This is a genomic window from Bradyrhizobium sp. 138 (assembly GCF_023074075.1).
Taxonomy (GTDB): domain Bacteria; phylum Pseudomonadota; class Alphaproteobacteria; order Rhizobiales; family Xanthobacteraceae; genus Bradyrhizobium.
The window spans coordinates 224,784-279,933 of sequence record NZ_JADPKT010000007.1; the positions used below are offsets into that span (position 1 = coordinate 224,784).

General features: G+C 65.3%; 56 protein-coding genes and 1 pseudogene (1 of these 57 running past the window's edge). 31 read left to right on the forward strand and 26 right to left on the reverse strand.

Going from position 1 to position 55,150, the window contains the following annotated elements; all coding sequences use genetic code 11:
• The 3 genes from gatC to IVA79_RS05475 form a co-directional block, all read right to left on the reverse strand.
• Positions 1-279, reverse strand: partial view of an Asp-tRNA(Asn)/Glu-tRNA(Gln) amidotransferase subunit GatC gene (gatC, locus tag IVA79_RS05465; protein ID WP_007611211.1) — the 5' portion only. It extends 9 nt beyond the left edge of the window; the window shows 279 of its 288 coding nt (coding positions 1-279); the start codon lies at positions 277-279; its stop codon lies beyond the left edge, outside the window.
• A gap of 77 nt (positions 280-356) precedes the next feature.
• Positions 357-1,433, reverse strand: coding sequence for a nitronate monooxygenase family protein (locus IVA79_RS05470; RefSeq protein WP_247550825.1), 1,077 nt, complete (start codon positions 1,431-1,433; stop codon positions 357-359).
• A gap of 18 nt (positions 1,434-1,451) precedes the next feature.
• Complete coding sequence (locus tag IVA79_RS05475; RefSeq protein ID WP_247550826.1) at positions 1,452-2,429, reverse strand: nitronate monooxygenase; 978 nt, start codon at positions 2,427-2,429, stop codon at positions 1,452-1,454.
• Between the two features lie 95 nt (positions 2,430-2,524).
• On the opposite strand from IVA79_RS05475, the gene IVA79_RS05480 reads away from it, so the two are divergent.
• A complete protein-coding gene (locus IVA79_RS05480) occupies positions 2,525-3,415 on the forward strand; it encodes a LysR family transcriptional regulator (RefSeq protein WP_247550827.1) in 891 nt (296 codons plus the stop codon).
• Between the two features lie 208 nt (positions 3,416-3,623).
• Positions 3,624-4,559, forward strand: coding sequence for a cyclase family protein (locus tag IVA79_RS05485; protein WP_247550828.1), 936 nt, complete (start codon positions 3,624-3,626; stop codon positions 4,557-4,559).
• A 45-nt stretch (positions 4,560-4,604) separates the two neighbouring features.
• On the opposite strand, the gene IVA79_RS05490 is transcribed toward IVA79_RS05485, so the two are convergent.
• The gene (locus tag IVA79_RS05490) at positions 4,605-4,820 is read right to left on the reverse strand and encodes a hypothetical protein (RefSeq protein WP_247550829.1); all 216 of its coding nucleotides are present in this window, start codon (positions 4,818-4,820) and stop codon (positions 4,605-4,607) included.
• Positions 4,821-4,867: 47 nt separating this feature from the next.
• Here IVA79_RS05490 and ruvX point away from each other — a divergent pair, with 47 nt between their 5' ends.
• Positions 4,868-5,359 carry a Holliday junction resolvase RuvX gene (gene ruvX, locus IVA79_RS05495; RefSeq protein WP_247550830.1) on the forward strand — a complete coding sequence of 164 codons (492 nt, stop codon included), beginning with the start codon at positions 4,868-4,870 and terminating at the stop codon, positions 5,357-5,359.
• A 3-nt stretch (positions 5,360-5,362) separates the two neighbouring features.
• Positions 5,363-6,286 carry an AEC family transporter gene (locus tag IVA79_RS05500; RefSeq protein WP_247550831.1) on the forward strand — a complete coding sequence of 308 codons (924 nt, stop codon included), beginning with the start codon at positions 5,363-5,365 and terminating at the stop codon, positions 6,284-6,286.
• Here IVA79_RS05500 and IVA79_RS05505 read toward each other — a convergent pair.
• Genes IVA79_RS05505 through IVA79_RS05515 form a run of 3 tightly spaced genes read right to left on the reverse strand, consistent with a single transcriptional unit; the run spans position 6,283 to position 9,482 of the window.
• On the reverse strand, positions 6,283-7,047 hold the full coding sequence (locus IVA79_RS05505) for a type II CAAX endopeptidase family protein (protein WP_247551431.1): 765 nt from the start codon (positions 7,045-7,047) through the stop codon (positions 6,283-6,285). The two genes, IVA79_RS05500 and IVA79_RS05505, sit on opposite strands and share 4 nt — an antisense overlap.
• Before the next feature lie 23 nt (positions 7,048-7,070).
• Entirely contained in the window at positions 7,071-8,714 is a 1,644-nt protein-coding gene (locus IVA79_RS05510; protein WP_247550832.1) for an isovaleryl-CoA dehydrogenase, read from the reverse strand.
• Between the two features lie 18 nt (positions 8,715-8,732).
• On the reverse strand, positions 8,733-9,482 hold the full coding sequence (locus tag IVA79_RS05515) for a M15 family metallopeptidase (protein WP_247550833.1): 750 nt from the start codon (positions 9,480-9,482) through the stop codon (positions 8,733-8,735).
• A 249-nt stretch (positions 9,483-9,731) separates the two neighbouring features.
• On the opposite strand from IVA79_RS05515, the gene IVA79_RS05520 reads away from it, so the two are divergent.
• The 4 genes from IVA79_RS05520 (at position 9,732) to IVA79_RS05535 (ending at position 13,990) form a co-directional block, all read left to right on the forward strand.
• Entirely contained in the window at positions 9,732-10,679 is a 948-nt protein-coding gene (locus IVA79_RS05520) for an aspartate carbamoyltransferase catalytic subunit (RefSeq protein WP_028135931.1), read from the forward strand.
• A gap of 5 nt (positions 10,680-10,684) precedes the next feature.
• Positions 10,685-11,986 (forward strand): dihydroorotase, encoded by a 1,302-nt coding sequence (locus IVA79_RS05525; protein WP_247551433.1) that lies wholly within the window; start codon positions 10,685-10,687, stop codon positions 11,984-11,986.
• A 47-nt stretch (positions 11,987-12,033) separates the two neighbouring features.
• Positions 12,034-12,630 carry a glycerol-3-phosphate 1-O-acyltransferase PlsY gene (gene plsY, locus IVA79_RS05530; RefSeq protein WP_247550834.1) on the forward strand — a complete coding sequence of 199 codons (597 nt, stop codon included), beginning with the start codon at positions 12,034-12,036 and terminating at the stop codon, positions 12,628-12,630.
• Positions 12,631-12,805: 175 nt separating this feature from the next.
• Positions 12,806-13,990 carry a patatin-like phospholipase family protein gene (locus IVA79_RS05535; RefSeq protein WP_247550835.1) on the forward strand — a complete coding sequence of 395 codons (1,185 nt, stop codon included), beginning with the start codon at positions 12,806-12,808 and terminating at the stop codon, positions 13,988-13,990.
• On the opposite strand, the gene IVA79_RS05540 is transcribed toward IVA79_RS05535, so the two are convergent.
• Positions 13,982-15,226 (reverse strand): amidase, encoded by a 1,245-nt coding sequence (locus IVA79_RS05540; RefSeq protein WP_247550836.1) that lies wholly within the window; start codon positions 15,224-15,226, stop codon positions 13,982-13,984. The genes IVA79_RS05535 and IVA79_RS05540 overlap by 9 nt on opposite strands.
• 91 nt (positions 15,227-15,317) lie before the next feature.
• On the opposite strand from IVA79_RS05540, the gene dprA reads away from it, so the two are divergent.
• Positions 15,318-16,460 (forward strand): DNA-processing protein DprA, encoded by a 1,143-nt coding sequence (gene dprA, locus IVA79_RS05545; RefSeq protein WP_247550837.1) that lies wholly within the window; start codon positions 15,318-15,320, stop codon positions 16,458-16,460.
• A gap of 1 nt (position 16,461) precedes the next feature.
• Here dprA and IVA79_RS05550 read toward each other — a convergent pair whose 3' ends face one another.
• Entirely contained in the window at positions 16,462-16,908 is a 447-nt protein-coding gene (locus IVA79_RS05550; protein WP_247550838.1) for a helix-turn-helix domain-containing protein, read from the reverse strand.
• Between the two features lie 83 nt (positions 16,909-16,991).
• Here IVA79_RS05550 and IVA79_RS05555 point away from each other — a divergent pair, with 83 nt between their 5' ends.
• Complete coding sequence (locus tag IVA79_RS05555) at positions 16,992-17,600, forward strand: FMN-dependent NADH-azoreductase (RefSeq protein ID WP_247550839.1); 609 nt, start codon at positions 16,992-16,994, stop codon at positions 17,598-17,600.
• 65 nt (positions 17,601-17,665) lie between these two features.
• Here IVA79_RS05555 and IVA79_RS05560 read toward each other — a convergent pair whose 3' ends face one another.
• On the reverse strand, positions 17,666-17,848 hold the full coding sequence (locus tag IVA79_RS05560) for a hypothetical protein (protein WP_247550840.1): 183 nt from the start codon (positions 17,846-17,848) through the stop codon (positions 17,666-17,668).
• Between the two features lie 149 nt (positions 17,849-17,997).
• Entirely contained in the window at positions 17,998-18,771 is a 774-nt protein-coding gene (locus IVA79_RS05565) for an SDR family oxidoreductase (protein ID WP_247550841.1), read from the reverse strand.
• Between the two features lie 121 nt (positions 18,772-18,892).
• Between IVA79_RS05565 and IVA79_RS05570 the strand changes: the two genes are divergently transcribed.
• Both IVA79_RS05570 and IVA79_RS05575 read left to right on the forward strand, forming a co-directional pair.
• Complete coding sequence (locus IVA79_RS05570; protein WP_247550842.1) at positions 18,893-19,363, forward strand: helix-turn-helix domain-containing protein; 471 nt, start codon at positions 18,893-18,895, stop codon at positions 19,361-19,363.
• Between the two features lie 94 nt (positions 19,364-19,457).
• Entirely contained in the window at positions 19,458-20,012 is a 555-nt protein-coding gene (locus tag IVA79_RS05575; RefSeq protein WP_247550843.1) for a flavodoxin family protein, read from the forward strand.
• 222 nt (positions 20,013-20,234) lie between these two features.
• Here IVA79_RS05575 and IVA79_RS05580 read toward each other — a convergent pair whose 3' ends face one another.
• Entirely contained in the window at positions 20,235-20,474 is a 240-nt protein-coding gene (locus tag IVA79_RS05580) for a hypothetical protein (protein ID WP_247550844.1), read from the reverse strand.
• A 227-nt stretch (positions 20,475-20,701) separates the two neighbouring features.
• Here IVA79_RS05580 and topA point away from each other — a divergent pair, with 227 nt between their 5' ends.
• The 6 genes and pseudogenes from topA to rpmG all read left to right on the forward strand — a co-directional run bounded on the left by topA (position 20,702) and on the right by rpmG (position 28,997).
• Positions 20,702-23,467 carry a type I DNA topoisomerase gene (gene topA, locus IVA79_RS05585; protein ID WP_247550845.1) on the forward strand — a complete coding sequence of 922 codons (2,766 nt, stop codon included), beginning with the start codon at positions 20,702-20,704 and terminating at the stop codon, positions 23,465-23,467.
• 20 nt (positions 23,468-23,487) lie between these two features.
• Positions 23,488-25,833, forward strand: a complete 2,346-nt coding sequence (rnr, locus tag IVA79_RS05590) for a ribonuclease R (protein ID WP_247550846.1) — start codon at positions 23,488-23,490, stop codon at positions 25,831-25,833.
• Entirely contained in the window at positions 25,827-26,267 is a 441-nt protein-coding gene (locus IVA79_RS05595; protein ID WP_247550847.1) for a DUF983 domain-containing protein, read from the forward strand. The genes rnr and IVA79_RS05595 overlap by 7 nt, the downstream gene beginning before the upstream one ends.
• A 32-nt stretch (positions 26,268-26,299) precedes the next feature.
• Positions 26,300-27,052 (forward strand): NUDIX domain-containing protein, encoded by a 753-nt coding sequence (locus IVA79_RS05600; RefSeq protein ID WP_247550848.1) that lies wholly within the window; start codon positions 26,300-26,302, stop codon positions 27,050-27,052.
• Between the two features lie 335 nt (positions 27,053-27,387).
• Positions 27,388-28,703: pseudogene (locus IVA79_RS05605) on the forward strand (LLM class flavin-dependent oxidoreductase).
• Between the two features lie 126 nt (positions 28,704-28,829).
• Positions 28,830-28,997 carry a 50S ribosomal protein L33 gene (gene rpmG / locus IVA79_RS05610; protein WP_007603295.1) on the forward strand — a complete coding sequence of 56 codons (168 nt, stop codon included), beginning with the start codon at positions 28,830-28,832 and terminating at the stop codon, positions 28,995-28,997.
• Positions 28,998-29,147: 150 nt separating this feature from the next.
• Here rpmG and IVA79_RS05615 read toward each other — a convergent pair whose 3' ends face one another.
• Both IVA79_RS05615 and IVA79_RS05620 read right to left on the reverse strand, forming a co-directional pair.
• On the reverse strand, positions 29,148-30,428 hold the full coding sequence (locus IVA79_RS05615) for an amidohydrolase/deacetylase family metallohydrolase (protein ID WP_247550849.1): 1,281 nt from the start codon (positions 30,426-30,428) through the stop codon (positions 29,148-29,150).
• 285 nt (positions 30,429-30,713) lie between these two features.
• Positions 30,714-31,952, reverse strand: coding sequence for an MFS transporter (locus IVA79_RS05620; protein WP_247550850.1), 1,239 nt, complete (start codon positions 31,950-31,952; stop codon positions 30,714-30,716).
• A 130-nt stretch (positions 31,953-32,082) separates the two neighbouring features.
• Between IVA79_RS05620 and IVA79_RS05625 the strand changes: the two genes are divergently transcribed.
• Entirely contained in the window at positions 32,083-32,664 is a 582-nt protein-coding gene (locus tag IVA79_RS05625) for a TetR/AcrR family transcriptional regulator (RefSeq protein WP_346658146.1), read from the forward strand.
• A 161-nt stretch (positions 32,665-32,825) separates the two neighbouring features.
• Here IVA79_RS05625 and IVA79_RS05630 read toward each other — a convergent pair whose 3' ends face one another.
• Positions 32,826-34,199 carry a PleD family two-component system response regulator gene (locus IVA79_RS05630; protein WP_247550852.1) on the reverse strand — a complete coding sequence of 458 codons (1,374 nt, stop codon included), beginning with the start codon at positions 34,197-34,199 and terminating at the stop codon, positions 32,826-32,828.
• Between the two features lie 14 nt (positions 34,200-34,213).
• Positions 34,214-34,579 carry a response regulator gene (locus IVA79_RS05635; protein WP_008566616.1) on the reverse strand — a complete coding sequence of 122 codons (366 nt, stop codon included), beginning with the start codon at positions 34,577-34,579 and terminating at the stop codon, positions 34,214-34,216.
• A gap of 242 nt (positions 34,580-34,821) precedes the next feature.
• Between IVA79_RS05635 and IVA79_RS05640 the strand changes: the two genes are divergently transcribed.
• The gene (locus IVA79_RS05640; protein ID WP_247550853.1) at positions 34,822-35,133 is read left to right on the forward strand and encodes a DUF3572 domain-containing protein; all 312 of its coding nucleotides are present in this window, start codon (positions 34,822-34,824) and stop codon (positions 35,131-35,133) included.
• The gene (locus tag IVA79_RS05645) at positions 35,130-36,431 is read left to right on the forward strand and encodes a DNA polymerase IV (protein WP_247550854.1); all 1,302 of its coding nucleotides are present in this window, start codon (positions 35,130-35,132) and stop codon (positions 36,429-36,431) included. The genes IVA79_RS05640 and IVA79_RS05645 overlap by 4 nt, the downstream gene beginning before the upstream one ends.
• A gap of 379 nt (positions 36,432-36,810) precedes the next feature.
• Here IVA79_RS05645 and IVA79_RS05650 read toward each other — a convergent pair whose 3' ends face one another.
• From IVA79_RS05650 to IVA79_RS05660, 3 genes are all read right to left on the reverse strand, one after another.
• Positions 36,811-37,107, reverse strand: coding sequence for a hypothetical protein (locus tag IVA79_RS05650; protein WP_247550855.1), 297 nt, complete (start codon positions 37,105-37,107; stop codon positions 36,811-36,813).
• Positions 37,108-37,233: 126 nt separating this feature from the next.
• Positions 37,234-37,635 carry a RidA family protein gene (locus IVA79_RS05655; RefSeq protein WP_094891913.1) on the reverse strand — a complete coding sequence of 134 codons (402 nt, stop codon included), beginning with the start codon at positions 37,633-37,635 and terminating at the stop codon, positions 37,234-37,236.
• Positions 37,636-37,862: 227 nt separating this feature from the next.
• Positions 37,863-38,708: a cell envelope integrity EipB family protein gene (locus tag IVA79_RS05660; protein WP_247550856.1), complete on the reverse strand. Its 846-nt coding sequence runs from the start codon at positions 38,706-38,708 to the stop codon at positions 37,863-37,865.
• Between the two features lie 250 nt (positions 38,709-38,958).
• Between IVA79_RS05660 and IVA79_RS05665 the strand changes: the two genes are divergently transcribed.
• The 4 genes from IVA79_RS05665 (at position 38,959) to IVA79_RS05680 (ending at position 42,080) form a co-directional block, all read left to right on the forward strand.
• Positions 38,959-39,426 carry a RidA family protein gene (locus IVA79_RS05665; protein WP_018321130.1) on the forward strand — a complete coding sequence of 156 codons (468 nt, stop codon included), beginning with the start codon at positions 38,959-38,961 and terminating at the stop codon, positions 39,424-39,426.
• A 5-nt stretch (positions 39,427-39,431) separates the two neighbouring features.
• Positions 39,432-40,178, forward strand: a complete 747-nt coding sequence (locus IVA79_RS05670; RefSeq protein WP_247550857.1) for a glycerophosphodiester phosphodiesterase — start codon at positions 39,432-39,434, stop codon at positions 40,176-40,178.
• A 141-nt stretch (positions 40,179-40,319) separates the two neighbouring features.
• Entirely contained in the window at positions 40,320-41,591 is a 1,272-nt protein-coding gene (locus IVA79_RS05675; RefSeq protein WP_247550858.1) for a GNAT family N-acetyltransferase, read from the forward strand.
• A 60-nt stretch (positions 41,592-41,651) separates the two neighbouring features.
• On the forward strand, positions 41,652-42,080 hold the full coding sequence (locus IVA79_RS05680; protein WP_247550859.1) for an HIT family protein: 429 nt from the start codon (positions 41,652-41,654) through the stop codon (positions 42,078-42,080).
• 117 nt (positions 42,081-42,197) lie between these two features.
• On the opposite strand, the gene tsaA is transcribed toward IVA79_RS05680, so the two are convergent.
• The 4 genes from tsaA to IVA79_RS05700 form a co-directional block, all read right to left on the reverse strand.
• Complete coding sequence (gene tsaA / locus IVA79_RS05685) at positions 42,198-42,689, reverse strand: tRNA (N6-threonylcarbamoyladenosine(37)-N6)-methyltransferase TrmO (protein WP_246919863.1); 492 nt, start codon at positions 42,687-42,689, stop codon at positions 42,198-42,200.
• Between the two features lie 32 nt (positions 42,690-42,721).
• On the reverse strand, positions 42,722-43,072 hold the full coding sequence (locus IVA79_RS05690; RefSeq protein WP_247550860.1) for an AzlD domain-containing protein: 351 nt from the start codon (positions 43,070-43,072) through the stop codon (positions 42,722-42,724).
• The gene (locus tag IVA79_RS05695) at positions 43,069-43,809 is read right to left on the reverse strand and encodes an AzlC family ABC transporter permease (RefSeq protein ID WP_247550861.1); all 741 of its coding nucleotides are present in this window, start codon (positions 43,807-43,809) and stop codon (positions 43,069-43,071) included. The genes IVA79_RS05690 and IVA79_RS05695 overlap by 4 nt, the downstream gene beginning before the upstream one ends.
• A gap of 160 nt (positions 43,810-43,969) precedes the next feature.
• Positions 43,970-44,923, reverse strand: coding sequence for a lytic transglycosylase domain-containing protein (locus IVA79_RS05700; RefSeq protein WP_247550862.1), 954 nt, complete (start codon positions 44,921-44,923; stop codon positions 43,970-43,972).
• Positions 44,924-45,012: 89 nt separating this feature from the next.
• Here IVA79_RS05700 and IVA79_RS05705 point away from each other — a divergent pair, with 89 nt between their 5' ends.
• Positions 45,013-45,651 carry an HAD family hydrolase gene (locus IVA79_RS05705; protein WP_247550863.1) on the forward strand — a complete coding sequence of 213 codons (639 nt, stop codon included), beginning with the start codon at positions 45,013-45,015 and terminating at the stop codon, positions 45,649-45,651.
• A 4-nt stretch (positions 45,652-45,655) separates the two neighbouring features.
• Here the strand turns inward: IVA79_RS05705 and IVA79_RS05710 are convergent, their stop codons facing one another.
• Positions 45,656-46,696 (reverse strand): phenylacetaldoxime dehydratase family protein, encoded by a 1,041-nt coding sequence (locus IVA79_RS05710; protein ID WP_247550864.1) that lies wholly within the window; start codon positions 46,694-46,696, stop codon positions 45,656-45,658.
• A gap of 27 nt (positions 46,697-46,723) precedes the next feature.
• On the reverse strand, positions 46,724-47,740 hold the full coding sequence (locus IVA79_RS05715) for a carbon-nitrogen hydrolase family protein (protein WP_247550865.1): 1,017 nt from the start codon (positions 47,738-47,740) through the stop codon (positions 46,724-46,726).
• 180 nt (positions 47,741-47,920) lie between these two features.
• On the opposite strand from IVA79_RS05715, the gene IVA79_RS05720 reads away from it, so the two are divergent.
• The 5 genes from IVA79_RS05720 to IVA79_RS05740 all read left to right on the forward strand — a co-directional run bounded on the left by IVA79_RS05720 (position 47,921) and on the right by IVA79_RS05740 (position 52,514).
• A complete protein-coding gene (locus IVA79_RS05720; RefSeq protein WP_247550866.1) occupies positions 47,921-48,874 on the forward strand; it encodes a helix-turn-helix domain-containing protein in 954 nt (317 codons plus the stop codon).
• 99 nt (positions 48,875-48,973) lie between these two features.
• On the forward strand, positions 48,974-49,204 hold the full coding sequence (locus tag IVA79_RS05725; protein ID WP_247550867.1) for a hypothetical protein: 231 nt from the start codon (positions 48,974-48,976) through the stop codon (positions 49,202-49,204).
• Positions 49,205-49,319: 115 nt separating this feature from the next.
• Positions 49,320-50,345: an aldo/keto reductase gene (locus IVA79_RS05730; protein ID WP_247550868.1), complete on the forward strand. Its 1,026-nt coding sequence runs from the start codon at positions 49,320-49,322 to the stop codon at positions 50,343-50,345.
• Between the two features lie 159 nt (positions 50,346-50,504).
• Positions 50,505-51,926: an MFS transporter gene (locus IVA79_RS05735; RefSeq protein WP_247550869.1), complete on the forward strand. Its 1,422-nt coding sequence runs from the start codon at positions 50,505-50,507 to the stop codon at positions 51,924-51,926.
• A gap of 129 nt (positions 51,927-52,055) precedes the next feature.
• The gene (locus IVA79_RS05740) at positions 52,056-52,514 is read left to right on the forward strand and encodes a PEGA domain-containing protein (RefSeq protein WP_247550870.1); all 459 of its coding nucleotides are present in this window, start codon (positions 52,056-52,058) and stop codon (positions 52,512-52,514) included.
• A 69-nt stretch (positions 52,515-52,583) separates the two neighbouring features.
• Here IVA79_RS05740 and clpA read toward each other — a convergent pair whose 3' ends face one another.
• Complete coding sequence (gene clpA / locus IVA79_RS05745; RefSeq protein WP_247550871.1) at positions 52,584-54,992, reverse strand: ATP-dependent Clp protease ATP-binding subunit ClpA; 2,409 nt, start codon at positions 54,990-54,992, stop codon at positions 52,584-52,586.
• Between the last annotated feature and the right edge of the window lie 158 nt (positions 54,993-55,150).

Consider the following 55,150-nt stretch of genomic DNA (forward strand, 5'->3'; position numbering starts at 1 on the left):
GACCTTGGGCACCAGGAAGAAGTGCCCCTCGGTCGCGGGCGCGTTGGCAACGATATCGTCGGCGATCTCGCCGTCATTGACCACGTCCTGCCGCTTCTTCATCTGCATCGGGGTGACCGAGGTCATCGGCTCCACGCCCTCGACATTGACCTCCGAGAGCTGCTCGACGAAGGCGAGCATGGCATTGAGCTCGCCCTGAAGATGCGGAACCTCGCCCTCGGAAACCGCAATACGCGCCAGATGCGCGATGCGGCGGACGGTAGCTGCGTCGACGGACATTATATAAGGCCTCTCACGGCAAAACCTATGTGCCGTATAGCAGAGGCCGGTTTTGCGCCGCAACCGGCGCTTCCTACCTATCCCGCAAGCGCTTTCATGCGGGCAAGCGCAGAATTGGCGAGATCCCGGGTCAACTCGGCCGCAGGGACCTCCCGGCCGAGGGCCACGGCCTGCCCGGCCCAGAGATTGGTGAAATCGACCTTGCCCTGCTTTTCGGCAGCCGCCTTCAGCGGCGCCAGCGCGGTCGCGGCATGGGGAAAGGGAGGCGCATCCGGCGAGACCGGACCAGCCTCGCGCATCAGGCGGTTCTGGACCCCGCGCGCCGGACGGCCGGTCATGACATTGGTGATGACGGTGGAATCGTCCCGGGCTTCGGCGAGCGCCTTGCGGCCACCCGCGCTGACCTTCGACTCCGGACAGCGCAAGTAAGCGCTGCCGAGCTGAACGCCGGCGGCGCCGAGCGCAAGGGCCGCGGCAATGCCGCGCCCGTCGGCGATACCGCCGGCCGCGATGACGGGCACCTTCACGGCATCGGCGACCTGCGGCACCAGCGCGAAGGTGCCGGGCTGCTCGGCGATCTCATCGGTCAGGAACATGCCGCGATGGCCGCCCGCCTCCGCGCCCTGCGCGATCACGGCGTCGACGCCGCGCTCTTCGAGCCAGACCGCCTCCTTCACCGTCGTCGCCGACGAGATGACGAGGCAGCCGGCGGCCTTCACCCGCTTCAGCAGCGCCTGCTCCGGCAATCCGAAATGGAAGCTGACGACTTCCGGCTTCAGCTCCTCGACCACCTCGCAAAAGGCCGCATCGAACGGCGCGCGGTTCGCAGCAGTGATCGGCGCTGCGGGATCGAGACCATGCTCGGTGTAATAGCCCGTGAGCCGCTGCTTCCAGCGCGCCTCCGCTTCGCGCGTCAGCTCGACCGGCGTGTGGCAGAAGAAGTTCATGTTGACCGGCGCCTTGACGCGCTGGCGGATCAGGCCGACCTGCTCGCGCGCCTTCTCCGGCGAGATCATCGCGCAAGGCAACGAGCCGAGCGCCCCGCCCTGCGCCACCGCAATCACCAGCTCCGCATCCATCACACCGGCCATCGGCGCCAGCACGATCGGGAATTCGGTCTTGAAGAGGTCGATCAATCGACGGTCAGGCCACATGGTTTGCTCTCTCGTGGTTCAGGCAAGCGGTGCGATGGAATTACGCCGGCCGGTCAGCAGTTGCTCCGCCTCCGTCGCAATCCGTTCGACGATCTCGGCGGCGGGCGGAATATCATGGATCAGCCCGACCGCCTCGCCGGCAAAGACAGCGGCGACCTCAAAATTGCCCGCGGCCTTCGCCGCAGCATATTCCTTGGCAACCTCGCCCGCCCTTTGCATCAGCTCGATCTCACGGCCGGTCCAGCGCCTGATGTGTTCGTTGACCAGCGTTCGTGCCGTAAACGGGGCCGGCCAGAACAGGCTGCGCGACCAGTCAGCGACAACGCCGCGCACCGTGTCGTTGCTGCTGGCCATGCGAATGCGCTCCTTGGCCTCCTGCGCGCCGTTGGCCTCCACGCTCGCATAGAAGCGCGTGCCGATCAGCACGCCGGACGCGCCCAGCATCATCATGGCGGCAAGGCCCCTTCCGTCGGCGATCCCGCCGGCCGCGACAACAGGCACGCGTCCGGCCGCGAGATCGACCATCGCGGGCACGATGTCGACCGTGGTGCGCGATGCGCCATGGCCGCCGGCTTCGGTGCCCTGCGCGATCAGGATCTCCGCGCCGGCATCGAGCGCCTGCTTGGCCATGTCCTCGCTCTGCACCTGGCAGATCAATCGCGCGCCGGCCGCCTTGACCCGCGGCGCGAACGGCGCGGGATCGCCGAATGACAGCATGATGGCCCGCGGGCTAGCGTCGAGCGCGATGTCGAGCAGTTCGGCCTGTTTTGCCAGGCTCCAGGTGATGAAGCCGATACCGAACGGCTCAAGGCCCTTCAGCCCTGCGGCCTCTGTCTGAAGCCGGGCGCGGTCGCCGTATCCGCCACCCAGGATGCCGAATCCGCCGGCCTCGCTGACAGCGCGGGTCAGCCGGCTGCCCGCGATCGTATCCATGGGGGCCGACAGGATTGGATGCCTGATCCCGAGCATCTCCGTCAGCGGCGTGGCGATCGGCATGGGTTCTCCCACTCTGGACAGGAAGATTAGGCGCGAATAACATTCTTCAAAATTGAATTCTACAGAACTCTGCCATCTCAAAAGAGAAACGGACCATGGAACTCGGCGACCTCAAGACCTTTGCCGCCGTCGCCCGGGCCGGCGGCATCACCCGCGCCGCGGAGGAGCTGAACACGGTGCAGTCGAACGTCACCCAGCGCGTGAAGGCGTTGGAGGCGGAGATCGGCACGGCGCTGTTCGAACGCCATAGCCGCGGCATGACGCTGACCGGCGCCGGCAAGCGCCTCCTGCCCTATGCACAGCGGATGGCCGCGTTGTCGCGCGAGGCCGTGCTGGCCGCGCGCGACGATGGCGAGCCAAAGGGACCACTTGCGATCGGCTCGATGGAGACGACCGCGGCGGTGCGGCTGCCGCCGCTGCTCGCCGATTTCCACCGCCGCTTTCCCGCCGTGCGGCTCTCCTTGCGCACCGCGCCGACGGCCGACCTCGTCGCAGCCGTGCTCGAAGGTGCGCTCGACGGTGCCTTCGTCGCCGGTCCGATCGCGCATGACGACCTCATCGCGACAAGCGCCTTCCGCGAGGAGCTGGTGCTGGTCAGCGCGCGGCGCTGGACTTCGCTTGCCGAGCTGCGCGCCGGCACGCCGGAGTCCGGCCCGACCGCGCTGGTGTTCCGCACCGGCTGCACCTACCGCCAACGGCTCGAGCAGATCTTCGTCGAGTTCGGCTGGCCTTCGGCCGCACGTTTCGAGCTCGGCACGCTCGACGGCATGATCGGCTGCGTCGCCGCCGACATGGGCGTGACGCTATTGCCGCGTGCGGTCGTCGAACGCAGCGCCATGAATGGAAGCGTCTCGATCCATACGTTGAGCGCCTCGCATGCGCGCGTCGAGACGCTCTTCATCCAACGCTGTGCCGGACATCGAACCAGCGCGCTGAGCGGTTTTGCCGACTGCCTGAAATCCGACGAGGACGTCATCGCCGCTTGACGCGCGACGCTTCGTTCCATCGCGCGAAATTCACTGTCACAAATCTGTCGTATTTGAATCGATCGCGCGCTGCGCTCCGTTGAGCCCTCGCAGCGCAGCGCGTTGAATCATTTTGAAGCGCGCGCGCCTTCTGCGTTACGATGCGTCACTGGCCAGCGCAAAACCATAACCAAGCCTAACATCGGCAAAAACAGTGGGAGGACTATCGATGCGCAATACGCTCGTGTTGTGCTGCGTCGCTGCGTTGTCGGCGATATCTGGAACTGCAAGCGCACAGGACTGGACCAAATCGAAATGGGGGCCGAACGACGAGATCGGCGCCGCCAACTACATGACGCCCGAAATCGTTGTGAAGGCCGCCTCGCTGGTGAAGACCGGCAAGACCTACGCACTCGGCATTCCCGTCACGCCGCAAACGCCGGCCTATCCGCCGCGCGCATTCAAGCTCACCATCGTGCAGCCCGGACAGGCCGGCAGCCCGGGTCTCGGTCCCAACAAGGCGACCTACAACGACGACATCCTCGACACCTGGGTCGGTATCGGCAGCCAGCTCGACGGACTCGGACATCTCGGCGTCGAGCACGTCTATTACAACGGCAACAAGCTGGCTGATTTCGCCGATCCGAACGGACTGAAGAAGCTCGGCATCGAAAAAGTGCCGCCAATGGTCACGCGCGGCGTGCTGCTCGACATGGCCGCCTACTTCAAGACCGACGTGGTCAAGGAAGGCACCGCCTTCAACGTCAAGGAAATCGAGGAAGCCGCCAAGCAGCAGAACGTCGAGATCCGGCAAGGCGACGTCGTCATCTTCCACACCGGCTGGCTCAGCCTGATCGGCAAGGATGACAAGCGCTACTCGGCCGGCGAGCCCGGTCTCGGCGTCGAAGGCGCGAAGTACCTCACCGGCAAGGGCGTCGTCGCCATCGGCGCCGACACCTGGGCGCTCGAAGTGCTGCCGTTCGAATCCAAAAACGTGTTCGAGGTGCACCAGATCCTGCTCGCGATGAACGGGACCTACATCCTCGAAAACATGGACACCGCCGCGCTGGCCCGGGACAAGGGCTACGAATTCCTGTTCGTGCTGGGACAGCCGCGTTGGACCGGCGGCGTGCAGGCGATGATCAACCCGATCGCGATCCGCTGATGTGCTACCCCGGGCGAGGCGTCTCATGCCTCGCCCGTCCCCTCCTTACCGCGGCCTGAGCTGCCACCGCCGCAGCGCCACGACGGCCCAGATCGCTTCGACCAGGCCGAACGGCCAGGCGCCCTGGAGAAAACCGTAGGCCGAGCCTAGTCCGCAGGACGCCGCAAACAGCAGCACGAACCAATGGCTGCGGTCTTCCATCGCATAACAGACCAGCATCGCCGTGACGGCGAACAGGCCGAATAATGTCAGCGCATCCATGTTCCGGGGTTCACTCCGCAGCGCGACGCATGATATGCGCTAAATCCATGCCGGCTCTTATCCTGCCTCTCGTCGATGCTGCAACCCACTGGCCCGCGCGCGGCGCGCTGGTCGGGCTCGACCTCGGCACCAAGACCATCGGCGTTGCCGTGTCCGACCCGGACCGGCGGCTTGCGACCGGCGTCGAAACGATCCAGCGCAAGGCGTTCAAGCAGGATGCCGCCCGCCTTCTCGCAATTGCGGCCGAGCGCAAGGCGGCCGGCTTCGTGCTGGGCCTGCCCATCAACATGGACGGCAGCGAGGGCCCGCGCGCGCAATCCACCCGCGCCTTCGCCCGCAATCTCGCCGGCCTGACCGCCCTGCCCATCGGCCTCTGGGACGAGCGCCTCTCGACCGCGGCGGTCGAGCGCGAGCTGATCGGCATGGATGTCAGCCGCGCCAAGCGCGCCGAGGTGATCGACGAGCATGCCGCGATCTTCATCCTGCAGGGCGCGCTCGACCGCCTCGCCAATCTTCGCGCCGGCCCGGGGACTGACTGATCCATGGCCGTCGTGATTGCGGCGCTGCTGCCGGTGTTCATTCTCATCGTGCTCGGCGTGGTGCTGAAGCGCAGCCTGATGCGGCTCGACACGCAATGGCACGGGCTGGAGCGGCTGACCTATTTCGTGCTGTTTCCGATGCTGCTGATCCAGACGCTGGTGAAGGCCGACCTCTCCAAGGTGCCAGTCGCCGGCGTCGGCGGCGCGCTGCTGCTGTCGGCGCTCGCGATGTCGCTGCTCTGCCTCGCGCTCCGCCCGGCCCTTTCGCGGCTCGGCATCGACGGTCCCGCCTTCACCTCGATCTTCCAGGGCGCGACGCGCTGGCAGACCTTCGTCGGGCTGTCCGTCTGCGCCAACATGTTCGGCGATGTCGGGCTGGCGCTCGCCTCGGTGGCCATGGTCGCGATCATCCCCCTGGTCAATGTGTTCAGCGTCGCGGTGCTCGCCCATTATGCCGCGCCCGAAAAGCAATCCGGCCGCGCCATCGTCCTGACCTTGGTGCGCAATCCCCTGATCTGGGCCTGCGCGATCGGGCTCCTGGTCAATGTCGCCCACCTGCCGTTGCCAAAACTCTGGCATGAGGTGGCGGACGCGCTCAGCCGCTCCTCGCTCGCGATCGGCCTGCTCGTCACCGGCGCAGGGCTGCATCTGGAAGGCCTGCTGCGCCCGAGCGCTGGCGCCGCAATCGGCGTCGCTTTCAAGCTGGTGCTGATGCCGGCAATCGCCCTCGCTCTCGCCGTCTGGTTCGCCCTGTCGGGCGAGAGCCTCGCAATCGTCGCGATCTGCTCCGCCGTCCCGACCTCGTCGAGCGCCTATGTCCTGGCACGCCAGATGGGCGGCGATGCGCCGCTGCTGGCGCAGATCATCACGCTGCAGACGATTTTGGCCGCGATCACGATGCCGATCGCGATCGCGCTGGTGGCCTAGCTCCCCAGCCACATCGTCAGCACCACCGCTGTCAGATTGTTCAGCGCGTGCAGCACGATCGTCAGCCAGAGCGAATTGGCGCGATAACGCATGTAGCCGAACCACAGGCCGATGCAGAAGACCTCGGCGAGGAAGTACATGTCGTATTGCAGGTGCACGATCGTCCAGACCAGCGACGACAACAGGATCGCGCCAGGTATCCGCAGGAAGCTCGTCGACCAGCCACGGAACAGGAAGCCGCGCGCCAGAGTCTCTTCCGACATCGGCGCGGCCACGCTGAAGGCGAACAGAAGCAACAGCGCCGCGCCCTTGTCGCGACCGGATTTCAGCAGGTCGGTCATGAAGCCCGGCGTCGCCTCGCGGCCGAGCGCGCGCGACATCGTTTCCCAGACCAGCACGATCAGGATGAGGCCGACGGCGCCGAACAGCAGCTGCTTCCACGACGGCCAATGCAGCGCGAGATAGTCGATGAAGGAGGCCTTCTTGATGCGGATGGCGAGCCACACCGCAAGAAGCGTCGCCGGCAGGCCCATGATGACCGAGAGCGCGAGCGTCTGGGGCTCGTGACCGACGAGCTGGACCGAGGCGAGATCCATGGGAAGACCGCGCAGCGCTGCCAGCAATACGACCGCGCCGATCTGCCCAACGAACATCGCGACGAAGATGAAGAGGCCCCACAGCGCCGTGCCCCAGAACTTCCAGACGCGTGGGCTGGCGGGAGTCTCGATGAGCGGCAGATGATCGGGATTGAGGGAATCCATCAAGAGGCTTTCGTTGGGGAGGCTCATGGCAGCGCCCGCGCCAGCAGCGCGCGCACGTCGCCGCTGTCCAGCTCGACCGCGCCGTACATGCTGGCGTGATTGGCCGCGAGACGCGTGGCAGCGAACAGCTCGGCATGGCGCGGGGACACGCCGTTCAACGCCGCAGCGGCGGCCAGCAATGCCAGGTTCTCGACGGCAAGGCGCGCGACGCGCTCGCCATCGGCGCGCCGGAAAGTCTTGCCGATGAACGCGACGGCCTCACCAGCCCCCGGCAGACCCTTCGTTTCGGCCGTGAGCGATTGCAGCACCGCCATCGCAGCCTCCGGCTCGCGTGAGAGCGCGCGGAGCACGTCGAGGCACATCACGTTGCCCGAGCCCTCCCAGATCGCGTTGACCGGCGCCTCCCGATAGTGGCGCGCCAGAATGCCGTCCTCGACATAGCCATTGCCGCCGAGGCATTCCATGGCTTCGTATAGGAACGGCGGCGCGCTCTTGCAGGTCCAGTATTTGATCGCCGGCGTCAGCAGCCGCATATAAGCGGCCTCGGCCGCATCGTGCGGCATGCGATCGAAGGCGCGGCAGAGCCGCATCACCAGCGCCGTGCTCGCCTCCACATGCAGCGCCATGTCCGACAGCACGGCCTGCATCAGCGGCTGGTCGGCGAGATGCTTCTGGAACACGCTGCGGTGACGGGCGTGATGCAGCGCATGGGCGAGGCCCGAACGCATCAAGCCGACGGAGGCGATCGCGCAATCCTGCCGCGTCAGCTGCACCATCTGGATGATGGTGCGGATGCCCTTGCCCTCCTCGCCGATCCGTTCGGCGTAAGCACCGACGAACTCGACTTCCGAGGAGGCATTGGAGCGATTGCCGAGCTTGTCCTTCAGCCGCTGGAACTGGATCGCATTCACCGAGCCATCCGGCGCGAAGCGCGGCATGAAGAAACAGGTTAGTCCGCCCTCGGCCTGCGCCAGCACCAGGAACGCATCGCACATCGGCGCCGACATGAACCATTTATGGCCGGTGATGCGATAGGCCTCGCCCTCGCGCACCGCGCGGGTCATGTTGGCGCGCACGTCGGTGCCGCCCTGCTTCTCGGTCATGCCCATGCCGAGGGTCATGCCGCGCTTCTCCCACCACGGCGCAAAGCTCGGGTCGTAGCTCCTGGTCGACAGCACCGGCATCACGCGCGCGAGCAGGTCCGGCTGCATCGCCAGCGCACCGACCGAGGCGCGCGTCATCGTGATCGGACAGAGGTGGCCGGTCTCAACTTGCGCGGCGATGTAGAATTTTGCCGCACGAATGACTTCGGCAGCATCGCCCGCAGGCTTTCCATCCGCCGTCCACGTCGAATTGTGCACGCCGGCGTGCGCAGAGTGCGCCATCAGCTCGTGATAGGCGGGGTGAAACTCGACCTGGTCGCGGCGATTGCCTTTGGCATCGAAGCTGCGCAGTTTCGGCGTGTTCTCGTTCGCGGCGCGCCCGCGGTCGGCCATCGCAGCCGAGCCCCATTGCTTGCCGAACTGGGACAGCTCGCGTTCAGCCGCCGCGCCGCCATTGGCCTTGACCGCCTCGACCAGCGGCTGGTCCACGGTGAACAGGTCGATATCCTCGAACGGGGGCGATTGATTGAAGACCTCGTGGGTCGCAAAGCTCGGCTGGGTCATCAGGTTCCTCGGCGGACTTTAGTTCCGGCGCGGCTGGATCGGGAAATCATAGGCTGCCCCACCGGCCCCCGGCAGGGAAAAATGCCACCACTCCTTCGAATAGTTCACAAAGCCTTGCCTGGCCATCGCAGCCACCAGCCGCTTGCGCCAGGCGCGCTGCTCCGGTGTGATCGACGTTACAGCGGTATGGGCTTTGGTATCGGTGCAGTCGTAGCCGGTGCCCATGTCGACGCTGCCTTCCGGTACGCGCGCCGCGACCGGCGCGGTGCAATCGGCATAGGGCTTTGACGGATCATATTTGGCGGAATTGTCGGCTTTGAGATCGACCAAAGTGAGATCGAGCGCTGCGCCGGTGGAATGCTGCGAACGGCTCGCGATGTAGCCAAGGCGGAACAGCTCGGTCTTCGGGATCTTCGGATTGTAGCGCCGCTCGGCCGCGGTCTCGTGGCCGTTCTGCGACCACTTGACCATGTCGAGCGAGGCCCGCGCCGGCCGGTAACAGTCGAACATTTTGAGCGACAGGTTTTGCCCCGCCAGTTCCTCCTGCACCGCCTTCAGCCGCAGCCCCACCTCCCTTTTGACCACGCACTCTCCGGCGCCGTAGCCGGCGAGCGGACGGCCGACGAAATTGTTCGACGTGGCGTAGCGGATGTCCTGGATGATGCTGGGATCGATGTCGCGCAAGTAAACGAAGCCGCCGGGGAGTGGCCGGGCGTGGGCAGAGGAGATTGTTGCTGCGGCCAAGAGCACAGTTAGAACTGTCTTCACGAAAGCCCCCACATCGTTTTGGCCGGGCTTATCCCGGCCATCCACGTACTTTTACGTCAAATGCGATAGAAGAACGTGGATGCCCGGGACATTGGCAAGCGGAAGCGACGCCGTCCTTTGGACGGCTACGCCCGGGCATGACGGAGAGGATGACGTCGCGCCACCCGCGCCGACAGATCAGGGGATAACTCACTTCCTCGCCATTGCCCCTTGCTCCCCCCGCCATCCCCCCCTATAGCTCTGCTTTTAATGACATCGAAATCGACCTTCGTCCTCGGCCACCGGCATTTGCTGGGCATCGAGGGCCTTTCCGCGGCCGATATCACCGGCCTCCTCGACCTGTCCGAAGAATATGTCGAGCTCAACCGTCAGGTTGACAAGAAACGCACCGTCCTGCGGGGACGGACGCAGGTGAACCTCTTCTTCGAGGCCTCCACCCGGACCCAGTCCTCGTTCGAGCTCGCGGGAAAGCGGCTCGGCGCGGACGTGATGAACATGTCGGTGTCCTCCTCGTCCATGAAGAAGGGCGAGACGCTGATCGACACCGCGATGACGCTGAACGCGATGCATCCGGACATCCTGGTGATGCGGCATCACGCTTCCGGCGCGGTGGAACTGCTGGCGCGCAAGGTTGACGGTTCCGTGATCAATGCCGGCGACGGCGCGCATGAGCATCCGACGCAGGCCTTGCTCGACGCGCTCACCATCCGCCGCAACAAGGGCCGGATCGAAGGGCTGGTGGTCGCGATCTGCGGCGACGTGCTGCATTCGCGCGTCGCCCGCTCCAACATCATCCTGCTCAACACGATGGGCGCCCGCGTCCGCGTGGTCGGCCCCACCACATTGTTGCCGCCCGGCATCGAGCGGATGGGCGTCGAGGTCGCGCGCGACATGCGCGAGGGTCTCAACGGCGCCGACATCGTCATGATGCTGCGGCTCCAGCGCGAGCGCATGAACGGCTCCTTCGTGCCGTCGTCGTCCGAATATTTCCACTATTTCGGGCTCGACCAGAAGAAGCTCGCCTACGCCAAGCCTGATGCTCTCGTGATGCATCCCGGCCCCATGAACCGCGGCGTCGAGATCGACTCGATCGTGGCCGACGGCGCCCAGTCCCTGATCCGCGAACAGGTGGAGATGGGCGTCGCCGTACGCATGGCGGTGCTGGAAGCGCTCGCCCGTAACCTGCCGAACGCGTGATGCCGATGTTGATCGATCGCCGCCCCATCCTGCTCGCCAACGCCCGCGTCGTCGATCCCTCCAGGGATTTCGACGGTGTCGGCGACGTCCTCATCGCCGATGGCATCATCCGCGAGACCCGTCGCGGCATTGGCGCTGCCGGCGTCCCCGAGGGCACCGACATCGTCAACTGCTCTGGCAAGGTCGTCGCGCCCGGCCTGATCGACATGCGCGCCTTCGTCGGCGAGCCCGGCTTCAGCCATCGCGAGACCTTCGCCACCGCGAGCCAGGCGGCTGCGACCGGCGGCATCACCACCATCATCTGCCAGCCCGACACGTTGCCGGTGATCGACAATTCGGCGACCGTCGACTTCGTGATGCGCCGCGCCCGCGACACCGCCATCGTCAACATCCAGCCGATGGCCGCCCTCACCAAGGGCATGCACGGCGAGGAGATGACCGAGTTCGGCCTGCTCAAGGCCGCGGGCGCCGTCGCCTTCGGCGACAGCGCCAGAAGCGTGACCAATGCGCAGGTGATGCGCCGCGCGCTGACCTATGCGCGGGATTTCGACGCGCTGATCGTCCACTACACCGAGGACCCCGATCTCGTCGGCGAGGGCGTGATGAACGAGGGCGAGTTCGCATCGCGGCTCGGCCTGATGGGCATCCCGAATGCCGCCGAGGCGGTGATGCTCGAACGCGACATGCGCCTCGTGGCGCTGACCGGCGGCCGCTATCACGCGGCCTCGCTGACCTGCATCGAGTCGCTCGAGATCCTGCAGCGCGCCCGCGATGCCGGGCTCGCCGTCAGCGCCTCGGTCTCGATCAACCATCTTGCGTTGAACGAGAACGACATCGGCCCCTACCGTTCCTTCCTGAAGCTGTCACCGCCACTGCGCACCGAGAACGACCGCCGGGCGCTGGTGGCCGCAATCGCCTCCGGCCTCCTCGACGTCATCATGTCCGACCACAATCCGCAGGACGTCGAGGTCAAACGGCTGCCGTTCGCGGAAGCCGCGCCCGGCGCCGTCGGCCTGGAAACCATGCTGCCCGCGGGCCTGCGCCTCGTGCACAATGGCGAGCTGGACCTGAAAACGCTGATCCGGGCGATGTCGACCCGCCCGGCGGAGTTGCTCGGGTTAGCAGCCGGAACCTTGCGCGCCGGCAGCCCGGCCGACGTCATCGTGATCGACCCCGACGTGCCCTGGGTGGTCGATCCCGCCGACCTCAAATCGCCCTGCAAGAACACCCCGTTCGACGAGGCCCGCTTTACAGGCCGCGTGGTGCGCACCATTGTCGGGGGACGCACGGTGTACGAGCATGTCTGACATCCGAGATCGTTCGGCATGGAGATCCAGCCTTTGGAGCAGCCGCCATGGGGCTTGAAGCTTTCCTGCCGGTGGCACTCGTCATCGGCTACCTCTTCGGCTCGATTCCGTTCGGCCTGGTTCTCACCAGGCTCGCCGGCACACAGGATATCCGCGCGATCGGCTCCGGCAGTATCGGCGCCACCAACGTTCTGCGCACCGGGAACAAGGGCCTTGCCGCCGGCACACTGCTGCTCGATGCGCTCAAGGGCACAGCGGCGGTGGTGATCGCGGGCTACCTTGCCGGTCCCAACGCCGCCATGGTGGCCGGGCTCGGCGCCTTCCTCGGCCATCTCTTCCCGGTCTGGCTCAAATTCAAAGGCGGCAAGGGTGTCGCGACCTATATCGGCGTCCTGCTCGGCCTGTTCTGGCCCGGCATGGTGGTGTTCTGCCTGCTTTGGCTGGCGACCGCCTTCACCACCCGCTACTCATCGCTGTCGGCGCTGGTGGCGGCGTTCATCACGCCGATGTTCCTGTGGTGGTTCGGGCACCTCGCACTCGCAGCATTGTTCGCCGTGCTGACGCTGCTCCTGTTCTACGCGCATCGCGAGAACATCAAGCGGTTGCAAGGCGGCAAGGAAAGCCGGATCGGCGAGAAGGCTTAGTCGCGTCACGAAGAGCGTCGCGGCAGCTTCTAAAGCGGGGGGATACCGAAGCCGCCCTTCTGCATTATATGCCAAATCCTGTTCGCAACTCGCCGCTGACTCGCGGTTGGGAGTGGCGAACAGGTTCCACGCCTGTCATTCTGACAGACCAAATGGCGTTACGCGGTTGCTCAGAATGAGCGAGAAGTACGACGGCACTCAAGACGAAGCTGGATCGCACGGCACTGCGGCAAGCCGGCTGCTGTCGATGACCAATATCTGGTCCGATGGACCCGCACCGCCATCTGCACCAAAGCCCACTGCCGTTTCGCCGCCAGCGCCCGCACCTGCCCCCCTCGCACCTGTCGCGGCCGAGGTCCGACCTGCGGTCGTCTCGTCTGCATCAGCGCCGCCGCGCCCCGACCCATGGCCGCCACGAAGACTGTCACTGGCCCTGCAGGGCGGCGGCACCTTTGCCGCCTTCACCTGGGGCGTGCTGGAGCGGCTGCTGGAAGAGCCGATCGAGATCGACACGATCAGCGGCGCCAGTGCCGGCGCCATCAATGCGCTCCTGCTCGCCTCTGGCCTCGCGGAAGGCGGCCGCGAAGCTGCACGGAGCCGGCTGAGCCGGTTCTGGCTCCGCCTGATGCACGAGGCCTCGTTCCGCTCGCTGATGTTGGTCGGCGGCTTCTCGCCGGCGGGAAGCTCGGTCGCGTTCGGTCCGACCTTGCGCTCGGGCCAGTTCGATCCGTTCGATCTCGATCCGCTCAGGCAGGCGCTGTCGCGCGACATCGACTTTTCCGCATTGCACGGCGCCCGCTGTCCAAAGCTGCTGATCGCGGCGACGCGGATCCGCGACGGGCAGCAGCAGATCTTCCGCAACGACGCCCTCACCGCCGACGTCGTGCTGGCCTCGACCTGCCCGCCGCTGGTTCACTGCGCCGTCGAGATCGACGGCGAAGCCTATTGGGACGGCGGTCTCGGCGGCAATCCGCCCCTGCTGCGGCTGGCGCAGGAGACGACGACCTCCGACGTCCTGCTCGTCCAGGTCACGCCGGCGCGCGACAGCTACGTGCCGATCACGCTTGCCGCGATCGACCGCCGGCTCGACCAGATCGCAGCCAACGCCGCGCTCAATGCCGAGATCGCGGGAATCGCATGGGCGCAGTCGCACGCAGCATCTTCGCTGCGGCTCACCAGGATCGCGGCAGAAGACTCCGTTGACGGCCTGGCGCAGCGCTCATCGACCGATCTCGGCCGCGGCTTCATTCGGCTGCTGCACCGAAGCGGCCGCGCAGCCGCCGAGCGCTGGCTCGGGCAAGGCGCGACGAGCAGCGAGGCCCAACGCAAATTGCCCACGGCCGAACCGGCGCTAGCCTGACTTCGCCAGCGCGTCCTCCAGGAACCACGCCGTCGCCAGCGCATGCGCGTCGTTGCCGAAGCGCGCGATCACTTGCACGCCGATCGGCAGGCCACCCACCTTCAGCACCGGCACGTTGACGCAAGGATTGCCCATCAAGGTCCAGAGCCGGTTGTAGCGGGGATCGCCTGTGGTCGCGAGCTTCTTGGCCGGCGCCGTGCCCGGCGCCGAATAGGTCAGGAGCACGTCGACGCCCTCGAACAGCTCGCCGAGCTCGCGGCGGCCGCGACGGCTGATCCGGCGCGCCTCGTCATATTCCTTCGGCGTCAGGTGGGCCGTTGCATCGAGGCTTGCCCGCAGCATCGGCGCGATCTCGTCGTGACGCTCCGAAAACTCCCAGGCCAGCGCGCGATGCGCCTCGAAATCCTGGACGATGGGGTGAATGCGCCAGGCCTCCTGCACCGCCTCGGGCAGGTCGATCGTCTGCACGATGGCGCCGGCGCGCTCGGCCACTTTGATCGCGGCTTGCAAACCCTCCTCCGCCGCCGGCTCCACGGCGCCTGCGAACTCCTGCCTGACCACGCCGATGCGCGGCGACTTCGCCGGCGCGATGCCGGAAAATTCGCTGCGGCCCGTCATCGCCAAAAGTCCGCGCGCGAGATCCTCCGCGCGCGCGCCGAACAGGCCGACCGTGTCCAGCGCCCAAGAATAGCATTTGACGCCGACCGTCGGCAGCATGCGGAACGACGGCTTGATCGCAGCGGTGCCGCAATAGGCGGCGGGCCGGATCACCGAGCCGCCGGTCTGGGTGCCCAGCGCCAGCGGGATCATGCCGGCGCCGACCGCCGCCGCCGAGCCCGAGGACGAGCCACCCGGCGAATGGCCGAGATTATGCGGATTGAGCGTCGGGGTCGGATCGCGCGAGGCGAAGGCTGTGGTCGTGGTCTTGCCGATGATGGTGGCGCCTGCCCGCTTCAGCATCATGACGACAGGCGCATCGGCGCGCGGCTGCCAGCCGCGATAGATGTCCGAGCCCATCTCGGTTGGCATGTTGGCGGTGTCGATGATGTCCTTGATGCCAACCGCGATGCCGCGCAGCGGACCGGAGGCTTGCGCTCTTGCCGACTTGTCGTGACGGACGAAGGCACGGACGTCCTTCTCCTTGGCCTCGATCGCCGCATGCGACTGGGCAATGGCAGCATCGGGCGACAACTCGCCGGCTTCGATGCGGCGCTGGAGGTCGGCGAGCGAGATCATGGCAACATCCTTCTTATTGGCATCGCTTTTAGCATCGGGGCGAAGTCGCGCAAGCACACGACCCTGTTGCGCAACGCCCTCAGGTTGTTCCATGCTGTGCCTGCAAGGAGACGCCGTGGACGCCATCAATCCAAGCGTAGAGCTGACCGAGGCTGAACGGATCGACCGCCTGCGGCTGATCCGCTCCGACAACGTGGGGCCGCGCACCTTCCGCTCGCTGGTCGATCATTTCGGCACGGCGCGCGCCGCGCTGGAGCGGCTGCCGGATCTGGCGCGCCGTGGCGGTGCGCAGCGATCCGGGCGCATCTGTAGCGCCGATGAAGCCAAGGCCGAGCTTGCCGCGAGCCGCAAATTCGGCGTCACCTGGGTCGCCCCCGGCGAGGACGGCTATCCGGCGCGGCTGGCGATGATCGACGATGCGCCGCCGCTGCTCGCGGTGCGCGGCGACACCAAGACCCTGATGCGGCCGATGATCGCGATCGTCGGCTCGCGCAATGCCTCCGGCGCCGGGCTGAAATTTGCTGGCCAGCTCGCGCGCGAGCTCGGCGAGGCCGGCTTCGTGGTCATCTCCGGCCTCGCCCGCGGCGTCGATCAGGCCGCGCATCGCGCGAGCGTCGAGAGCGGCACGATTGCCGTGCTCGCCGGTGGGCATGATTGCATCTATCCGCCTGAGCATGGTGACTTGCTCGCAGCGATCCTCGACCACGCGGGCGCCGCGATCTCCGAGATGCCGCTCGGCCACGAGCCGCGCGCCCGCGACTTCCCCCGCCGCAACCGCCTGATCTCCGGCGCCTCGCTCGGCGTGGTCGTGGTGGAAGCCGCGCACCGCTCGGGCTCGCTGATCACCGCGCGCATGGCGGCCGAACAGGGCCGCGAGGTGTTCGCGGTGCCGGGCTCGCCGCTCGATCCGCGCGCCGCCGGCGCCAACGATCTGATCAAGCAGGGCGCAACACTCGTCACGGAAGCCGCCGACATCGTCAACGCGGTCCAGCCGATCATGGAGCGGCCGCTGATGAGTCCTGCTGAAGAGCCCGACAGCGAACCGTTCGAGAGCGATCCGCAAGGCCACGACCGCGACCAGATCACCGGCCTGCTCGGGCCCGCCCCTGTGACGATCGACGACCTCGTGCGGATGTCGGGCGCCTCGCCTGCGATCGTGCGCACCGTGCTGCTGGAGCTCGAGCTGGCGGGACGGCTCGAACGCCACGGCGGCGGTCTCGTTTCCTTGCTCTAGGCTACCCGTCGTTGCGCCGATCGAACCGCGTGCGTGCCGCCTCGATCTGCGACAAATGTTCGATCGCCCACTCCCCGAGCGCCTTCACCGGCTGCTGCAATCCGCGGCCGAGATCGGTCAGCTCATAGTCCACGCGCGGCGGGATGGTTGGGAAGATGGTGCGCGTGACGAGGCCGTCGCGCTCGAGGCCGCGCAGCGTCAGGGTCAGCATCCGCTGCGAGATGCCGTTGATCATGCGCTTCAGCTCATTGAAGCGCTTCGGCCCGTCGCTCAGCATCATGATGACGAACACGCTCCATTTGTCGCCGACGCGGGACAGCACGGAGGCGACCCCGCGGCAGTCCGCATGGTTGGGATCCGGCCTTTGATCCGGCTTTTGATCAGGACCTGGATCCAGCCTCGGCGAGGCAGGCAAATCGGTGTGAGCAGGTTTCAATAATGTGTCCATGGCTCAAAAAAGTGCGTTCTTGCGGGGATTTCGACAGTCACTCATGTAGTCCGGGTTACAAATCTATACCAGGGTGACCCCAAATGAAACTCCTCCATCTCGACTCCAGCGTGCTCGGCCCCCACTCCGTCTCCAGGCAGGTCTCGGCCGCCATTGTCGACCGGCTGCGCCAGGCGACACCCGCGCTGGACATTACCTATCGTGATCTGACTGAGACCCCGCTCGCCCATCTCTCCGGCTCGCACCTTGCGGCCGCGCAAGGCGCCCCCGCGCCGGCGGAACTCAGCTCCGACCTCGCCGCGAGCGCGGCGGTGCTGGACGAGTTCCTGGCCGCCGACATCGTCGTGGTCGGCGCGCCCATGTACAATTTCACCATTCCGAGCCAGCTCAAGGCCTGGATCGACCGCATCCTGGTGGCGGGCAAGACATTCAGCTACGGGGCGAATGGACCGCAGGGCCTTGCCGGCGGCAAGCGGGTGATCGTGGCGATCTCGCGCGGCGGCTATTATGGCGCAGGATCGCCGGTCGCGGCGCTGGAGCATCTCGAAAGCTATCTGCGCGGCGTGTTCGGCTTCATGGGCATCCATGATGCCGAATTCATCATTGCCGACGGAATCCAGGTCGGCCCGGATCATCGCGAGAAGGCGCTCGCCGGCGCGCTCCAGGCCGCGACCAGCCTGCGCGCAGCCTGAAGGCCCCGCCGAAATCAGCCGCCGCCGGATTGCGCGGCGGCTGACGGCTCGCGCGATCCGCAAAGCTAAACCCAGACGCCCTGCATGCCCAGGATCACGGCAACGAGTGAGACGAACAGGCCGATCCCGGAGAACAACGCGACGGCGACGAACTCAGACGTGTCGGAACGCTTGGCCCGAACGGCGGATCTTTCGGTGTGAACGCGCGGTGATGAAATCGACGAGAAAATGCGGGCTGCTTTCGTCATAACCGACTCCTTTAGATAGTGAGTCTGTCCTGCCCGTAAGCTGGCGCGAAGGTTCAACGCCTCACACATAGGTTCCGTCAATGCATCTACAAGACCGTCGGGGCCGGCCGGCGCACCGCGCCGGCCGATTCAATTTGCACTGGATTTGATCAGCCGCGATAGATCGGCGCGCCGCTCGGCGAGGCCACCGCGCCGCCGTCGACGAAGATTTCCTGGCCCTGCACATGCGCGGAATCATCCGAGGCCAGGAACAGCACCGTCTTCGCAACGTGATCGGTTTCGCCGATGCGGCCGAGCGGCGTCGACAGCGCGATCCGCTGCTCGAACGCCTTCTCGGCTTCGGGCGTCGCGGTCGCAGGTCCCCAGATCGGCGTACGGGTCGCGCCTGGCGCCACGACATTGACGCGAATGCCGCGCGGCGACAGCTCCGAAGCCATGATCCGCGCCATCGCGCGCACGCCGGCCTTCGCGGCACCGTAGGCCGAGTAGCCGGGAATGCCGAGCACGGAGATCACCGAGCCGTTGAGGATGATCGAGGAATTGTCGTTGAGATGAGGCAGCGCTGACTGCACCGTGAAGAACACGCCCGTGAGGTTCGTGCTGATGACCTTCTCGAACACATCCAGCGTTGCCGATCCCAGCGGCGTGCCGCCGGCAATGCCGGCATTGGCGAACACGATGTCGAACTTGCCGAATTTTTCGGCGCCCTGCTTGATCGCAGCTTCCGTCGCGGCGATGTCAGTGGCATCGGCGGCGAGCGCGAGCGCATTCGGTCCGAGCTCCTTCGCGGCTGCTGCCAGCGTCTCCTTGTTGCGCCCGGTGACCACCACTTTCGCGCCCTCGGCCACGAACAGTTTTGCGGTCGCAAGGCCAATGCCGCTGTTGCCGCCGGTGATCAGGGCCGTCTTGTTCTTCAGTCTCACGCTCGCCTCCAATGGTTGCATCATAAAACCAGATTGCCATCTAGGGCATATGGTTTTATGATGCAACCACACAAGCGCGTGATCGGCGCCGACGCCGTGCGAACGCGATAGGACGAAGGTGATGGTGAAACGAACGAGCTTCGAAGGCGATGCCTGCCCGGTCGCGCGGGCGCTGGACGCGATCGGCGATTGGTGGTCGCTGCTGATCATCCGTGAGGCGCTGTCCGGCCAGCGCCGCTTCGGTGAGTTTCAGAACAAGCTCGGCATGGCCAAGAACATCCTGTCGGCGCGGCTGCGCGCGCTGGTCGATCACGGCATTCTGGCAATCGCCCCCGCCTCCGACGGCAGCGCTTATCAAGAATATGTGCTGACGCCAAAGGGTCGCGGCACCTTCCCCATCCTGGTGGCGCTGCGGCAATGGAGCGAGGCGTTCGACGACCGCCCGGAGGAGATTGCGACCATCCTGGTCGACCGCGCCAAAGGCCGCCCGGTGAAGAAGCTGGAATTACGCGCGGAGGATGGACGGTTGCTCAGCTCCGCCGACACGACGCTGAAGCCGCGGCCGGCGCCGCGACGGCGGTCGGCAGGATGAGACCGAGCTGTTTCCTCCACCGTCATTGCGAGCGTAGCTTGTGCGAAAACACAGACATCGTCAAAGATGACTGACACCTCAACGTGGCACCACCATGCCCCTGCTCGCCATCGTCCACTTTTCCATCTCCGGCACCACCGAGAAACTGGCGCATGCTGTGGCGCGCGGAGCCGCTGAAATGGCGGAGATCGCGCTTTGCCGCATCGCCGGCGACGACATTGTGTCGGGTCGCTTCCAGAATGAGCGGTTGCTGGAGACGATCGACCGCGCCGACGCGGTCGCCATTGGCAGCCCGACCTACATGGGCGGAGCAGCGGCGCAGTTCAAAGCCTTCGCAGACGCTTCAAGTGACAGATGGACCCAGCAGCGCTGGGCCAACAAGTTCGCGGCCGGGTTCACCACAGGTGCTCTCGCCGGGGGCGACCAACTCCACACCTTGACCTACTTCTCCATTCTGGCTGCTCAGCATGGCATGCTCTGGTGCGGACTGGATATTCCGGGCGGGGAGGATCTGAGCGGCCGGAATCGTTTGGGCAGCCAACTTGGCTTGGCGACACACTTGGTTGGCGGCTTGTTACCGCAAAGCGACGTCAGCACGGCCGAATATCTCGGCCAGCGATTGGCGACAATGGCAAGCCGCAACGGCTAACCCCACCGTCACGAGGTTAGAGCGGCGCACTTAACGCTTATCCCGTCACCCCCGCGCAACGGCGAAGCCGTTGTCGCTGGAGGCGGCCGCTTCTTCAGCGGCCCTCGAAGGGCGACGGCCCCGCAGCATCTCGGCCGTTCATCCTTCGAGGCTCCCGGCGCAATGCTGCACATCGCGGCGTTCGCGCCTCAGGATGACGGGGTTTGATAGAAAGCCCCGCCGCTACGACAGCTTGCGCTTGCTCCGCAGTCTCAAGTGCTCGTCCGCTTCGAGCTGCGTCATGCCCAATAAATAATGTAACACGTGCAGCTTGTGGCGCTCGGCGAGCTTGCGTAGGGCAGCCGTCTGCTCGGCAATGAAGGCGACCGCCTCATCCGCCCCGCCCTCGCCCGGTTCCTCGTGGCGCGAGCCCCCCGGCACGCCGATAGCGGCGCGCGCCCGTTTCTTTCCTGGCCTAGTCACCAGACCCCACCCCGAATCCATGCCCCGCAGAACCTTACGCCGACATCGGCCGCAACTCCAAGGTGGTATTCTGCAACTTTCTCGATATGAAACTTTTCCCATCGTGGCGGCTTTCAACAGCGCCCGATTTGACAGGAACGGCCTCACCACCCATGTTCGGGTCGAAACGGCCGACCCGAGTCCTTTCGTTTTCGGCCCAAGATTTTCCCATAAGTTACTGGAACTACATGAATATCGTCATTGTGGAGTCGCCGGCGAAAGCCAAGACGATCAACAAATATCTGGGCTCGTCCTACGAGGTTCTGGCCTCGTTCGGCCATGTCCGCGACCTGCCCGCGAAGAACGGCTCCGTGGATCCCGACGCCAATTTCAAGATGATCTGGGAGGTCGACCCCAAGGCCGCCGGCCGGCTCAACGACATCGCCAAGTCCCTGAAGAACGCCGATCGCCTGATTCTCGCCACCGACCCTGATCGCGAGGGTGAGGCCATCTCCTGGCACGTGCTGGAGGTGCTGAAGGAAAAGCGCGCACTGAAGGACCAGAAGATCGAGCGGGTGGTGTTCAACGCCATCACCAAGCAGGCCGTCTCGGACGCGATGAAGCATCCGCGCCAGATCGACGGCGCGCTGGTCGACGCCTATATGGCGCGCCGCGCGCTCGACTATCTCGTCGGCTTCACCCTCTCCCCCGTGCTGTGGCGCAAGCTGCCGGGCGCCCGCTCCGCCGGCCGCGTGCAGTCGGTGGCGCTGCGCCTCGTCTGCGACCGCGAACTCGAGATCGAGAAGTTCGTCGCGCGCGAATATTGGTCGCTGATCGCGACGCTTCTGACCCCGCGTGGCGATGCGTTCGAGGCCCGCCTCGTCGGCGCCGACGGCAAGAAGATCCAGCGCCTCGACATCGGCACCGGCGCGGAAGCCGAGGACTTCAAGAAAGCGCTGGAAACCGCCAGCTACGCCGTCACCGCGGTCGACGCCAAGCCGGCCCGGCGCAATCCGCAGGCGCCCTTCACCACCTCGACGCTGCAGCAGGAAGCCAGCCGCAAATACGGCTTTGCGCCGGCGCACACGATGCGCATCGCCCAGCGCCTCTATGAAGGCATCGACATCGGCGGCGAGACCACCGGACTCATTACTTATATGCGTACCGACGGCGTGCAGATCGCGCCCGAGGCGATCACCCAGGCGCGCAAGGTGATCGGCGAGGATTACGGCAATGCCTATGTGCCGGATGCCCCGCGCCAGTACCAGGCCAAGGCCAAGAACGCGCAGGAAGCCCACGAAGCGATCCGCCCGACCGACATGTCCCGCCGCCCCGCCAGCATGAGCCGCAGGCTCGATGCCGATCAGGCGAAACTCTATGAGCTGATCTGGAAGCGCACCATCGCGAGCCAGATGGAATCGGCCGAGCTCGAGCGCACCACCGTCGACATCACGGCGAAGGCAGGCTCCCGCACGCTGGAGCTGCGCGCCACCGGTCAGGTCGTCAAGTTCGACGGCTTCCTCGCGCTCTACCAGGAAGGCCGCGACGACGAGGAGGACGAGGATTCCCGCCGCCTGCCCGCGATGAGCCCGAACGACGCGCTCAAGCGGCAGAGCCTGTCCGTCACCCAGCACTTCACCGAGCCGCCGCCGCGCTTCTCCGAGGCCTCGCTGGTCAAGCGCATGGAAGAGCTCGGCATCGGCCGGCCCTCGACCTATGCCTCGATCCTGCAGGTTCTGAAGGACCGCGGTTACGTCAAGCTGGAGAAGAAGCGCCTGCATGGCGAGGACAAGGGCCGCGTCGTCATCGCGTTCCTGGAGAGCTTCTTCAGCCGCTATGTCGAATACGACTTCACCGCGGGCCTGGAAGAGCAGCTCGACCGCATCTCCAACAACGAGATCTCCTGGCAGCAGGTGCTGAAGGATTTCTGGACCGGCTTCATCGGCGCCGTCGACGACATCAAGGATCTGCGCGTCGCGCAGGTGCTCGACGTGCTCGACGAGATGCTGGGGCCGCACATTTATCCGCCGCGTGCCGACGGCGGCGATGTCAGGCAGTGCCCGAATTGCGGCACCGGCCGGCTCAACCTCAAGGCCGGCAAGTTCGGCGCCTTCGTCGGCTGCTCGAACTATCCGGAGTGCCGCTACACCCGCCAGCTCGCCGCCGACGGCGAAGCCAGCGCCGACCGCTCGCTCGGCCAGGATCCCGAGACGGGCCGCGATGTCTGGGTCAAGGCCGGCCGTTTCGGCCCCTATATCCAGCTCGGCGAACAGAAGGATTATGAGGAAGGCGAGAAGCCGAAGCGCGCCGGAATCCCGAAGGGCACCTCGCCCGGCGATGTCGATCTTGAGCTTGCGCTGAAGCTGTTGTCGCTGCCGCGCGAGATCGGCAAGCATCCGGAAACCGGCCAGCCCATCACCGCCGGCCTCGGCCGCTTCGGGCCGTTCGTGAAGCATGAGAAAACCTATGCCAGCCTCGAGGCCGGCGACGAGGTGTTCGACATCGGCCTCAACCGCGCGGTGACGCTGATCGCGGAGAAGGTCGCCAAGGGCCCGAGCCGCCGCTTCGGCGCCGATCCCGGCAAGGCGATCGGCGACCATCCGACGCTCGGCACCGTCACCGTCAAGAGCGGCCGCTACGGCGCCTATGTCACCGCGGGCGGCGTCAATGCGACGATCCCCGCCGAGTTCGAAAAGGACACCGTCACGCTGCCGCAGGCGATCGCACTGATCGACGAGCGCGCGGCCAAGGGCGGCGGCAAGACCAAGGCGAAGAAGGCGGCGAAGCCCGCCAAGGCCAAGAAGACTGCAGGCAAGGCCGCGGACGGCGAGGACGCCGCGCCAAAGCCGAAGAAACCGGCCGCGAAGAAAGCCGCGGCCAAATCGAAAACCGAATCCACCAGCAAGGCGCGCGCCGCCGTACCGTCGTCGGCCAAGACTTCTGCCACAAAGGCGTCGCCGACCAAGGCCGCCGCCAGCAAGGCTCCGGCCAAGAAGAGTGCCGGCAAGACTTGAGATCAAGAATTAGAGGTTAAGTGAAACGCAAGAATGACCGTGGCTTTCCCGACCGGCAAGCCATCGTCGCCTTCATCAAGGCAAATCCAGGAAAGGTGGGGACTCGCGAAATTGCGCGTGAGTTCGGCCTGAAGAATGCCGATCGCGTCGAGCTCAAGCGCATGCTGCGCGAGCTCGCCGATGACGGAACCATCAAGAAAAAGCGTCACAAGGTGTCCGAGCCGGACGCGCTGCCGTCGACACTGGTCGCCGACATTACGGGACGCGACTCCGACGGCGAATTGATCGCCTCCCCCACCGAATGGGACGAGGTCGAGAGCGGCGAGCCGCCGAAGATCCGCATCCTGATGCCGCGCCGGCCGAAGCCCGGCACCGTCGCCGGTGTTCGCGACCGCGTGCTGCTGCGCGTCGAGCCGAGCAACGAGGAAGGCCCGGCCTATCGCGGCCACGTCATCAAGGTCTTCGACAAGTCGAAGAGCCGTATCCTCGGTGTGTTTCGCGCGCTCCCCGAAGGCGGCGGCCGCCTCGTGCCCGTCGACAAGAAGGCTGCCGACCGCGAGCTGAACATTGCAGCGGCCGATACGCACGGTGCGCAGGACGGTGACCTCGTCAGCGTCGACATCGTCCGCACGCGCAGCTTTGGGCTGGCGTCCGGCCGCGTGAAAGAGAAGCTCGGCTCGGTCAAGTCGGAAAAGGCGATCAGCCTGATCGCGATCTACGCGCACGACATCCCGCTGCAATTCTCGCCCGCCGCGATGCGCGATGCGGAAGCGGCGGAGCCCGCGAATCTCAAGGGGCGCGAGGACTGGCGCGACGTGCCGCTCGTCACCATCGATCCGCCGGATGCGAAAGACCACGACGACGCTGTACATGCCGAACCCGACCCTGATCCCAACAACAAAGGCGGTTTCATCGTCAACGTCGCGATTGCCGACGTGAGCTTCTACGTCCGGCCGGGCACCGCGCTCGACCGCGACGCGCTCGACCGCGGCAACTCGGTCTATTTCCCCGACCGCGTCGTGCCGATGCTGCCCGAGCGCATCTCCAACAATCTCTGCTCGCTGGTGCCGGGCGAGCCGCGCGGTGCGCTCGCGGTGCGCATGGTGCTCGGCCCCGACGGCCGCAAGCGCTCGCACAGTTTTCATCGCATCCTGATGCGCTCGGCCGCGAAGCTGAGCTACGCGCAGGCGCAGGCCGCGATCGACGGACGACCGGATGACACCACCGGCCCCCTGCTCGATCCGATCCTGAGGCCGCTCTATGCCGCCTATGCCTGCGCCAAGCGCGCGCGCGACGAGCGCGATCCGCTCAATCTCGATCTGCCCGAGCGCAAGATCCTCTTGAAGAGCGACGGCACGGTCGATCGCGTCGTGGTCCCCGAGCGGCTCGATGCGCACAAGCTGATCGAGGAGTTCATGATCCTCGCCAACGTCGCCGCGGCCGAGATGCTCGAGAAGAAGTCGCTGCCGCTGATCTACCGCGTGCATGACGAGCCGACCTTGGAGAAGGTCCACGCGCTCAGTGAATTTCTTGAGACGCTCGACGTCCCCTTCACCAAATCAGGCGCGCTGCGCCCCACCTTGTTCAACCGCGTGCTGGCCCAACTCGAAGGCCACGACTATTACCCGCTGGTGAGCGAGGTCGTGCTGCGCGCCCAGGCGCAGGCCGAATATTCCTCCGAGAACTACGGTCATTTCGGCCTGAATTTGCGCCGCTACGCGCATTTCACCTCGCCGATCCGCCGCTATGCCGACCTCGTCGTACACCGCGCGCTGGTTCGCGCGCTCGGCCTCGGCGAAGGCGCCCTGCCCGACAGCGAGACGCCGGAATCGCTCGGCGAAGTCGCCGCCCATATTTCGGTGACCGAGCGGCGCGCCATGAAGGCGGAGCGCGAGACCGTCGACCGCCTGATCGCGCACCATCTCGCCGACCGCATCGGCGCCAGCTTCCAGGGCCGCGTCTCCGGCGTCACGCGCGCCGGCCTGTTCGTCAAGCTGAGCGAGACCGGCGCCGACGGTCTGATCCCGATCCGATCCCTCGGCACGGAATATTTCAACTATGACGAGGGCCGGCACGCCCTCGTCGGCACCCGCAGCGGCACCATGTATCAGCTCGGTGACGTCGTCGACGTCCGCCTGATCGAGGCAGCCCCGATCGCGGGCGCGCTGCGCTTCGAACTCTTGGGCTCGGCCAGCGAAACCACGCCGCGCAGCCGCCGGCAAGGCCCGCAGCGCCGTCCCTCGTTCAAGGCGCATCCCGGACGCAGCCCGGAAAGAAAACGCAAGCCGGAGAAGTCAAAATCCGGCAAAGCGAAGAAGGGCAAGAACAAGGGAAAAACCAAGGGCAAGAAGGGCAAAGCATGGTGACGATGAGCACGGCCCCAAAAATCTGGACGCGCGAGACCGGGCTCGTCGAGAAGCGCGATCTCTGGACGGCGATGAAGCGCGGCTTTCGCGGTCGTTGTCCGCGCTGCGGCGAAGGCAAGCTGTTCCGGGCCTTCCTGAAAACGGCCGACGATTGCGCCACATGCGGCCTCGATTTCACGCCGCACCGCGCCGACGATCTGCCCGCCTATCTCGTCATCGTCATCGTCGGCCACATCGTGGTGCCGGCCATTCTCTGGATCGAGACCAACTACACGACGCCGGTCTGGATCAGCTTCGCAGCCTATCTGCCCTTCACCTTCGTGGCCTCGCTCGCGCTGCTGCAGCCGGTCAAGGGAGCTGTGGTCGGCTTGCAATGGGCTCTGCGCATGCACGGGTTTGACGAGAACCCTCCGGATGGTATTCCGCCTGTCTAAGCCAAATAAGCAAGAACAGTTCGGGTGAGGACATGACGGATATGGCGCAAGTCGCGGAGAAAGCAAACGTTCACGAGGAGAAGGAAGCCGATCACCATCCCTATTTCCGCCCGAGGGATGCGGCGACCCTGATCCTGGTCGATCGCAGCGGCGCCATTCCGAAGGTTCTGGTCGGCAAGCGCCACGACAAGGTGGTGTTCATGCCAGGGAAATTCGTCTTCCCGGGCGGACGCGTCGACAAGGCCGACTATCGCGTGCCCTGTGCGGCGCCGATCACCGCGGAGCTGGAGGCCAATCTCGCCAAGGGCAGCCCGAAGACGCCGGCGTCGCGCGCGAAGTCGCTCGCCATTGCTGCGATCCGCGAGGCCTGCGAGGAGACTGGTCTCTGCCTCGGCCGCAGAGCCGAGGGCAAGACACCGAAGCTCGATGGCCCCTGGAAACCGTTTGCGGATGCAGGCCTGCTGCCCGATCCCTCCAGCCTGTTCCTGATCGCCCGCGCGATCACCCCGCCCGGCCGCGTCAAACGGTTCGACACCCGCTTCTTCACCGCGGATGCCTCCGCGATCACCCACCGCGTCGACGGCGTGATCCACGCCGACGCCGAATTGGTCGAGCTGGTCTGGGTCGAGCTTGGTTCGAAGCCGCTGGCCGATCTGCATCCGATGACGCGTAACGTGCTCAACGAGCTCCACACCCGCCTCGCCACCGGCCCACTCCGCCACGATGCGCCGGTGCCGTTCTTCCATTTCTACGGCGGCAAGATGCAGAAGGATGTTTTGAGCTAGGCCATCACTACGGCGGAAGCGCCTCAAAACTGCTTCTTGGCAACCGTCCAGCGCGCGCCTCGTCCTTCGAGACGACCGCTTCGCGGTCTCCTCAGGATGAGGCTGAGTTGCATTCGAGCCCGTTGAATCTGTTGCCGCGCCTTCAGTCCTCATCCTGAGGGCCCGCCAATGGCGGGCGTCTCGAAGGATGGCCGCAGGCAACGGTGTCAAATGCAATGACGCAATTGTGCTGAACACACCTCAAAAAACAAAAAATTCTTCCCGCCTCCCCCGATGGCGGAGTTCCCGGGCATGCCTATGTCTTCCCAAGCGTCACCAAGAACGGACACCGGGCGATGGCACAACGGCAACTCAAGCTTGGCGCGTTCATGCGCCCGATCAGCATCCACACCGGAGCCTGGCGCTATCCCGGGGCCTGGCCCGACGCCAATTTCAACTTCTCGCACATCAAGCAGCTGATCCAGAAGCTCGAGGCCGGCAAATTCGACGCCTTCTTCATGGCCGATCACCTCGCCGTGTTGAACATGCCGATCAACGCGCTCAAGCGCAGCCACACCGTGACCTCGTTCGAACCGTTCACGCTGCTGTCGGCGCTCTCGGCCGTCACCGAACGGATCGGTCTGATCGCGACCGGCTCGACCACTTTTGATGAGCCCTATCACGTCGCGCGCCGCTTCGCTTCCCTCGACCATCTCAGCGGCGGCCGCGCGGGCTGGAACATCGTCACCACCTCGAATCCGGATGCGGCACTGAATTTCGGTCTCGACGACCACATGGAGCACGCCGAGCGCTACAAGCGCGCCCGCGAGTTCTACGATGTCGTCACCGGTCTGTGGGATTCCTTCGCCGACGACGCCTTCGTACGCGACGTCGAAAGCGGCCTGTTCTTCGATCCCGCCAGGATGCACACGCTCGACCACAACGGCAAATATCTGAAGGTGCGCGGGCCCCTGAACATCGCCCGCCCCGTGCAGGGCTGGCCTGTCATCGTGCAGGCCGGCGCCTCGGAAGACGGCAAGCAGCTCGCGGCCGAGACCGCGGAAGCCGTGTTCACCGGCGGCGGCAGCCTTGCCGACGGACAAAAGCTCTATGCCGACATCAAGGGCCGCATGGAGAAAGTCGGCCGCGATCCCGAGCACTTGAAAATCCTGCCCGGCGCCTTCGTCGTGGTCGGCGACAGCGTCGACGAGGCCAAGGAGAAGCGCTCTTTGCTCGACAGCCGCGTGCACTACGACAGCGCCATCGCCTCGCTCTCCGTCATTCTCGGCACCGATGCGTCGGGCTTCGATCCGGAGGGACAACTGCCGGAGATTCCCGAGACCAATGCCAGCAAGAGCGGCCGCCAGCGCATGGTCGACCTCGCCAAGCGCGACAAGCTCACCGTGCGCCAGCTCGCCCAGCGCGTCGGCGGCTATGGCGGGTTGTCCTTCGTCGGCACCGCCAAGACCATTGCCGATCAGATGGAGGAATGGCTGGTCGGGCGCGGCTCCGACGGCTTCTCCCGTTCCTGCCCGCCGGCCTCGACGATTTCGTCGACAAGGTGGTCCCGGAGCTGCAGCGGCGCGGGATTTTCCGCAATGAGTACGAAGGAGCCACTTTGAGGGAGAATCTGGGCCTGCCGCGGCCGAAAAACCGGTTCTTTGAGGCCTAATCGGGCCGTTTTGGGTGGTTCTTGGGGTGTAAAACCTTGACATCAGGCGGTTTCTGGCTAGGTTGCCGGCCAACGCGGGCCGTTTTGGCCGGCTCCAGATTCCCCTGATATTCTGAGGTTCAGAACATGGCCAAAGCGGTCACCATCAAGGTCAAGCTCGTGTCCTCGGCCGACACCGGCTTCTACTACGTCGCCAAGAAGAATTCGCGCACCATGACCGACAAGCTGGTCAAGAAGAAGTACGACCCGGTCGCGCGCAAGCACGTCGAATTCCGCGAAGCCAAGATCAAGTAAGAAGATCAAGTAAGATCGCAGCAAGCGTTGAAGATTTTGCGGGGCCCTTTCGGGCTCCGTTCTATTTTGTGCCACCTCGTGTCCCGGATGCGCTGCAGCGCCCCTGCGCTGCGGCGCCGAGCCGGGACCCATCAGCAAGGAAGCGGCTCGCTATCTCACCGCGAACGGCGCCTGATAAGGCCGGCCGAAGGGCACCCCGTTGATGACGGTCTGGATCGGCTTGAGATACGCCTTGCCCTCCCTCTTGTTGTTGCGGGTGTCGACGAAGCTGACCGGCCCCTCCACCAGCTCCATGATGGCGACGTCGCCGGGCGCACCGACCTGCAGCGTGCCGATCTTCGGCGCGCGACCGATGATCTTTGCCGGCGCCGTGGTTGCCATCGCGACCACCTGCTCCAGCGTAAAGCCCAGCGTCATGAACTTGCTCATCACGTTGGGCAGGAATGGAATGCCCGGCGAATTGCCGGAGAAGACATGGATATCGGAAGAGATCGTGTCCGGCGTGCATCCGCCGGGGATCGCCACTTCCGCCACGGTGAAATCGAAGCTGCCGCCGCCATGGCCGACGTCGAACATGGCCCCGCGCTGCTTGGCCGCAAGAGCCGCAGGCAGCAGTTTGCCCTCTTGAACGATATTGGTGAAGACGTTCGTCATGTTCGGGGCGCCCGAATAGGCGTGCGTCAGCACGTCCCCTGGGCGGAGCAGATCGAGAATCTGCGACATCAGCTCCTTGGACTCGACGCCGCCAATATGCACCATCATCTTGGCCGGCCAGCCGCACATCTCGCAAGCCTGGATGCCGCGCTTCAGCGGCTCGAGCCCGTGCTTGTAGATCACGTTCTCCGACATCCGCACTTTGACCCCGAGCAGGAAATCGGCGTTCTCGGCGAGCGCCATCGCGCAGGCTTCGGTCTGGGCGACGTCGATATTGTACAGCTCGGCGGCCGGGAACGCCGACAGGCCGTTATTGGCGATATGGACGAAGGCGTACATCCGCGCCCGCGTCTGGGCCACGATGAACCGGCGCAGCGCCGCCAGATTGTTGACCCCGGCATCGCCCGCCGAGACGACGGTGGTCGTCGCCTGGAATTGCACCAGCTCGTCGGCGGGAATGCCGATGGCCGAGCCGTAAGGGTAGACGTGACAATGCAGATCGATGAGACCGGGCATCACGAGCTTGCCCGACGCGTCGATGCTCTTCAGCGCGCGCTCGGCGGGGATCGTTTCCTGCACCGTTTCGATGACGCCCCAGCGAATTCCAATATCGCGTTTGGCGCGCAGCGACTGGCTGGGGTCGAGGACCTCGCCGCCGCGGATCACCAGATCGTACTTGTCGTTGGGCCCCATCGCGGCTTGCGCGGGCGCGGAGAGGCCGACGGCTGCAGCGGATGTGGAAAGTGCCAGGAAATCGCGGCGCGATAACGCGGACATGATGGTCCCCCCTCGAGTTTTTTGTTCGCAGCTTCGACGAGTAGCTCCGTCGCCGGCGGCAACGCAGGAATTCAGAATGAATTGATTGGAGCTGGAGCACGTCGCCCGGAGAGGCCGATCCTATGACTGCATCCGAGGTCTGGCGAGCCGCGAAATTTTCCCAAACCGCATGAACCTTCTCGGAAAAACGACGACTAAGTGACTTGTTTGCCGGTCACGACGACGCAGCGCGTCTTCCGCTCCAAACTCCCAAGCGGACGATCGTAAGCCCCTTCCCGGACTACGCTACGCCGTCCGCAACACCGGCGTCGGTGGCTGCGACGGCCTGATCAGCGCGAACGCCACCTGCACGATGCCGCCGGCCAGGCCCAGCGCCACGCCGATGCGCCAGGCCGTGGTGTAGGAGCCGAGCGCGTCATAGAGCAGCCCTCCGCCGTAGGCGCCGAGGAAGCTGCCGATCTGGTGGCTCATGAAGGCGAGGCCCTGGATCATCGCCTGCCAGCGCAGGCCGAACATCTCGGCGACCGCGCCGGCGACCAGCGGGCCGACGCCCATCCAGAGGAAGCCCATGATGGCGCCGAACAGCAGCGTCGAGAACGGCGTTGCCGGCAGCATGAAGTACCAGGCGAGCGCGAGCGAGCGGAGGATGTAGATGCCGCCGAGCAGCGCCAGCTTGTTCCAGCGCTGGCCGGCCCAGCCGAAGAACAGCGAGCCCAGCACGTTGAAGCCGCCGATCATGCCGAGCGTCTGCGCGCTCAGCATCGGGTCGAGGCCGCAGATCGCCAGATAGGACGGCAGATGCGTGGTGAGGAACACCAGTTGCATGCCGCAGACGAGGTAGGCGCAAGTCATCACCACGAAGGAGGCGTTGCCGAACGCCGCCTTCGTCGCCAACATCGCGGTTGCATCGCCGATGTCGTCGGCGGCGGGCTTGGGCAGCGGGACCTGATCGACGCGGCCGGCATACCAGGCCGCGGGGATCATCAGCACGGACATGACGACGAAGCCGGCAAGGCCGATGCGCCAGCCAAAACCCTCGTTGAGCATCTGCCCGATCGGCGCCGACAGCAGCGCGCCGAGCGAGCCCGCACCCGAGACGATGCCGAGCACGGTGGAGCGCACCGTCGCAGGGACCGCGCGCGCCGCCACCGACATCGCGATCGCGGCAGCGGTGCAGGCCAGCGACGTGCCGATCAGCACGCCGGCGCCGATCATGATGCTGATCATCCCGTTCGCGGTCGCCATCAGAATGAGGCCGACGATGTACATCAGCGAGCCCACGATCATGATCGGGCGGAAGCCATAACGCACGGTCATCGCGCCGGCGAGCGGCTGAAGAAAGCCCCAGGCGAGGTTCTGCACCGCCAGCGCCAGCGTGAAATCCGAGATCGAAATGTGGATGTCACGCGTCAGCGGCTGCATGAAGATGCCGAGCGACTGCCGCAGCCCCATGCTCAGCGTCAGCATGATCGAGGCGCCGATCAGGATGGGCAATGTCGGACGCAGGACCTGCAGCAGGGGCATTTTTCTTCTCCCTTTTGGGCACGGCGCGAAGGCCGTCGTCTGCTTTTGCCGCTGATTTTGGTTACACAGACCTGTGTACTTAGGCTATGATTGGCAGGTGCTGTCAAGCGAACAGGACGCATTCCGCTGCATGGCTCCCCCGCCCGCCCCACAGACGATGAAAGAGCGGATTCTTCAGACCGCCGACAAGCTGTTCTATCTGCAAGGCATTCGCGCGATCGGCGTCGACACCATCGCCGCCGAGGTCGGCATCAGCAAGCGCACGCTTTACAACCACTTTCCCTCCAAGGACGCGCTGATCGCGGCCTATCTCGAGCGTCGCTTCGTGGCTCAGCGTCCGTCCGACAAGCCACCGGCCGAGCAGATCCTTGCCACCTTCGATTCGCTGGAGCGGCGCTTTGCGGCCAAGGATTTTCGCGGCTGCCCGTTCGTGAACGCGGTCGCCGAGCTCGGGCCTGCCGACCGCGCCGTGAAGAAGATCGCGGTCGCCTTCAAGGAAAGCCGGCGCCTCTGGTTTCGCGATCGGCTGAGCGAGCTCGGCGTGACGGACGCGGATGCACTCGCAACGCAGCTGGTCCTGCTGGTCGACGGCTCCATCGCCCAGGACCTCGTCCGCGACGATCCGGCGATGGCAAGGGCCGCGAAGGAGGCGGCAAAGGTGCTGCTGCGGAATGCGGGCGTGGATGTGGGTGGGAATGACAGCGCAGTTTAGAGGACCGCCGTCACCCTATCAAAATGCCCCTGTTTTGCCCGACACGTCAAACGGCGCGACCGCCAGCGCAAGGCCTCTTCGCCACCCGCGTAACCCATTGATCCGGCTAGCGCCGGCTACTGTGCATGGGGTTGTTTTCGCAATTTGTTGTGCAGCCAGCCTCACGCCGCCTGCGACACCACCCGATTACGGCCGTCGTGCTTGGCGCGATACAGCGCGGTGTCGGCGCGCTTGAGCACCTCGCCAACCGCCTCGCCCTTCTGCTCCAGCGTGGTCAGGCCGATCGAGATCGTGACCTCGATGCGCTTGGTGCCCTTGTGGATCGCGAACGGCTCGCCCGCGATCGAGCGGCGCAGGCGCTCGGCGACCATGCCGGCGACGTGGAGATCGGTCTCGGGCATCACGATGACGAATTCCTCGCCGCCGTAGCGGCAGGCCAGATCAATGCCGCGGATCGACTTGCGCACCCGCACCGCGAACTCGCGCAGCACGTCGTCGCCGGCGTCGTGGCCGTAATTGTCGTTGATCGACTTGAAGAAGTCGATGTCCAGGATCATCAGCGCCAGCGGCTTGCCGCGGGACGCGGCCTGCTCGGCGAGCGTTGCCAGATGGCTCTCCATGTAGCGGCGATTGTGCAGGCCGGTGAGCGCGTCGGTGATCGCCATCTCGATCGAGTTCTGCACGTTGTCGCGCAAATGATCGGTGTAGCGGCGGCGGCGGATCTGGGTGCGGGCGCGCGCCAGGAGTTCGATCTTGTCGATCGGACGCAGCAAATAGTCGTTGACGCCGATCTCGAGGCCGCGGAGCAGCCGCGTCGAGTTCTCGGGGTCGGCGATTGCCAGGATCGGCACATGGCGCGTGCGCTCCAGCGAACGCGCCTGGCTGCACAGCCTGAGGCCGTCGAAATTGTTGAGATCGAGCGAGACGATCAGGAGGTCGTAATTGCCCTCGGCGGCGTGGAACAGCGCCTCCGTCGGGTTCGGCTCGACGTCGATGGTGTGCTCGGCGGCGAGGATCGTCGCCAGCCGCTCGTAGGAGGACTGACGGTCGTCGACCAGCAGGATGCGGCCGCCCTTGCCGGTGTCGGCCACGGCGCTGCGCTCGGGCGCCTGCATGCCGATCTCGAGCGAGGTGATGGCGCGCATGCGCAGTTCGTCCGTCATCATCTTCAGCCGCGTCAGCGAGCGCACCCGCGCGATCAGCACGACGTCGGAGACGGGTTTGGTCAGGAAATCGTCGGCGCCGGCCTCCAGCCCGCGATTGCGGTCGGAGGGACTGTCGAGCGCGGTGACCATGACGACGGGAATGTGATGCGTCGCCGGATCCGTCTTGAGCCGACGGCAGACTTCGAACCCGTCCATGTCAGGCATCATCACGTCGAGCAGGATGATGTCGCATTCGGCACGATGGCAGATCGCCAGCGCCTCGGCGCCGTTCGAGGCGGTCATCACGTCGAAATATTCGGCGGACAGGCGGGCTTCGAGGAGTTTGACGTTGGCAGGGACGTCATCGACGACCAGGATACGCGCGGACACTGTGAACTCACTTCCTATCCGATGAAACGCCGGACCGTCTCGATGAATTTGCCGACCGAGATCGGCTTCGACAAATAGGCCTCGCAGCCGCCCTCGCGGATGCGCTCTTCGTCGCCCTTCATCGCGAACGCCGTGACCGCGACGACGGGAATGGCGCGCAGCTCCGGATCGTCCTTGATCCAGCGCGTCACCTCGAGGCCGGAGACCTGCGGCAGTTGGATATCCATCAGCACGAGGTCGGGCCGCATCTTGCGCACGAGGTCGAGCGCCTCGTAGCCGTTGCTGGTGCCGGAGGTCTGGTAGCCGTGCGCCTCCAACAGGTCGCGGAAGAGCTTCATGTTGAGCTCGTTGTCTTCCACGATCAGGACGGTCTTGGCCATCCCGCCCTCCTGATTGGTCCGAAGGACCCATACATGTGACGCCTCAGGCGCCGCTCGCCGGCGCTTCGAAAACTGGATTCAAACTAGCCTCAGATTCGCTTGAGTTTCGTTAAACCCGAGGGTCGACTTTCTGCGATGTGGTTTCCAGTTGCTTGCCTGGGGTCAGAAGACTTGAGGCCGAGACTCGGGCATGATGATTCCAAATTAGAGACCGAAAGTTAACGGAAAGGCAAACCGTCCCCTTGAAAAAGCCTGTTCACAACCCCCGCGAAGTCGCTGAAATCGTTGCGATTCAGGCCCTGTCCTTCGTCGCGAGCGAGCCCGAGCGGCTGGGCCTGTTTCTGGCCGAGACAGGGGTGGGTCCGGAGACCCTGCGCAATGCCGCCTCGGACCCCAATTTCCTGCTCAGCGTGCTCGATTTCGTGCTGCGCGATGACGCCACCGTGAAGGCCTTTGCCAGCTCCGCGAAACTGCACCCGACCAACGTTGCCGCAGCGCGGCAGGTCCTCGGCGACGCGCTCGGCGACCCCTCCTGGGAGCGCGACGTGCCGTGACCAATCCCGACCCGGCCGGGCCCCGCTGCTTCTGCCGGGATTGTCTGGCCGATCTGGACATCGGCTTGCAGAATTTGGGCGTGCGGCGCTGCTCGGCCTGCGGTTCCCCCCGCCTCGTCCGCCACCGGTCACTATCCACGCTGAACATCGCGCATATCGACTGCGACGCCTTCTATGCGACGGTCGAGAAGCGGGACAACCCTGAGATCGCCGACAAGCCCGTTATCATCGGCGGGGGAAAACGCGGCGTGGTGTCGGCCGCCTGCTATATCGCCCGCACCTATGGTGTGCGCTCCGCGATGCCGATGTTTAGGGCGTTGGAGGCCTGTCCGCATGCGACCGTGATCCCGCCCGACATGGCGAAATATGTGCGCGTCGGCCGCGAGGTGCGCCAGGCCATGCAGGCGCTGACGCCGCTGGTCGAGCCGCTCTCGATCGACGAGGCCTTCCTCGATCTCTCCGGCACCGAACGGGTGCACGGCATGATCCCGGCAAAAGTGCTGGCGCGCTTTGCCCGCGAGGTCGAGCGCGACATTGGCATCTCGGTCTCGGTCGGCCTGTCCTGCAACAAGTTTTTGGCCAAAATCGCCTCCGACCTCGACAAGCCGCGCGGCTTTGCCGCGCTCGACCAGGAGGAAGCGCGCGTGATGCTGGCGGACAAGCCGGTCGGCTTCATCTTCGGCGTCGGCCCGGCGACGCAGGAGCGCCTGGTCCAGCGCGGCTTCCGCCTCATCGCCGACCTGCAGAAGGCCGACGAGATCGAGATGATGCGGCAGTTTCCGAGCGACGGCCGCAGGCTGTGGCGGCTCGCGCGCGGCATCGACGACCGCCGCGTCGAGCCTGACCGGGGCGCCAAGACGATTTCCAGCGAAACCACCTTCGAGACCGACATCCGCGATTTCGCGACGCTGGAGAAGATTTTGTGGCGGCTGTGCGAGAAGACGTCGTCCCGCCTCAAGAGCGGCGAGCTCGCCGGCTCGACCGTCACGCTGAAGCTGAAGACCGCCGATTTTCGCCAGCGCACCCGCTCGCAGTCGATCGCCGCCCCGACGCAGCTTGCCGCAAAAATCTTTGCGATCTGCCGCGAGATGCTGGCGAAAGAGATCGACGGCACCGCCTTCCGCCTGATGGGCGCAGGCGTCAGCGCGCTGCGCGACGGCTCGGTCTCCGACGACACCGACATGCTCGACCGCCGCCCCGCCCACGCCGAGCGCGCGGTGGACAATCTGCGCAAGAAGTTCGGCAGCGCCGCCGTGATCCGCGGCATCGCGTATGAGGGACCGAAGGCGCAGGAGTGACCGAGCCCTGCTCAACTCAGTCGCGTTCGAATATCCGTGCACCCGGATAGACGCGCCGAGCATATTGAACGACCAACTGCCGATCCTGAGTTTCCAGGAAAGGCGTTCGGATCTGACAAGACCCGACGATGAGGTGCCACAAGCCGTTGAGCTTTCCAATGACGACGTTCATTTGAGCCTTCTCGCAGTGACCGAGTGGACTCAAATTGTAAGAATCTCCCGCTGTCGCTCAATTGTACCAGCGTAAGACCGGCGTATGAGAAGGATTAGAGGAGATATACAAAGGTATGTCGCCAAGACTCTGTCGCGCGGGATGACTTGATCTTTGTCCGCCGACAAAGGGTAATGGGTTTCGCCCCGGCTCCACCCATCCTAAGAACTAGATTGCTATTTTCAGCATTTTAGCATTTGAGAAATACTCAACGCGGATGCCGGGACTCTCACGTCGCAGTTGCTGTGCGATCGCGATGCCTTCCTCGTCCAATTCTTCGTTCTTGGCCGCGTCGCTAAACTGATGGTAGTGGGCATTCTCATAATCAGCCACCCACTTCGATATCCGTTTTGCCAAATCCACGGATATCCCAATTCTAAAAGGATCGAGATAACCTCCAGCGGAGCCGTCGCGGATTCCGGTGCCAGACAACATCCCGTCGACGATCAAAATGGGTTCAATCATTGGCGCGTCGATTTCGATCAGCCATTTCAGCGGAGTAGGATGGGTAGAGCGCAGCGAAACCCATCAAGCTCTTTCCAAGGCGTAAGTCGATGGGTTTCGCTGCGCTCTACCCATCCTACATTCAGATCAATCCGCGACCGCAATCGCCTCGATCTCGATCAGCCATTCCGGCGCGGCCAGCGCGGAGACGCCGACGAGCGTGCTTGCGGGCGGCTCCATGCCTTCGAAGAACGCGGAGCGGGCCTTGCCGATGATCGGGCGCAGCTCCGGCTTGTAGTTCACGACGAAGGTCGTGATCTTCACGATGTTGGAATAGCTCGCGCCAGCCGCCTTCAACGCGTGACCGAGATTCTGCATCACCTGCGTCGTCTGCGCGGCAATATCGCCCTCGCCGACGATCCGCCCCTCCTCGTCCACCGACACCTGGCCCGAAATGTAGATGGTCCGCGCGCCCGTGGCGGTGACGACGTGGGAATAAGCGGGATTGTGATGCAGGCCGCTGGGACGGAGATGATCGAGCTTGGGCATGGTGCTTGCCTCCCTGAGGTTTTTGGTTGGGAGGGAGCGTAGCTGGAGAGTGTGACGAGAGCTAGTCCGTCACGGCGAGGAGCAATGCGGCGAAGAGAGATCTCGTAGGGTGGGCAAAGGCGCACTTGCGCCGTGCCCGCCATCTATCAATGACTATCGAGAGAATGCGTGGGCACGCTACGCTTTGCCCACCCTACGGCCCTGCTCGTGCGGGAGGATTCGCCCCCTCAATTGCAGGGCTTGCTGTCCTTGACGTCGAACTTGCCCATTGCGCCGGAAATGACAAAGTCGTTGTAGTCGAGCACGAGCTGGCGCGAGACGCCGTTCTCATAGAGCTCGAACGCCATTGCGTAGACCGGGGTCTGCTCGCCCTCTTTCTGCTGGGCGTCGCGGTCGAAATAGCTGACGGTGACCGGCCAGCGCTTGAGCGATTTCATGTGCTCGTCCGAGGTCGACGGATCGGACGCGGTGGCACGGTCGGCGGGGATCGGCTGGCCGATCACGGTCAGCGTATTGTAGACCTTCTGGCCGTCGTCGGAGCCGTCATAGACGGACAGCTCGAGCAACGACTTGCCTTCGTTGGCTGCCGCGATGATGCGCTGGATCTGCTCGGTCGGGAACACGATCTTGCCGTCGAGGGTAAAACTCTTCGGCGCCGGCAGCTTCAGCTTGACGTTGATGTGGTCGCCGTCGCGCTCGGCCGAGCCATCGACCCGGCCGGCATCCGCCTCGTTCATGCGCGTCTCGATCTTGAAGCGATAGCTCTTGCCGGCCGCGTCCTCCCAGGAATTGGAGCGGAGGTCGCTGAGCGTGACCTTGCCCTCGCCGCTGTCGAGCTCGGAGACCTGGCGGAATTCGGAAGTGTAGCCCTCACAGGCGTTGCCGGTGAAATTGTAGAGGATGCGGCCCCGGGCGCTGTTGACCGAATTGGAGCGCGATTTCACCAGGCTGAGATCATAGAGTGCTTGATGCGCCAGGAACGGACCGTTGGCGGCCTGTGCCACGCCGCCGGGACCGAAAGCAGCCGCCGCGAGCGCCATCACACCGAGCGAAGTCCGGAAAAGGTGCACCATGTCTGTTCCTTGGGAGCGCAGATCCTTGAGGAAGCGCAGATTCGACATTTTAATGACCGTTCCATTGCGTCGCAACTGAGGCCGTTTCACGTAAAGTTGCGGCCCTTGCGTTGAACCTCCTGCCCTGCCTCAACAAAATGCAGCCCTTTCCGGTTGCTTGCATGTGGCGGCCCGATGGGCGAAACAGGGCGCGCCCGGCCGCCTTGCGGACGCGCCGGGGCGAACGATTTTCTGGACAATGAGGTCGGACATGGCAGGCACGGTCGAGCAGAAGCTGGCGGAACAGGGCATCAAGCTGCATGAGGCTCCCACGCCCGTCGCCAATTACGTGCCGTTCGTGCGCACCGGCAATCTGCTGTTCGTCTCCGGCCAGGTCTGCTTCGATCCCGCCGGCAAGCTGATCGCCAAGGGCAAGCTGGGTGCCGGCGTCTCCATCGAGGACGGCGCTGCGGCGGCGCGCGGCTGCGCGGTCAATCTGCTGGCCCAGGTCAAGGCCGCACTCGGCGACCTCGACAAGGTCGTGCGCGTGGTGCGCCTCGGCGGCTTCATCAACTCGGCGCCGGACTTTTTGGACGGGCCGAAGGTGCTGAACGGCGCCTCGGACCTGATGGTCGCCGCCTTCGGTGACAAGGGCCGACATGCCCGCACCACTGTCGGCGTCGCCTCGCTGCCTGCCGATGCGGCGGTCGAGGTCGACGGCGTGTTCGAGGTCGCCTGACGCGCATGCGCGCTCCGGATTGGCTGACAGCCCGGCCGGTCGCCCATCGCGGCCTGCACGACATCTCTCGTGGCATCGTCGAGAACATGCCGGGCGCGGTGCAAGCTGCGATCGCAGGCAATTTCTCGATCGAGGTCGATATCCAGCTCTCCGCCGACGGCGAGGCCATGGTGCATCACGACCATGCCCTCGGTCGCCTCACCGAGGCGACCGGCGAGGTGGTCGAAAGGACCGCGGCGGAGTTGAAGGCGATCAAGTTCAAGGACACGCCTGAGCGGATGATGTCGCTCAGCGATCTCTGCGCCCTCGTCGCCGGCCGCGTCCCGCTGGTGATCGAGGTGAAGAGCCACTTTGGCGGCGATCGCAAGCTGGTGAAGCGCATGGCGGAGGTGCTGGCATCCTATGACGGCCCCGCGGTCGGCATGTCCTTCGATCCCGACCAGGTGCTGGCGCTGCGCGAGCTGTTGCCCTCCCGTCCGCGCGGCATCGTCGCGCAGCGGACCTATGAGGACGATTACTGGGCCAAGCTGACCCGGGAGCAGCGCGACAGCATGCTGTATCTGCGCCACGGCTTTCGGACCCAACCCCACTTCGTCGCCTTTCGGGTCGACGACCTCCCGGCCCCCGCCCCCTGGATCGCCCGCAACGTCTTCGGCTGCGCCCTGCTCGGCTGGACGGTGCGCACGGGGGAGCAGCGGACGCGGGTCGGCCAGCACGCGGACCAGATGATTTTTGAAGGGTTCGTGCCGTAGGCCCTGCCCGTGTCCCGGCTCTGCAGCGCACCGCACCGGACGATGCTTCGCATCGCCGGGCGCGCTGCGCTGCGTCCGGCACGAGAGAGCTCCTTCCCGCACCCCTTGAAGTCGCTGCTGCAATGCACGATCTTGGGCCCGATGGCATCATCCGAAATTACCCTCGAGGCTGTACCGTCCATTGGCGAGGTATCGCCAGAGGACTGGGACGCCTGCGCCAGCCCCGGCAAGGCCGTTCACGAAAAGGCCTTTAACGAAAGGGTTTGCAACGGGCATGACCCGGGAACCTCATCCGGTCTTCCAGGCGATTCCCTCGGCCTCTTAAAACCCGACTATAACCCCTTCGTCTCGCACGCGTTTCTCTCCGCCCTGGAGACATCGGGTTCGGCAACCATCCGCACCGGCTGGGGCCCGCGGCATCTCGTGGCCAAGATCGACGGCCTCGTCGCCGGAATCGTGCCCTGCTATCTGAAATCGCATTCGCAAGGCGAGTACGTCTTCGACCGCGGCTGGGCGGACGCCTATGAGCGCGCCGGCGGGCGTTATTATCCGAAGCTCCAGGTCTCGGTTCCCTTCACCCCGGCAACCGGGCCGCGGCTCTTGGTCCGCGACGGCGTCGATCGCGAGCGCATCATGGAGGCGCTGGCGAGCGGGCTGGTGGCGCTGTGCGGCGTCAGCAAGGCCTCCTCGGTCCACGTCACCTTCGCGCGCGAGGCCGAATGGAAGCTGCTCGCCGAGCACGGCTTCCTGCAGCGCACCGACCAGCAGTTCCACTGGCACAATGAGGGCTTTGCGAGCTTCGACGACTTCCTGGCGACGCTGAATTCACGCCACCGTAAGTCGATCAAGCGCGAGCGGCGCGATGCGCTCGCCGCAGGGATCACCATCCACTGGCTGACAGGAAAAGACATCACCGAGGACGCCTGGGATGCTTTCTTCATGTTCTACATGGAGACCGGCTCGCGCAAATGGGGCCGTCCCTATCTGACGCGCGAGTTCTTCTCGCTGATCGGCGAGACCATGAGCGAGGACGTGCTGCTGGTGATGGCCCGCCGCAACGATCGCTGGATCGCAGGCGCGATCAACTTCATCGGCTCGGACACGCTGTTCGGCCGCAACTGGGGCGCGGTCGAGCATCATCCGTTCCTGCACTTCGAGGTCTGCTACTACCAAGCGATCGATTTCGCGATCAAACGCGGCCTGAATCACGTCGAGGCCGGCGCGCAAGGCGAGCACAAGATCGCGCGCGGCTACCTGCCGCGCACCACCCATTCCGCCCACTTCATCGCCGATCCCGGCCTGCGCCGCGCCATCGACGATTATCTCAAGCGCGAGCGCGCCTATGTCGCGGAAGCCGGACGGGAGCTTGCCGAGCTCGACCCGTTCCGCAAAGGCATCGACGAGGCGCCTTGACGCCTCGCAATTGCTGGTGACATTAAGCGCAAATTCTCGAAGAGCTGCCGGGGAGCTAACATGACCACCTACGACACCAACAACATCTTCGCAAAGATCCTGCGCGGCGAATTCCCCTGCTACAAGGTCTACGAGGATGAGCACGTGCTCGCCTTCCTCGACATCATGCCGCGGGTAACAGGCCACACGCTGGTGATCCCGAAGGCCCCTGCCCGCAACATCCTCGACATCAAACCCGACGACTACGCCCATGTCGCCCGCGGCGCGCACAAGATCGCGGCCGCCGCAATGAAGGCCTTCAACGCCGACGGCATCACCGTGCAGCAGTTCAACGAGCCCGCCGGCGGACAGGTGGTGTTTCACCTGCACATGCACGTCATGCCGCGCCACGACGGCGTCGCCATGCTGCCGCCCGCCAGCCGCAAGGAAGACGCCAAGGTGCTGGAAGAGCAGGCAGCCAAGCTGATGGCGGCGTTGAAGGCGGGCTAAGTCTCTCCACTTGTCATTGCGAGCGAAGCGAAGCAATCCAGGCTGCCTCGACAGCGATAGTCTGGATTGCTTCGTCGCAAGAGCTCCTCGCAATGACGGGGTTGGGCGGTCCGCTCCTCACTCCGTCTCGAAATCGCCCTTCTGCGGCGCGGCCAGTGGCGTGAACTCGCAACGATCCGGCTTGATGTCGATCAGTGGCGTATTGTCGAGGCAGTCGAGCCCGCGCACCAGGATCGCATTTCCCTCGATGCCGACCAGCTTCACGATCGATGTCCCGATCGGATTGGGCCGCACCGGCGAGCGCAGCGAGAAGGTGCCGCGGGTTTTCTCGTTGTTCTTCGGGCTTTGCAGGATGATGTCGCGGCGCGACTGGTCGAGCCAGTACAGCACCTCGAGATTGCTGTAGAAATCGACGCCCTTGATGGCCGGCACGAACGGCTCGAAGATCTCGAGCCGGCACACCGGACCATCCTGACGTCCCTGCCGCGGCGTCTCCAGCCGCGACGCCCAGGGGGTGCGGATGCGGCCGATGAAGACGAGACCGGCATCCTGCGTCGGTGGCAGCTCGATGGCGACCTCGCCCTCGCGGAGCTCCTGTTCGCGAACCATATGTCCTGTTCCCTAGCTGTTCGCTGGCGCTTTTAGCCCAACCACCACTTGCCGGCCAGCATGAAGACTTCGCCCGTCACGACGCCTGCAAAGATCGAGCGGCGGGCCAGCAGGAAGGCGACGAGGCCGGCCGCCACCGCACCATAGCGCAGGGTATCAGGCACGCTGGCCAGCGCGCCCGGCGGCTCGACCACGATCTGGGCGATGACGCCGGCGAGGATTGCGGTTGCGACCGCCCGCACCCAGACCAGCAGCTCGGAGCCTTCGTCGATGCCGCCGCCGAACCACAGGCCCAGCATGCGCCAGATCTGGTTGGGGATGACGCCAGCGACGAACAGCACGACGAGTGCCTGCCAGTCGCCGATGAGCTGCGCGTAGCTCATGCGCGCACCTCTCGCCACCAATGCACGCCATAGGCCATCGTGCCGGCCACCACCCCACTGACCAGGATATCGACGCCGGAGTTCATCTTGGCGGCCAGCGGATACAGCAAGATGCCCAGCACGAGGGCGACGACATCGGCGACCTCGCGGCTGTTGCGCGCGGTCGAGAACAGGAAGGACAGCGGCGTCAGCAGCAGGATCGCCGCTCCCAGCGTCTGGGTCAGGTTGGCGGCGAGGAAATAGCCGACCGTGTTGGCGACGAGGCACACCGAGACGAGACCACAGCCGAGGCCGTGAACGAAGGCGATCCGCCGCTCACGCGGCACCTGCGGCAGGAAGCGGTGGCATTCGACCCACAGCGTCACCGCGGTGAGATGCGCGGCGAAGATCAGCTCCCGCCGTTTGGTCGCCCGTGTGCGCATCAGAGGCAGCACCGAGACGACCATCGGAAACAGACGGATTGCGCTGACGGTGACTGCAATCGCCGACTGAATGATGGTGGCGCCGGAGCCGAGCGTGGTGATCAGAATGATCTGCGCCGGCCCCGCCCAGACGAACAGCGTGGAACAGAGCGCCCAGGCCAGGCTGAAATGAGTGTCATGGGCGAGCGCGCCGATGCCGAGATAGGTCACGAACAGCACGATGGTGAGGATCGTCTGCGTGATCGAGCGCAGGCCCCAGCCGAAGGCAAGCCAGCGGCTATTCCATTGCGGTGAATCGAGCGGTGGAAGCGCCACGGGAAGTTTGGCCGGGTGAGGACTCGTGCCCGCATAACGTGCGATGCAGCGGCGCGCGTCAAGGAAGCCGGCGGCGGGGCTGGCATGCGTGACATATCCCCCGATGTCATCCGGGGCGGCTCGGAGAGCCGAACCCGGAATGACGAGCAGAGAGGAATGCCTACCCGCTCACACCCCTGTTCCTCAGCACGAAGCACGCCCCGCCCGCCTTCCTGATCCGGTTGCAGAGATCATCCGCTTCGCTGCGCGTCTCAGCACCGATGCGCACCTGGTAGAACGCGCGCGTGCCGCGGCTGCGCATCACAGATGACAGCAGGCTCGGATCGCGCTCGCCGATCACCGTGCTGAGCCGCGTCACGGCGCGGGAGTACATCGCCAGCGCCCTGTTGCGGTCGAAGCCGGCGGCGAGCTGGACGCCCCATGCTTTTGCGGCCGCAAGCTCCACATGCTGCTCGAGCTCGGCGACGAAGGCATTCGGTGCACGCTTGAGCAGCGCCATCAGATCGCGGCAGCTCGTTGGCGGCGAACTCGGCGGTCCCTTGCCGGTCGCTCCTGCCTTGGCCCAGGCATCGACGCTCGTGCCGGTGATGGCGTAGACGTAGTTGCGGGTCTGCTCCGGCATCGGCCCGGTGCCGGCGAGCCATTCCTGCACGCGCCGCGGGCCGGCATTGTAGGCGGCCGCGGCAAGGCCGAGATTGCCGAACTGATTGCGCAGCTCGTTCAAGAACTCCGCCGACTTCGGCAGCGCCTGCACCGGATTGAACGGATTGAGCAGCCCGCGCTCGCTTGCGGTGCCCGGCATGAATTGTGCGATCCCCTGTGCGTGCTCGCCGTTGCGCGTCATCGGGCCCACGGCATCGGCCTGGAAGCGGCTCTCCTGCCAGATCACCCGGGCGAAGAATTCCAGTGAAAGATTGGCATCGCGCGCGGCCGCCTCCACGATCAGGCAGATCGATTCCCGCGTATCGCTCTCACGCTCGTTCTTTGGTGTCTCGGCTGGCTTCGCGGGCTCCTCCGCCTTCGGAGGCGCGGCGGGCGGCAGCGTCTCCTCCGCGAGCGCCGGCGACAGCACGAGGGCCTGGCACAAGACAGCAATAACCCGGGCTATTCGCATGGCTCTGACGCTACAGGACAAATCGGACCTTGACTTGAAACCCCAGCCAACTAGCAACAGACGGCAGTATCAACGCAGGTCCCGCCCGGATGGTGACAATCTTTTTTGATCTCGACGGCACGCTCACGAACCCGAAGCCCGGGATCACGCGCTCGATCCAGTACGCCCTGGAGCGGCTGGACGTCGCGGTGCCGAGCGAGGACGAGCTGACCTGGTGCATCGGGCCGCCGCTGCACGCGAGCCTGAAGAGGCTCACCGGAACCGACGAGCTCGCCGACCGCGCGCTGCTGCTCTATCGCGAGCGCTTCAGCGACATCGGCCTGTTCGAGAACGAGGCCTACAGCGGCATTACGGAGACATTATCCTCGCTCGCCGCGACACGTCAGCGCATGTTCGTCGCGACCAGCAAGCCTGCGGTCTACGCCACCCGCATCGTCGATCATTTCGGCCTGAAACCCTATTTCGAGCGCGTGTTCGGCTCCGAGCTCGACGGCACGCACGTCGACAAGCGCGACCTGCTGCGCTACGCGCTCGACGAGACCAAGGTCGATGCGAGCAGCGCAATCATGATCGGCGACCGCAGCCACGACGTGGTCGGCGCCAGGACCAACGGCATGACCGCCATCGGCGTGCTCTATGGCTATGGCAGCGAGGCCGAGCTCAGGGACGCCGGCGCGCATCACATCTGCGCCGCGCATCCCGAGCTGCTGGGGCATTGCGCGGCCTAGGCTGTCAGGCGCCGACGGTCTCCACCGCCGCCAGCATGCCCGTCTTCGGGTGACAGTTCAGATATTCGAAGAACTGCTCGTCCGCCGCCGCCACCGTGACCTCGTGATAGAGCCGCAGCTTGGCTGATGGGCCGAGCGTGGATAGATACTTCATCGCCGCGCCAAAAATCCGGACATGGGTCGGATGCGACTCCGCCCAGCGTTCGAGTGCCGCCAGGCTCTTCCACCAGCTCTGACCGTAGGACTTTTCGCTCACGCTGCCGTCGGCCGACAGCAGGCGCATGTAGCGGTTGGCGTAGCAGCCGATCGCCAGGCCGTCGTCGCGCAGGAAGTCCATGCCCTCGCGCAGTACAGGCTCGACGTCGTCGAGATAGAGCTTTCGCTCGGATGCTTCCGTATCGCTCCAATCCTGCCCGGAACGGATCAGGCAAAGATTGTCGTGCGCCTTCACGCGCAGACGCCCGCCGTCGCGGATCAGCTCCGGGGCACCACCGGGCGACATCGGATCGGTCTGCGACAGCGGGATGCGATCGCGCATGCCGCCCCAATAGGCGTGCTCCTGCACCTCGCCGCTCATGCTATCGGCAATCACCGCAACGCCCTCCGGCCGGTCGGGCGAGGAGAACAGCGTCTCGTGCCGTGCAACGGTGGGACGGAGCACCTCGATGAAGGTGCCGATGCCCTCGCGCTGCTGTCCGGTCCAGGCCTCGCGCGCCGGTTCGAGCCAGGCGTCGAAGCATGCGATGTCGTCCCAATAGCCTACCGAGACGATGGTCTCGTAGCCGGCCTGGTCGACATGGTGCGCGCGGTCCCAATGCGATGGGCCGCCTTCTGCGGAAAACCGCTCCGCGATCTCAGCCAGCGCTTCGCTCGCGCTCGACGGCGCCGCTCCGCGATACTGCACGCCGAAATAGGCCATCACGACGCGGCTCACGGCCGGCTTGTAGCGCGCCACGAAGGACGGATACGGCGGCTGGTAGTCGTCCGGCACGCGCTTGTGGCGCATGCGCACGGTCTCGAGATGCAGAGGAATTGCGGATTCCATGATCGTACCTCCCTTCGATCCCGGCAATCAACTCGCCGCCGCGGCAATGTCCGTGGGCTCGACGGTATCCACCGGCAATGCGAACTGCTCGACGCGCTGGTACCGCTTCTTGTTGAGCAGCAGCCGCGTCACGTCGGGCCGCGAATAATGTCCGGCCGGATCTGCCGCGTTCTTGGCGACGCCGATGGCGCCGAGGTCGATCTCGGCGATCAATAGCCCCTCCTGATCCGGCGCGAGCTTGTCACCGATCTGGCTGCCGTCGGGGCCGTAGATCGCGGCAAAACCGCCGCCGGCATGCAGCAGCGCATGCTTGTCCGGCCGATCGCAGAGCTCATCGATCATCGCTTGCGACACGGTCGCGCAAGGTGCGAGCACGAAGCAGGAGCCCTCCACCGCATAAACGCGCGAGGCGGCATTGTTGACCTCGGCCCCGAGCGCCGGCGCAAAGGGATCGTAGAGCGAGAAGCTCGGCCAGGCCGCGACGTGCACCTGCTCGTTCTGTGCGTACATCGCGTATTTGGACAGCGGCTGAAGATGCTCCCAGCAGCACAGCGCGCCGAGACGGCCGATGTCGGGCCTCGCATGCACGGCAAGGTCGCTACCGTCGCCCTCACCGTAGACGGTGCGCTCGGCATGGGTCGGTCGCAGCTTGCGGCGCTTTGCGATGGTCTCGCCGTCAGGTCCGATCAGCCATTGCGCGAGATAAAGGCTGCCGCCATCGCGTTCGGATAGACCGATCACGGCAGTGAGTTGCGCTTTCCGCACCTCGTCGCGCAGCCGCTCGGCCTGCGGGCTGTCATAGGACAGCGAATTGTCGAAATAGCGCTGCACGAAGCCACGCCCGATCGCCCAGGCCGGCGAGTCCATCCAGATGTGCCAGGGGTAGCCGGGGATGAAGGCCTCGGGAAAGGCGATCAGCTTGGCACCCTTCGCGGCGGCGTCCCTGATCAGCGCGACCGACTTGTCGATCGAGGCGTCGAGGTCGAGCCAGGCCGGCGCCGCCTGCACCACCGCCACCTTGTATTTCGGATGTTCGATGCCCATTGCCGCCTCCATTGCCGGTTGATCGGAAGCCATCTCCGATGCAGTCTATTGGGCCAAAGCGGGTGGCCCGGCGCTCGACCGCGGCGGAACAAAAACTCGACTGGACGCGGCCTCCCACCGGTACGGGATTTGCCTCCAGCCAGGGCTGGATCCGCAGGATGTGAAAGGGAGGCTCTGCAGATGCCAATCCAGTTCACGACGGACGGCAGCCCAGCCTATCGGCGGCTCGCCCTCTGGCAGGACATCGTCTGCGACGTCTTCGTCGGGCTCGACTGCAAGTCCGATCTCGGCAGCGCCTTTCGCGGCTCGGTCACGCAGGCTTCGCTCGGCAAGGCGGTATGCTCCGAGGTCCGCTCGGACCGCCAGCACGTCTTCCGCACGCCTTCCCGCATCGCGCGCTCGGACCAGGATTTTGTTCTCATCGCGCTCGGCCATCGCGGCGATGGCGGCGTGGTGCAGGACGGCCGGGAGACCGTGATTCATCCCGGCGAATTCGCGCTCTATGACACGACGCGGCCCTATGAGCTGAAGTTCAACGATCCTTTCGCGCAAACCATCTTCAAGGTGCCGCGCGAGATGCTGCAGCGCCGGCTCGGCGGCACCGAGAGGCTGACTGCGCTGTCGTTCGGCACTGAGGCACTCGAGAGGCTCGCCTACGATTTCATCTTCCGGCTTTGCCAGAGCGCTGACCGGCTCGCTTCTGACAACGCCGCCGCTCTGTCGGAACAGGCCGTCGATCTTCTCGCCATGGTACTGAGCGAGCGGCTCGGCAAGACCACGCTGCCCTCCTCGACCCATCGCTCCGCATTGATCTACCGGCTCAAGGCGCACGTCCGTGCCCACCTCGCCGACCCCGACCTTTCATTGTCGGAGACCGCGGCCGCGCTCGGCATGTCACCGCGCTACGTGAACGACCTTCTCGCCGACGAGGAGACCTCGTTCCAACGCTACGTCCTCGCCGAACGCCTCGCCCAATGCCGGCGCGACCTCGCCTCGCCCGTGCTAGCCCATCGCCACATCAGCGAGATCGCGTTCGCCTGGGGCTTCAACGACCTCTCGCATTTCGGCCGCGTCTTCCGCGAACATTTCGGGATGTCACCGCGCGACTTCCGGCACAGCCAGTTGCGGCATTGAGATTCGGGCAGCCATTGGCCGCAGCCTTCGTCCAACGCGAAGACAAGGCTCGCCAATTCCAGATTGTCAGGCCCTGCCGCCTGCATCAGGCTGGCGCGCATGAGGACTCGCACCACGATAAGCGGATCGGAGCTGTTGCTGGGTGTGATCGCGATCCGGCTCGCGGTGCTGGTTCTGGTCGGCTGGGGCCTGACGCTGCTGCCGCGGCAAACATATGACAGCGAACGCGCCTGCCTTCCCTCACCCGTAACGCGGAGCGAGGCTCAGGCGAACGCGGTCCGCTCGCACGTCGCCGATGCAGCGTTCGATGACATGCTGCTGCACGACTAGGCCGCTCCCAAGCAGGGCCGGTATGTGAGCGCATGATAGGACGAGGCGCTCGCTTGCGCTAACCTCAGTGCCAAGGCCGCAACGAACAATCAGCAATCAGCCGAGGAGCATATCGATGGAACACCGACGCTTGGGCCGGTCGGGCCTCATGGTGCCCGCCTTGAGTCTCGGGACCGGCACGTTCGGCGGCGTCGGCCGCCTCGCGGCGTGGGGCACGACGGACGCGACCGAAGCCCGGCGCCTGCTCGACATTTGTCTGGAGGCCGGGGTGTCGATGTTCGACACCGCGGACGTCTATTCGCTCGGCGAGTCCGAGCGTGTGCTCGGCGAAGCCATCAAAGGCCGCCGCGACAAGGTGCTGGTCTCGACCAAGGCCACCTTCCGCTTCGGCGACGGTGCCAACGACATCGGCTCGTCGCGCCAACACCTGCTTGCAGCCATCGACGGTTCGCTGCGCCGGCTCGGCACCGACTACATCGACCTGTTCCAGCTTCATGGCTTCGACGCCTTCACCCCGCCCGAAGAGGTGCTCTCGACGCTCGATGTGCTCGTGCGCGCCGGCAAGATCCGCTACGTCGGCGTTTCGAATTTCTCCGGCTGGCACCTGATGAAATCGCTCTCTGTTGCCGACAAGCACGGCTTCCCGCGCTACGTCGCCAACCAGACCTATTATTCGCTGATCGGGCGCGACTACGAATGGGAGTTGATGCCGCTCGGCCTCGACCAGGGGGTCGGTGCCGTGGTCTGGTCGCCGCTCGGCTGGGGACGCCTCACCGGCAAGATCCGCAGGGGTCAGCCGAAGCCCGAGGTGAGCCGCCTGCCCCAGACGGCCGATTTCGGCCCGCCGGTGCCGGACGAGCACGTCTTTCGTGTCGTCGAGGCCATCGACGACATCGCGAAGGAAACAGGAAAGAGCGTATCGCAGATCGCGCTGAACTGGCTGCTGCAGCGCCCGACGGTGTCGACGCTGATCATCGGCGCGCGCAACGAGACGCAGCTCCGCGAAAATCTCGGCGCGGTCGGCTGGTCGCTGACCAAGGACCAGATCGCAAAGCTCGACGCCGCGAGCAAGGTGACGCTGCCCTATCCCTATTGGCACCAGCGCACGACCTTCACCGACCGGAACCCGCCGGCGGTGTAGCGAGCCCGTAGAGCGTTCTGGAAAGCGCTCCCGACCCATGCTTCCCATGCCGGAAGGACTGCTTCCGGCACAGGAACTGTCCGTGTCCTGCCGGGTTGCGATGCATCCCGCAATTTCCTAATCCGGAGATGAAACACGGCTCGAACCAAGCCCGCCATCATGTCGTCCGCCCCGATCGAGCATGCCGACGGCCTGCCGCAGCCGCAGCGCAACCAGGCGGTGCTGACCATTGCGCTCGGCATCATCATGGCGGTGGTGGACAGCGCCATCGCCAATGTCGCGCTGCCGACGATCGCGGCCGACCTCGACGCGAGCCCGGCCTTCTCGATCTGGATCGTCAACGGCTACCAGCTCGCGATCACGATCTCGCTGCTGCCGCTGGCCTCGCTCGGCGAGATCGTCGGCTATCGCCGCGTCTATCTGGTCGGGCTGGTGCTGTTCACGCTGGCGTCCGCCCTCTGCGCGCTGGCGCATACGCTGCCGCTGCTGACCATCGCACGCATCATCCAGGGCTTTGGCGCGGCCGGCATCATGAGCGTCAATGCGGCGCTGGTGCGTTTTACCTATCCGCGCAGCCAGCTCGGCCGCGGCATCGGGCTCAACGCGCTCGTCGTCGCTTTCTCCGCAGCGGTCGGCCCGACGCTCGCCGCCGGCATTCTCGCGGTCGGAAGCTGGCCCTGGCTGTTCGCCATCAACGTGCCGCTCGGTGCGGTGACATTGCTGATCGGCTTGCGCAGCCTGCCGCACACAAGACCCGCCAGCCGTTCTTTCGACTGGCAGAGCGCGGGACTTTCCGCGATCACGTTCGGCGTCGGCATCGCCGCGGTCGACAGCGTCGGCCACGGCGAAGCCGCGATCACCTGCCTTGTGCAGTTCGCCATCGCGCTCGTCGCCGGCGCGCTGCTGATCTGGCGCGAGACCCACATGACCTCGCCGCTGCTGCCGGTCGACCTGTTGCGCATCCCCGTGTTCGCGCTGTCGATTGCGACCTCGATCGCCTCGTTCTGCGGGCAGATGCTCGCCTTCGTCGCGATCCCGTTCTACCTCCAGAGCCGCTTCGGCTATTCGGCCGTGCATATGGGCCTCTTGATCACGCCTTGGCCGATCGCGGTGGCGTTCGCGGCGCCGCTCGCCGGCCGCCTGGTCGAGCGTTATCCGGCCGGCCTGCTCGGCGGCATCGGGCTCACGCTGTTCGCCTGCGGCCTCGCCGCGCTCGCCTTCCTGCCCGCGACGCCTGCGCCGTTCGACGTGATCTGGCGGATGGCGCTTGCGGGCGCCGGCTTCGGCCTGTTCCAGACCCCCAACAACCGCACCATGATCGCGGCCGCGCCGCGCGAGCGCGCCGGCGGCGCCAGCGGCATGCTGGGCACGGCGCGCCTGCTCGGCCAGACCACCGGCGCTGCGCTGGTGGCACTGCTGCTCGGACGCTATCCGGTTGAGGGGACCCGGCTGGCGCTTCTTGCCGGGGTCGGATTTGCGCTGTGCGGCGCGGTGCTGAGCATGATGCGGTTGTCTCCCGCGGGCGCGCGCGGCGCCGAGCACGTCCGCGTGCAGGACGATCAGCGCCTGCGCGGCGAATAGCACGGGCCCCACGTCCAGGTGCCCGCTGTTTCCTGCACAACCCCTGCGTGGCTTAACTATCCCGACATGCGACCTATTGCCATCGCGCTCCGGTTGCGCTTCAGTGGCGCGGGGAACAAGGGGCATTTCATGCGTTCATTGGGAATTGTGGCGCTCAGCGTCATGCTGGGCGGCTGCGCGTCTGTCACGCGCGGCACGACCGAGAACATCAGCATCTCATCGACACCGTCAGGCGTGGAAGCCGTCGTCAGCGGAATGGAGGTTCCGACCACCTGCACGACGCCCTGCTCCGTGGTCGTCAAGCGAAACGCCGACATTTCGATCACCTTCCAGAAGGAAGGTTATGAACCTCAGATCGTGCCGCTCAGCCGGGACATACCGACGTCAGGGGCCGCCGGCTTCGCCGGCAATCTCCTGCTCGGCGGCGTCATCGGCATGGGCGTCGATGCCGCGACCGGGGCGGCAACCGATCACAAGCCCAATCCGGTCATCGTGACGATGCAGCCGTCGGCCCCGGCCCGCAGCGCACGGCCCGCCGCTCCGAAAAAGCCGCGGCCGCCGGCCGCCGCGCCAGAGGCCGGGACGTAAGGGCCACCCAGCCCCAAGAACAAAAAGGCCGGCTTCGCAGCCGGCCTTTTCGATTTCATCTAGCCCAGATCAAGCCTTGACCAGCGGTCCCTTGGAGGTCGGCCCCTTCGAACCGCCGGGGCCGCCTGGCTTGGACTTGCCCGGCGGACGCTTGCGGGCGCCCGGCAGCTTCTCGTGCTTCGGCGTGACCGGGCCCTCGACGAACTCGAAGCCGATCTTCTCCTTGGTCTCGTCGGCCTCGTCCTTGACGAGAACGACGCGAACATGGCCGCCGCCCTTCAGCTTGCCGAACAGCACCTCGTCGGCCAGCGGCTTCTTGATGTGCTCCTGGATCACGCGGGCCATGGGACGCGCGCCCATCTGCTCGTCGTAACCATGCTGAACCAACCAGGCCTTGGCCGGCTCGGACAGCTCGATGGTGACGTCGCGATCGCCGAGCTGCGCCTCGAGCTGCAGCACGAACTTCTCCACGACCGTGCCGATCACCTCGACGCTGAGATGGCCGAACGAGACGATGGCATCGAGGCGGTTGCGGAATTCCGGCGCGAACTGCCGGTTGATCGCCTCGTGGTCGTCGCCTTCCCGCTTGGAGCGCGTGAAGCCGAACGCCTGCTTGGCGAGATCGGAGGCACCCGCGTTCGTCGTCATGATCAGGATCACGTTGCGGAAATTGACCTGCTTACCGTTGTGGTCGGTGAGCCGGCCGTGATCCATGATCTGGAGCAGCACGTTGTAGAGGTCGGGATGTGCCTTCTCGATTTCGTCGAGCAGCACCACGCAATGCGGATGCTGGTCGACGCCGTCGGTGAGCAGGCCGCCCTGGTCGAAGCCGACATAGCCGGGAGGCGCGCCGATCAGGCGCGATACGGTGTGCCGCTCCATGTATTCGGACATGTCGAAGCGCAGCAGCTCGACGCCGAGGCTTGCCGCAAGCTGCTTTGCGACCTCGGTCTTGCCGACGCCGGTCGGACCCGAGAACAAGTAGCTGCCGATCGGCTTCTCCGGCTCGCGCAGGCCGGCACGCGCCAGCTTGATCGAAGCGGCGAGCGATTCGATCGCCTTGTCCTGACCGAACACGGTGCGCTTCAAGGTCTGCTCGAGATGCTTGAGCACCTCGGCGTCGTTCTTCGACACGCTCTTCGGCGGGATCCGCGCCATCGAGGCGATCGTGGTCTCGATCTCCTTGATGCCGATGGTCTTCTTGCGCTTGTTCTCGGCGACCAGCATCTGCGCCGCACCCGACTCGTCGATCACGTCGATCGCCTTGTCCGGCAGCTTGCGGTCGTGGATGTAGCGCGAGGAGAGCTGAACCGCCGCCTCGATCGCCTCATTGGTGTACTTCAGCCGGTGGTAGTCCTCGAAGTACGGCTTGAGGCCCTTGAGGATCGCGATCGCGTCCTCGACCGTCGGCTCGTTGATGTCGATCTTCTGGAAGCGCCGCACCAGCGCGCGATCCTTCTCGAAGTGCTGACGGTATTCCTTGTAGGTGGTCGAGCCCATGCAGCGGATGGTGCCCGAGGCAAGCGCTGGCTTGAGCAGGTTCGAGGCATCCATCGCCCCGCCCGACGTCGCGCCCGCACCGATCACGGTGTGGATTTCGTCGATGAACAGGATGGCGTTGGGATGCGCTTCGAGCTCCTTCAGCACCTGCTTCAGACGCTCTTCGAAGTCGCCGCGATAGCGGGTGCCGGCGAGCAGCGTGCCCATGTCGAGCGAGAACACGGTCGCGGCCGCCAGAACCTCCGGCACCTCGCTGTCGACGATGCGCTTGGCGAGGCCCTCCGCGATCGCGGTCTTGCCGACGCCGGCTTCGCCGACGAACAACGGGTTGTTCTTCTGCCGCCGGCACAGCACCTGGATCGCGCGGTTGATCTCGGAATTGCGTCCGATCACCGGATCGATCTTGCCGTCGCGCGCCTTCTTGTTGAGGTTGACGCAATAGGTCTCGAGCGCTTCGCCCTTCTTCTTGGCGTCCTCGTTGCCCTTGGCCTCGGTCTCCTCGTCGACGCCGCGCACCGGCCGCGCCTCGGAGACACCAGGCCGCTTGGCGATGCCATGGCTGATGTAGTTGACCGCGTCATAGCGCGTCATGTCCTGCTCTTGCAGGAAATACGCGGCGTGGCTCTCGCGCTCGGCGAAGATCGCGATCAGCACGTTGGCGCCGGTCACCTCTTCGCGACCGGACGACTGCACGTGGATCACCGCGCGCTGGATCACGCGCTGGAAGCCGGCGGTCGGCTTGGCGTCGTCGGCGCCATCCGTCACCAGATTCTCGAATTCGGTCTCAAGGTAATTAACCAGGCTCGTGCGGAGCTTGTCGAGATCGACGCTACAGGCGCGCATGACGGCGGCTGCATCGGAGTCGTCGATCAGGGAGAGCAAGAGATGCTCGAGCGTCGCGTATTGGTGATGACGCTCGTTTGCGATCGCCAGCGCACGATGCAGGGATTGTTCAAGGCTTTGGGAAAAAGTCGGCATTCGCGTCCTCTATGGCCCCCACCATCATGATCGCCATCGCCCGGTCAGGCAACAACAACCTTTGTCACATATAGTTATACAAGATCGCGGCGAAAGACCGGTTCCGCGACTCAGGCGGCGACACATCCTCGGTATTCTTGAAGCAAAACCCGTTCCGA

Coding starts and splice junctions, on each gene's coding strand:
- topA (WP_247550845.1), top strand. CDS start 20,702: ATGAATATCGTCATTGTGGAGTCGCCGGCGAAAGCCAAGACGATCAAC.
- IVA79_RS05505 (WP_247551431.1), bottom strand. CDS start 7,047: ATGGATTCCCTCAATCCCGATCATCTGCCGCTCATCGAGACTCCCGCC.
- IVA79_RS05600 (WP_247550848.1), top strand. CDS start 26,300: ATGACGGATATGGCGCAAGTCGCGGAGAAAGCAAACGTTCACGAGGAG.
- IVA79_RS05470 (WP_247550825.1), bottom strand. CDS start 1,433: ATGTGGCCTGACCGTCGATTGATCGACCTCTTCAAGACCGAATTCCCG.
- IVA79_RS05490 (WP_247550829.1), bottom strand. CDS start 4,820: ATGGATGCGCTGACATTATTCGGCCTGTTCGCCGTCACGGCGATGCTG.
- plsY (WP_247550834.1), top strand. CDS start 12,034: ATGGGGCTTGAAGCTTTCCTGCCGGTGGCACTCGTCATCGGCTACCTC.
- IVA79_RS05725 (WP_247550867.1), top strand. CDS start 48,974: ATGAGGACTCGCACCACGATAAGCGGATCGGAGCTGTTGCTGGGTGTG.
- IVA79_RS05655 (WP_094891913.1), bottom strand. CDS start 37,635: ATGCCCAAGCTCGATCATCTCCGTCCCAGCGGCCTGCATCACAATCCC.
- IVA79_RS05595 (WP_247550847.1), top strand. CDS start 25,827: ATGGTGACGATGAGCACGGCCCCAAAAATCTGGACGCGCGAGACCGGG.
- IVA79_RS05620 (WP_247550850.1), bottom strand. CDS start 31,952: ATGCCCCTGCTGCAGGTCCTGCGTCCGACATTGCCCATCCTGATCGGC.
- ruvX (WP_247550830.1), top strand. CDS start 4,868: ATGCCGGCTCTTATCCTGCCTCTCGTCGATGCTGCAACCCACTGGCCC.
- IVA79_RS05700 (WP_247550862.1), bottom strand. CDS start 44,923: ATGCGAATAGCCCGGGTTATTGCTGTCTTGTGCCAGGCCCTCGTGCTG.
- IVA79_RS05480 (WP_247550827.1), top strand. CDS start 2,525: ATGGAACTCGGCGACCTCAAGACCTTTGCCGCCGTCGCCCGGGCCGGC.
- IVA79_RS05690 (WP_247550860.1), bottom strand. CDS start 43,072: ATGAGCTACGCGCAGCTCATCGGCGACTGGCAGGCACTCGTCGTGCTG.
- IVA79_RS05635 (WP_008566616.1), bottom strand. CDS start 34,579: ATGGCCAAGACCGTCCTGATCGTGGAAGACAACGAGCTCAACATGAAG.
- IVA79_RS05485 (WP_247550828.1), top strand. CDS start 3,624: ATGCGCAATACGCTCGTGTTGTGCTGCGTCGCTGCGTTGTCGGCGATA.
- IVA79_RS05540 (WP_247550836.1), bottom strand. CDS start 15,226: ATGATCTCGCTCGCCGACCTCCAGCGCCGCATCGAAGCCGGCGAGTTG.
- IVA79_RS05735 (WP_247550869.1), top strand. CDS start 50,505: ATGTCGTCCGCCCCGATCGAGCATGCCGACGGCCTGCCGCAGCCGCAG.
- IVA79_RS05550 (WP_247550838.1), bottom strand. CDS start 16,908: ATGGACACATTATTGAAACCTGCTCACACCGATTTGCCTGCCTCGCCG.
- IVA79_RS05650 (WP_247550855.1), bottom strand. CDS start 37,107: ATGATTGAACCCATTTTGATCGTCGACGGGATGTTGTCTGGCACCGGA.
- dprA (WP_247550837.1), top strand. CDS start 15,318: ATGCTGTGCCTGCAAGGAGACGCCGTGGACGCCATCAATCCAAGCGTA.
- IVA79_RS05670 (WP_247550857.1), top strand. CDS start 39,432: ATGCGCGCTCCGGATTGGCTGACAGCCCGGCCGGTCGCCCATCGCGGC.
- IVA79_RS05625 (WP_346658146.1), top strand. CDS start 32,083: ATGGCTCCCCCGCCCGCCCCACAGACGATGAAAGAGCGGATTCTTCAG.
- IVA79_RS05555 (WP_247550839.1), top strand. CDS start 16,992: ATGAAACTCCTCCATCTCGACTCCAGCGTGCTCGGCCCCCACTCCGTC.
- IVA79_RS05535 (WP_247550835.1), top strand. CDS start 12,806: ATGAGCGAGAAGTACGACGGCACTCAAGACGAAGCTGGATCGCACGGC.
- IVA79_RS05715 (WP_247550865.1), bottom strand. CDS start 47,740: ATGGGCATCGAACATCCGAAATACAAGGTGGCGGTGGTGCAGGCGGCG.
- clpA (WP_247550871.1), bottom strand. CDS start 54,992: ATGCCGACTTTTTCCCAAAGCCTTGAACAATCCCTGCATCGTGCGCTG.
- IVA79_RS05525 (WP_247551433.1), top strand. CDS start 10,685: ATGTTGATCGATCGCCGCCCCATCCTGCTCGCCAACGCCCGCGTCGTC.
- rpmG (WP_007603295.1), top strand. CDS start 28,830: ATGGCCAAAGCGGTCACCATCAAGGTCAAGCTCGTGTCCTCGGCCGAC.
- IVA79_RS05710 (WP_247550864.1), bottom strand. CDS start 46,696: ATGGAATCCGCAATTCCTCTGCATCTCGAGACCGTGCGCATGCGCCAC.
- IVA79_RS05615 (WP_247550849.1), bottom strand. CDS start 30,428: ATGTCCGCGTTATCGCGCCGCGATTTCCTGGCACTTTCCACATCCGCT.
- IVA79_RS05675 (WP_247550858.1), top strand. CDS start 40,320: ATGGCATCATCCGAAATTACCCTCGAGGCTGTACCGTCCATTGGCGAG.
- IVA79_RS05475 (WP_247550826.1), bottom strand. CDS start 2,429: ATGCCGATCGCCACGCCGCTGACGGAGATGCTCGGGATCAGGCATCCA.
- IVA79_RS05740 (WP_247550870.1), top strand. CDS start 52,056: ATGCGTTCATTGGGAATTGTGGCGCTCAGCGTCATGCTGGGCGGCTGC.
- IVA79_RS05680 (WP_247550859.1), top strand. CDS start 41,652: ATGACCACCTACGACACCAACAACATCTTCGCAAAGATCCTGCGCGGC.
- IVA79_RS05730 (WP_247550868.1), top strand. CDS start 49,320: ATGGAACACCGACGCTTGGGCCGGTCGGGCCTCATGGTGCCCGCCTTG.
- IVA79_RS05720 (WP_247550866.1), top strand. CDS start 47,921: ATGCCAATCCAGTTCACGACGGACGGCAGCCCAGCCTATCGGCGGCTC.
- IVA79_RS05510 (WP_247550832.1), bottom strand. CDS start 8,714: ATGACCCAGCCGAGCTTTGCGACCCACGAGGTCTTCAATCAATCGCCC.
- tsaA (WP_246919863.1), bottom strand. CDS start 42,689: ATGGTTCGCGAACAGGAGCTCCGCGAGGGCGAGGTCGCCATCGAGCTG.
- IVA79_RS05575 (WP_247550843.1), top strand. CDS start 19,458: ATGCCCCTGCTCGCCATCGTCCACTTTTCCATCTCCGGCACCACCGAG.
- IVA79_RS05705 (WP_247550863.1), top strand. CDS start 45,013: ATGGTGACAATCTTTTTTGATCTCGACGGCACGCTCACGAACCCGAAG.
- IVA79_RS05665 (WP_018321130.1), top strand. CDS start 38,959: ATGGCAGGCACGGTCGAGCAGAAGCTGGCGGAACAGGGCATCAAGCTG.
- IVA79_RS05560 (WP_247550840.1), bottom strand. CDS start 17,848: ATGACGAAAGCAGCCCGCATTTTCTCGTCGATTTCATCACCGCGCGTT.
- IVA79_RS05660 (WP_247550856.1), bottom strand. CDS start 38,708: ATGGTGCACCTTTTCCGGACTTCGCTCGGTGTGATGGCGCTCGCGGCG.
- IVA79_RS05500 (WP_247550831.1), top strand. CDS start 5,363: ATGGCCGTCGTGATTGCGGCGCTGCTGCCGGTGTTCATTCTCATCGTG.
- IVA79_RS05520 (WP_028135931.1), top strand. CDS start 9,732: ATGACATCGAAATCGACCTTCGTCCTCGGCCACCGGCATTTGCTGGGC.
- IVA79_RS05570 (WP_247550842.1), top strand. CDS start 18,893: ATGGTGAAACGAACGAGCTTCGAAGGCGATGCCTGCCCGGTCGCGCGG.